The 57,671-nt window shown below is 56.6% G+C and carries 37 protein-coding genes and 2 pseudogenes (1 of these 39 cut by a window edge); 13 read left to right on the top strand and 26 right to left on the bottom strand.

Annotation, left to right across the window (positions count from 1 at the left end; all coding sequences use genetic code 11):
- The 6 genes from L6R21_02930 to L6R21_02905 all read right to left on the bottom strand — a co-directional run.
- On the bottom strand, positions 1-1,709 hold the 5' portion of the coding sequence (locus tag L6R21_02930; GenBank protein MCK6558128.1) for a TonB-dependent receptor. It extends 1,234 nt beyond the left edge of the window; the window shows 1,709 of its 2,943 coding nt (coding positions 1-1,709); it begins with the start codon at positions 1,707-1,709; its stop codon lies off the left edge, out of view.
- A 171-nt stretch (positions 1,710-1,880) separates the two neighbouring features.
- Positions 1,881-3,371: an alpha-N-arabinofuranosidase gene (locus L6R21_02925; protein ID MCK6558127.1), complete on the bottom strand. Its 1,491-nt coding sequence runs from the start codon at positions 3,369-3,371 to the stop codon at positions 1,881-1,883.
- Positions 3,372-3,436: 65 nt separating this feature from the next.
- Complete coding sequence (locus tag L6R21_02920) at positions 3,437-4,789, bottom strand: pectate lyase (protein MCK6558126.1); 1,353 nt, start codon at positions 4,787-4,789, stop codon at positions 3,437-3,439.
- Positions 4,790-5,036: 247 nt separating this feature from the next.
- Positions 5,037-6,722: a T9SS type A sorting domain-containing protein gene (locus tag L6R21_02915; protein ID MCK6558125.1), complete on the bottom strand. Its 1,686-nt coding sequence runs from the start codon at positions 6,720-6,722 to the stop codon at positions 5,037-5,039.
- A gap of 87 nt (positions 6,723-6,809) precedes the next feature.
- Positions 6,810-9,839 carry a carboxypeptidase-like regulatory domain-containing protein gene (locus tag L6R21_02910; protein ID MCK6558124.1) on the bottom strand — a complete coding sequence of 1,010 codons (3,030 nt, stop codon included), beginning with the start codon at positions 9,837-9,839 and terminating at the stop codon, positions 6,810-6,812.
- A 68-nt stretch (positions 9,840-9,907) separates the two neighbouring features.
- Positions 9,908-10,273 (bottom strand): response regulator, encoded by a 366-nt coding sequence (locus L6R21_02905; protein ID MCK6558123.1) that lies wholly within the window; start codon positions 10,271-10,273, stop codon positions 9,908-9,910.
- A 366-nt stretch (positions 10,274-10,639) separates the two neighbouring features.
- Between L6R21_02905 and L6R21_02900 the strand changes: the two genes are divergently transcribed.
- Complete coding sequence (locus L6R21_02900; protein MCK6558122.1) at positions 10,640-13,852, top strand: histidine kinase; 3,213 nt, start codon at positions 10,640-10,642, stop codon at positions 13,850-13,852.
- 4 nt (positions 13,853-13,856) lie between these two features.
- Here the strand turns inward: L6R21_02900 and L6R21_02895 are convergent.
- A pseudogene (locus L6R21_02895) lies at positions 13,857-14,036 on the bottom strand (hypothetical protein).
- Between the two features lie 8 nt (positions 14,037-14,044).
- Here L6R21_02895 and L6R21_02890 point away from each other — a divergent pair.
- From L6R21_02890 to L6R21_02840, 11 genes and pseudogenes are all read left to right on the top strand, one after another.
- Positions 14,045-14,719 carry a Crp/Fnr family transcriptional regulator gene (locus tag L6R21_02890; GenBank protein ID MCK6558121.1) on the top strand — a complete coding sequence of 225 codons (675 nt, stop codon included), beginning with the start codon at positions 14,045-14,047 and terminating at the stop codon, positions 14,717-14,719.
- A 199-nt stretch (positions 14,720-14,918) separates the two neighbouring features.
- Complete coding sequence (locus tag L6R21_02885) at positions 14,919-15,182, top strand: 4Fe-4S dicluster domain-containing protein (protein ID MCK6558120.1); 264 nt, start codon at positions 14,919-14,921, stop codon at positions 15,180-15,182.
- 68 nt (positions 15,183-15,250) lie between these two features.
- Complete coding sequence (gene ric, locus L6R21_02880; protein MCK6558119.1) at positions 15,251-16,009, top strand: iron-sulfur cluster repair di-iron protein; 759 nt, start codon at positions 15,251-15,253, stop codon at positions 16,007-16,009.
- Positions 16,010-16,182: 173 nt separating this feature from the next.
- The gene (locus L6R21_02875; protein MCK6558118.1) at positions 16,183-16,818 is read left to right on the top strand and encodes a DUF6448 family protein; all 636 of its coding nucleotides are present in this window, start codon (positions 16,183-16,185) and stop codon (positions 16,816-16,818) included.
- A 58-nt stretch (positions 16,819-16,876) separates the two neighbouring features.
- Positions 16,877-17,965 carry an Mrp/NBP35 family ATP-binding protein gene (locus L6R21_02870; protein MCK6558117.1) on the top strand — a complete coding sequence of 363 codons (1,089 nt, stop codon included), beginning with the start codon at positions 16,877-16,879 and terminating at the stop codon, positions 17,963-17,965.
- 107 nt (positions 17,966-18,072) lie between these two features.
- On the top strand, positions 18,073-18,459 hold the full coding sequence (locus L6R21_02865; GenBank protein MCK6558116.1) for a cytochrome c: 387 nt from the start codon (positions 18,073-18,075) through the stop codon (positions 18,457-18,459).
- A gap of 26 nt (positions 18,460-18,485) precedes the next feature.
- Positions 18,486-19,190: pseudogene (locus L6R21_02860) on the top strand (DUF2249 domain-containing protein).
- A 75-nt stretch (positions 19,191-19,265) separates the two neighbouring features.
- Positions 19,266-19,505, top strand: coding sequence for a DUF2249 domain-containing protein (locus tag L6R21_02855; GenBank protein ID MCK6558115.1), 240 nt, complete (start codon positions 19,266-19,268; stop codon positions 19,503-19,505).
- 44 nt (positions 19,506-19,549) lie between these two features.
- Entirely contained in the window at positions 19,550-20,863 is a 1,314-nt protein-coding gene (locus tag L6R21_02850) for a hypothetical protein (GenBank protein ID MCK6558114.1), read from the top strand.
- A gap of 15 nt (positions 20,864-20,878) precedes the next feature.
- Entirely contained in the window at positions 20,879-21,181 is a 303-nt protein-coding gene (locus L6R21_02845) for an iron-sulfur cluster assembly protein (GenBank protein ID MCK6558113.1), read from the top strand.
- A 3-nt stretch (positions 21,182-21,184) separates the two neighbouring features.
- Positions 21,185-21,634: a hypothetical protein gene (locus L6R21_02840; protein ID MCK6558112.1), complete on the top strand. Its 450-nt coding sequence runs from the start codon at positions 21,185-21,187 to the stop codon at positions 21,632-21,634.
- Positions 21,635-21,660: 26 nt separating this feature from the next.
- On the opposite strand, the gene L6R21_02835 is transcribed toward L6R21_02840, so the two are convergent.
- The 17 genes from L6R21_02835 to L6R21_02755 form a co-directional block, all read right to left on the bottom strand.
- Positions 21,661-22,377, bottom strand: a complete 717-nt coding sequence (locus L6R21_02835; protein ID MCK6558111.1) for a LytTR family DNA-binding domain-containing protein — start codon at positions 22,375-22,377, stop codon at positions 21,661-21,663.
- A 92-nt stretch (positions 22,378-22,469) separates the two neighbouring features.
- On the bottom strand, positions 22,470-24,932 hold the full coding sequence (locus L6R21_02830) for a glycoside hydrolase family 2 protein (protein MCK6558110.1): 2,463 nt from the start codon (positions 24,930-24,932) through the stop codon (positions 22,470-22,472).
- 6 nt (positions 24,933-24,938) lie between these two features.
- Positions 24,939-25,862: a glycosidase gene (locus L6R21_02825; protein ID MCK6558109.1), complete on the bottom strand. Its 924-nt coding sequence runs from the start codon at positions 25,860-25,862 to the stop codon at positions 24,939-24,941.
- Between the two features lie 122 nt (positions 25,863-25,984).
- The gene (locus tag L6R21_02820) at positions 25,985-27,127 is read right to left on the bottom strand and encodes a glycoside hydrolase family 9 protein (protein MCK6558108.1); all 1,143 of its coding nucleotides are present in this window, start codon (positions 27,125-27,127) and stop codon (positions 25,985-25,987) included.
- 246 nt (positions 27,128-27,373) lie between these two features.
- The gene (locus L6R21_02815; protein MCK6558107.1) at positions 27,374-28,183 is read right to left on the bottom strand and encodes a carbohydrate ABC transporter permease; all 810 of its coding nucleotides are present in this window, start codon (positions 28,181-28,183) and stop codon (positions 27,374-27,376) included.
- Positions 28,184-28,292: 109 nt separating this feature from the next.
- Positions 28,293-29,147 (bottom strand): sugar ABC transporter permease, encoded by an 855-nt coding sequence (locus tag L6R21_02810; protein ID MCK6558106.1) that lies wholly within the window; start codon positions 29,145-29,147, stop codon positions 28,293-28,295.
- Between the two features lie 99 nt (positions 29,148-29,246).
- A complete protein-coding gene (locus tag L6R21_02805) occupies positions 29,247-30,566 on the bottom strand; it encodes an extracellular solute-binding protein (GenBank protein ID MCK6558105.1) in 1,320 nt (439 codons plus the stop codon).
- A 121-nt stretch (positions 30,567-30,687) separates the two neighbouring features.
- The gene (locus L6R21_02800; protein MCK6558104.1) at positions 30,688-33,867 is read right to left on the bottom strand and encodes a T9SS type A sorting domain-containing protein; all 3,180 of its coding nucleotides are present in this window, start codon (positions 33,865-33,867) and stop codon (positions 30,688-30,690) included.
- Between the two features lie 144 nt (positions 33,868-34,011).
- Entirely contained in the window at positions 34,012-35,652 is a 1,641-nt protein-coding gene (locus L6R21_02795; GenBank protein ID MCK6558103.1) for a peptidyl-prolyl cis-trans isomerase, read from the bottom strand.
- Between the two features lie 49 nt (positions 35,653-35,701).
- Positions 35,702-36,733 carry a PorV/PorQ family protein gene (locus tag L6R21_02790; GenBank protein MCK6558102.1) on the bottom strand — a complete coding sequence of 344 codons (1,032 nt, stop codon included), beginning with the start codon at positions 36,731-36,733 and terminating at the stop codon, positions 35,702-35,704.
- Between the two features lie 178 nt (positions 36,734-36,911).
- Positions 36,912-40,055, bottom strand: coding sequence for a hypothetical protein (locus L6R21_02785; GenBank protein MCK6558101.1), 3,144 nt, complete (start codon positions 40,053-40,055; stop codon positions 36,912-36,914).
- A 303-nt stretch (positions 40,056-40,358) separates the two neighbouring features.
- On the bottom strand, positions 40,359-41,627 hold the full coding sequence (locus L6R21_02780) for an IS701 family transposase (protein MCK6558100.1): 1,269 nt from the start codon (positions 41,625-41,627) through the stop codon (positions 40,359-40,361).
- A 231-nt stretch (positions 41,628-41,858) separates the two neighbouring features.
- Positions 41,859-44,570 (bottom strand): TonB-dependent receptor, encoded by a 2,712-nt coding sequence (locus L6R21_02775; protein MCK6558099.1) that lies wholly within the window; start codon positions 44,568-44,570, stop codon positions 41,859-41,861.
- Positions 44,571-44,714: 144 nt separating this feature from the next.
- Positions 44,715-48,251, bottom strand: a complete 3,537-nt coding sequence (locus L6R21_02770) for a carbohydrate binding domain-containing protein (GenBank protein ID MCK6558098.1) — start codon at positions 48,249-48,251, stop codon at positions 44,715-44,717.
- 258 nt (positions 48,252-48,509) lie between these two features.
- Positions 48,510-49,550: a zinc-dependent alcohol dehydrogenase family protein gene (locus L6R21_02765; protein MCK6558097.1), complete on the bottom strand. Its 1,041-nt coding sequence runs from the start codon at positions 49,548-49,550 to the stop codon at positions 48,510-48,512.
- Positions 49,551-49,702: 152 nt separating this feature from the next.
- A complete protein-coding gene (locus L6R21_02760) occupies positions 49,703-52,282 on the bottom strand; it encodes a hypothetical protein (GenBank protein ID MCK6558096.1) in 2,580 nt (859 codons plus the stop codon).
- A 403-nt stretch (positions 52,283-52,685) separates the two neighbouring features.
- Complete coding sequence (locus L6R21_02755; GenBank protein ID MCK6558095.1) at positions 52,686-53,714, bottom strand: LacI family transcriptional regulator; 1,029 nt, start codon at positions 53,712-53,714, stop codon at positions 52,686-52,688.
- 881 nt (positions 53,715-54,595) lie between these two features.
- Between L6R21_02755 and L6R21_02750 the strand changes: the two genes are divergently transcribed.
- Positions 54,596-54,739, top strand: a complete 144-nt coding sequence (locus L6R21_02750) for a hypothetical protein (GenBank protein MCK6558094.1) — start codon at positions 54,596-54,598, stop codon at positions 54,737-54,739.
- A gap of 276 nt (positions 54,740-55,015) precedes the next feature.
- On the opposite strand, the gene L6R21_02745 is transcribed toward L6R21_02750, so the two are convergent.
- Both L6R21_02745 and L6R21_02740 read right to left on the bottom strand, forming a co-directional pair.
- Positions 55,016-57,169 carry a molybdopterin-dependent oxidoreductase gene (locus L6R21_02745; protein ID MCK6558093.1) on the bottom strand — a complete coding sequence of 718 codons (2,154 nt, stop codon included), beginning with the start codon at positions 57,167-57,169 and terminating at the stop codon, positions 55,016-55,018.
- The gene (locus tag L6R21_02740) at positions 57,169-57,639 is read right to left on the bottom strand and encodes a (2Fe-2S)-binding protein (GenBank protein ID MCK6558092.1); all 471 of its coding nucleotides are present in this window, start codon (positions 57,637-57,639) and stop codon (positions 57,169-57,171) included. Before L6R21_02740 ends, L6R21_02745 begins: the two co-directional genes overlap by 1 nt.
- Positions 57,640-57,671 lie beyond the last annotated feature (32 nt).

Raw genomic sequence — 57,671 nt, 5'->3', positions numbered from 1 at the left:
TAGCGCTCGAGTTGCCGGCTCGACCGCACGCTCAGAAAGTTGGACACGTCGATGCGATAGGAATTGACCTGTGCGCCGGCATTAAACAAGTGCGCGTGCGTCAATTGGCTGGTCAAGGCGCCGTCAAATGAGATCGTGCGCGTCTTCTCTTTGGTGAAGGTGTCGTATCCCGCTTGATAATTGAGGCGATCCGGAGAATTATTATTCGGGTAGGAAATCGTGCCGACCACCCAATTGAAATCCACCGAGGGGGGAAGCACGTCGGGAACAGGAGTGGCGCCCTGCCGGTTGTTGGTGAAGAGCGAGTTGAGCTTCAATTCATAATACGTACTCGGGCTGAGGGCGTGGGTGAAACGCGCGCCGAGTTGGGTATTGACTCGCTTTCTGGCGCGAATGCCGGTAATGCGATCCCACAGCCAGCGCTGATAGCCGCCGACACTGTTGGCACCGGGAAAAACGTTGTCGTCCAAATGAGTGAAGCCGCCGCTTAAACGCAACGTGGTCGTCGAGCCAATATCGGCAACCACATTGCCCATCGCTTGATACTCAGCATCGGGCTGTTCGGTGGGGAAAGCGGGCATTTGCCGGTTGGAACGCAACGCCAGAAACATGCGCATGCGATCATTGATCGGCCCGCCGGTCGCCATTTCGAGAGAGTAGTCGAGATCATTGCCATAGGTTCGCCCGAGGTCTCTGCGCGTCTGCTCCCAAAGCGCCTGGGCCACGGCCACTTGCACCAGCGTATCTCCCGCAAAACTGCTGGTGAGTCCCGAGGCCATCGCCCCGTAGTAGGGCTGCACTTGATCGGCGCTGGGGTCTCCGGTCAGCCACACCTGACGATCACGCAGCAGCCTGAGGTAATCGTTAGCATTCGGATCGAAGACGCTCGGCCCGAAATGTTGCCTCCCCGGCGCGCGCAGGCGTGATTCAAACCGCGAGCGCCACACCTGTGGATCGCCCTCTTTCATTGAAATATTCACCACGCCGGATTGCGCATTGCCGTATTGCGCGCCGAATCCGCTGGTGATGACTTCCACTTCCTCGACGCCGCTCATAATCGGCAGAAACGCGGAGGAACGATCAAGCGGATTGACGATACCCATGCCTTGCAGCAGATAATACTCCTCGCCCGTGCGCCCGCCGCGAAAGTGGCCGTCACTCACATCCGCGGCGAGATTGATGACGTCGCTGATGTCGCGAATGCCCGGCAGCGTCTGCACGTCGTCGAAGCGCACGATCGCGCTGGTGGCAGTCTTGTCCAACTCGACATCGGGCCGGATGGCCTGCACCACCACTTCTTCGCCCTCCAGCACCTCTTCTCTAAGTTTGAAATCGATGGTAGTGGTGCGGCCGGCATTCACGATCACCTGCACGAAGACGGTCGCCTCGTAGCCAATCATATTGGCGCGCAGCTCGTATTTGCCGGGCGGAACATTCAGAATAAAGTATTCGCCGCTGGCCTCTGCCGCCGCTCCCATGCGGGTACCGGTGATGAGAACATTCGCGCCGGGCAGAGGATTGCCGCTCGCCGCCTCGGTGACCGTGCCGGCAACCTTGCCGACGTTTTGCGCCGCAAGCGGATGACTCCACAGAAGCGCTGCCAGCGCCCATAATGCACCAATCTTCACCGGCAACGGCCGGCGGCAGCTTCGCTTTCGAAACGGCGCGCGTTTGTCATGGCTGCGCGGTGGATGATATTGCTGTATCATTCTCCCTCCGGTCAGTTTCCTCGAACGCCGAAGCCTACCTCAGATGATCCGATTGCGGCTGCGCCAACGTTTCCAAAACATCGAGCACCGGGGAAACGCTGAGGTTTCTGATGCAACGGCCACGCCGCGGCAGGAACGCTTTCATCAAAAGGCTGCGCTTTCGGACGGATGCTAATTCATATGCAACACAACTACCGACTTGGCCGGCACCTCGATTTTGAGGATGCCGTCCTGCACTGCAGCCTGCTTGAACGCGGCAATCTTCACGTTCTCAGGCTGGGCAAACGTGTTGTGGGAATGCAATTGTGGCGCGGTCAGTATTCTGGCGGTAACGGCCGCCGGCTGAGCGCCGCGCAATTCACACTCGAGCGGCATGTTCTCATGTGGATGCACATTCACGATACTGATGGTAATGCTGCCCGCTTGCGTCCGCGAGCACGAGACGCTGAGCGCGGGCATACTTTTGCCGTTGTGTTCGTAGTTCTCCGTCTGCAACTCCGAAGGCAGGTACAGCGCGTCCTGATGAACTTGGTAGAGATCGAAAACATGGTACGTCGGCGTTAGAATCATTTTCTCTTGATCCGTCAGAATCATCGCCTGCAGCACATTCACGGTCTGCGCAATGTTGGCCATTTGAACGCGCTGGCCGTATTTGTGAAACAGGTTGAGCGACAGCGCCGCGGCAAAGGCATCACGCAAGGTGTTCTGTTGATAAAGAAAGCCCGGGTTCGAGCCCGGTTCGCCCTGATGCCAAACGCCCCATTCATCCACCATCAAGCCGATGCGGTTTTCGGGGTCATACTGATCCATGATTTTGATGTGACCGGCGAGCAGATCATCGAGCGCCAGACACGATTCGATCAAGGTGAAGTATTCACTCTCGTCGAACACGGTGGCGGATTTCTTTTTCTCCCAGGTGCCATTCACAAAATAATGGTGCAGCGAAAGCCCGCTCATTTGTTGTCGCGTGACTTTTTTCATCAATACTTCCGTCCAACTAAAATCACCTCCGGCGGCGCCGCCGGCGATTTTGAAAAGATGATTGTCGCCATAATTACGGCAGTAGGTGGCGTATCGTCTATACAGATCGGCATAAAACTCGGCCGTCATGTTGCCGCCGCAGCCCCAATTTTCATTACCGACACCCCAATACTTCACCTTCCACGGTTTGTCGCGGCCGTTTTTGCGGCGCAAATCCGCCATCGGACTGACGCCATCGAACGTGAGGTACTCCACCCATTTCGACATTTCTTCCACGCTGCCGCTGCCGACGTTGCCGCAGATGTACGGTTCCGTGCCCAATTGCTCGCACAGATCGAGAAATTCGTGCGTGCCAAAACTGTTGTCCTCGATCACGCCGCCCCAGTGCGTGTTGATCATTGTGGGTCGCTGCTCGCGCGGGCCGATGCCGTCGCGCCAGTGATACTCATCCGCAAAACAACCGCCCGGCCAGCGCAGGCTGGGCACTTTGATGTGCTTCAATGCCGCGACGACATCATTGCGAATACCGCGCGTGTTGGGAATGGGAGAGTCTTCGCCGACCCAAATGCCTTCATAAATGCCCCGGCCCAAGTGTTCGCTGAATTGGCCGTAGATATGCCGGCTGATGATATGCCTGCCGGAATCCGCATGCACGATGAGTTTGTTTTTGGAAGTGTTCATGTTCGTCTGGTTGAATGCAATGCCGGGAAACAGGCAGAGAAAAGCAAAAGCACGCGCCGAGTCTTTCATTGTTTCTCACCTTGAACGGTGGTCGTGCTGTCAGATATGGTGGCCGCACGCCCGCCGGCGGGCTGCGCCAGGTTGTTCAAGTATTTTTCCAAATTAGTATGCCCGTCGCCGTTGAAGTCGCGGTTGCGATCTTCGGGATTCGCGGGATCGAGGCCGTGGCGGCGTTCCCATTCGTCGGCCATGCCGTCACGGTCTTCATCTTCGGGCGCGGGCGCGGAATGCAACACGGGCCAGCCACCAACCTGATTTTGCGAATCAATGAGGCCCAGGCCGCCGTTGCCGAATCTCGCTGTGCCGGTACGAACTTCCGCGACAATACGCGCGTCAACCGTGTCGCGCTTGGGCAGCAACGCGCCGGCTGACGCGAGCACCAATGCCAAAGCCGCTTCCGCAGAGTGCGTCACAACCGGCGCAACGGGAAACGGCGCCTCCACCCTGCCCAACGCGCCAAACTTGCCCTGCACGCCGGCCCAATTATCTGTGGTGACCTCGGGAAAACCATACACCTCGTTGTCCGCAACATACCAGCGGCCTTTGGCATCATAAGGCTCGACGATGCGATTCTTGGTGTGACCGGTTGCCGGTCCGAATTTATAATAGTTCGCGACGAGATTGTGGTTGCCGGCCTCGCCGCCGTAGGCGCTGTTCTCGCCCCAGTTGTAGATCACGTTGTTGCGAAAATCGACCAGCTCTTTTTCGGGCGCGCCATGCGTGCGGCTGCCGTTGAAGCGCGGGTTGCGATTGGAGTTGTGCGCCAGGAGATTGTGATGAAATGTCACACCTTTGCCGCCCCAAATGCCGGCATAGCCGTGCTTGCCTTTGCGGTGATAAGAGTCATTCAGGCTCTCGCCGATCAAGCACCATTGCACGGTGGCATTTTCATTGTCATAGAACGAAGCCACTTCGTCGATGCCCCAGCTCATCGAACAATGATCAATGATGATATTCCTTTGGCCGAGACACGAAACGGCATCTTCTTGCAACCGGTTCACATCTCCCAATCGAATGCGGAGAAAACGAATGATGACATTGTCCGCAGTGATGCTCAGAGGATAATCACGGAGGCAAATGCCGTCACCGGGTGCGGTTTGCCCGGCAATGGTGAGATCGCCATTCTTGATGCGCAGGGCGGAGCGCAGAGCAATGGTGCCGGAAACGTGAAAGACGATGGTTCTGGCGCCGCGCGCCGTAACCGCCGCGCGCAAGCTGCCTGCGCCGCTGTCATGCAGATTGGTGACGGCGAGGACTTTGCCGCCGCGGCCGCCACTGGTGTAACGGCCAAAACCCTCGGCCCCGGGAAAGGCCAGCGGTTGCGCGAGGCCAGCCTGCAGCAGCGTCGCAACAATCACGCATGCCCACAGCGACGCACTACATGCCTGCGGCCAGAACGAAAAAAGAAGTGCAAAGCAAGCTTGATTCACTTGCCGGCAGTGCTGCGAAAGTTGCCGGAGTCGTGCGGTCATCGGCGTTCCGAAGGCGATTGAGCAAGGAGAGCTGCCAAGATTTGCGCCGCGGCAGCGTTCCTCCGCATGAAGCACTTGGCCGGCCGGCTGCGCAGTGCAGCCGGCCGGTCGAGCGAAGGGAGGTCAACGGGTCCTATTTCATCAAAATCATTTTGCGCGTTTGCTGATAGGCGCCGGCTTCGAGTTTGTAGAAATAGATTCCGGAGGGCACATTCTGCGCATCCCACACGACCTGGTGCTGGCCGGCGGGCAGCTTGCCATTGACCAGCGTGGCGAGGCGCTGGCCGAGCGCGTTGTAAATCTCCAGCCTCACCTCGCCGGTTTTGGCAAGTGCGAAGGCGATGCTGGTCGAGGGATTGAACGGGTTGGGATAATTCTGTTCGAGAACGAAACCGGTAGCAACGGTTCTGGGATGCTTCTGACTCACGCCCGTAATGTAATCTTCCCACTCTGCCTTCTTGTCGGGGAACCAGTTCAAGTCACCGGCCGGGAAATTGCCTTTGGCGCCGGTATAGGCGGCTGACGCGGTCGAATAGGTTGCATCCAATTCGTCGCGATAATACTCGATCGGGCGGCGGTCGTAATCATCGGTGTTGCGGTTGAAAACGGCGCCCGGCGTGTTCTTCGAGCGGTTGCCGCCGGTCGGGCTTTCGTACCAGCGCATCATGTTCGTCATCAGCCGCGGCGTGTTGCCCAGTTTGAGCGTCGTCATCGTGAAGGCCTTCACCGAGTCCGCGCCCAGCCGGCTGTTGATGTGATACGACAGCGGCGAGCCGGGCGGATAGCCAAAGCCATTCAAGAAAGCCCAGCCCGAATCGCTGATCGTGTAGTAGTTGTTGCTCACCTGCCATTGCGTCGTGGTATTCGGCGCGGTGAAAATCCAAGTGATGCGGTTTCTGCCGTTGGGATAGATCTCGCCGGTGTTGGCCCATTCCGCCGCGCGCGTGGCATCGGTGGAATCTTCGCCGAGCGCAAACGCATCGACAAACAGGTTGTTGGTGATGATGATCTCCGGGCCGACATTGCCGAGCGACAACAGCCCGTGGAAGCCCATGCCGTTGATGAACGTGTTGTGGTCGATCCGGCCGTACTTGATCTCGCCCGTGCCCGCTTGCGGATTGGCAAAATTATAGTGCCGGATGGCGCGATCCTGAAAATTCACGAACGTGTTGTTGACGATAATCAGGGAGTCGCAGGCCGCTTCGCGCAAATCAATGCCTTTGCCGGCGCCGAGATTCGAAGTCGTCAACGCGCCCATGTTCGCAAAAATCGAGTTCGTGACTTTCACCTTGGTGGTGTTGAATCCGGTGCGAACATGCTGGCCGTTGATATTCGACAAAACCACGCCGTCCAGCACGATCGACGAGCCGATGGCCGTCGTGTTGATCAAGCCGCCTTGTACGCCGTCGACGCGATCAGGCTCCGGCTCATAGAAACCGGCAATGCAAACCTCCTTGATGTCCAAGTGGCCGCCGTTCAGCACCACAAAATTGCCCGGCGGTCGGGTCGGCGTTCCGCCGGTGCCGGTTTCCCAAAGGTAAATGATCGGCTTCTTGCCGGCGCCCGCGGCCGCGCGCAAACGCAGCGTCTGCCCCGCAGGAACGGTTACCACCGCATTGTGCAGATAGACGCCATCCCGCTGCAATTCATAGACGCGGTTGGCTTTGAACCCGCCCGCAATGACGGTGTCCGCCAGAATCTGCGTGTTGACGTGCGTCGCCGCCGTGCCGTCCGTCGGCGTCAGGGGAATGACGACGTCCTGGCCATAGAGAGACGCGGCCAGAAGGAACGCCGCAGCAACAATTGTGTCTAATTTCAAGTGGCGCATCAGAGTCTCCTCTGGTTGATTGGGGTAATGGGAGTTGCGTGTACGGTACCCGCATGCTTTTCTGGGTGTCACCTGCTGTCACTGCAATTGCCACGTCAAACCGAAGTCGGCGGTCAAGCCGTATTTTTCGCTTTGATTGAAGAGCCGGCGATTGAACACGCCCTGGTCGGGCGAGCTGTTGTTGATCACACTGCCGTCTTCAAGATCCGTGGCATTGCTGATGTTCAGTAGCAAGGCGAGATTGTCGGTGAGGCCCTGCTTCAGGGTCAAATCGACGCGCGTGAAGGCCATGGTGATCTGGTCCGACAAGCCGCCGGCAGAATAGGACACGTTGTGCTCACCTTGATGAAAGACGGAAATCCTTCCTGAGAATCTGCCGAGATCATAGCCCAGTGCAACGTTGCCAAAGAATTCCGGCATGCCCTCCAATTTTTGCTTTCTTTCCGCAAGAACGGTGAATTTCCGCCACGTGGGTGGAATCGGTCCGGGCGGATCATAGAAAACGGAATCAATTCGCGAGATCCAAATAAAGGCCTCTGACCGTACGATGGAAGCATTGTAAGACAACACGATGTTCTTCAGCAAACCCGGCAGGAAACGAAAACTGATCTGATGCTCGAATTCGAATCCCCATACCTTCGTAGGTCTGGGGGAATTGTAGGGCAGCGTCAGATTGTAGGGCGCGGCGCCCATCTGGCTTGGCCAGGCAATGCCAAAGCGCTGCATGAGCGTATCTTGCAGCGCGCCTTGCGCATCGCGCACGGCAGTCGTGTTGAAATTGTTCAGCATGTGATACATGTCGGCGATTTCTTTGTAATACGCCGACAAAGAAATCAATCCGATCGTGTTGCTGAAGAAAGAGGTGTTCAATTCATAATTCCAGGCGCGGGCGGTTTTGAGCTTGGGATTGCCGACAAAGACCTGCAATTGCGATCCGACTTCGGCCGGGCGGCCGGCAATGTATCTCTCCAATCTCATATTAAAATCCGGGCGCGCCAGTGCTTTGTAGGCGGCGACGCGTACCTTCATGAAGTCCAGCGGTGAAACGGCGAGATTGAGGTTGGGGAGAATTACAGTCTGAGCGGAGGAGGAAGTCGTATCTCTGATGGAGCTGGCCGTGACCGGAAAGCCGCCGACGGATTGCGGCATGAACTTGGATGCATAGTCGTTGTCTTCGTTCTCGATGCGCAATCCGCCGATCACGGTGACTTTTTGCCCGAGATTGAGTGTGTTCATGATATAGCCGGCGCCGATGCGCTCGGTGACGTCATAGTCATCATATCGGATGAGGGGATTCGTCCACACTTCGAATTGATTACGCGTGACGTCGATGCCGTATCGGTTCAGTTCATACCACTGCCGCAGCCGGTCTCTGTCGAGGAGCGGATTCAAGCGGTAGGAGCCGTACACGTCACGTGCAACCGGATCGTCAAAGAACAAGGACATCGGCGTAAAGCCGCCGCCGCCGGCGTTCAGCCAATTTTCGAAAGGCGTGCCGGTGAAATCCTTGGGCCGGAACGTCCCATCCGGCAGTAATTCATAACGCTGCCATCTGCCCAGATAATAAGGCGTGAAGTCTTCAGTGCGGACATTTGAGCGGTCTCTGGTTTTGTATTTTCCTCCAATTTTTACCTCGCCCGAAATCCTGCTGCCCAACAGATACTTGCGCGCAACATCCAGGAACGCGGTCCGCTCCTTGTCAAAATTGCGCTGTTTGCGGAAGTAAGCCCAGGACAATCCCGCCGCAGAAAAATCATTGATGGCATAATCGATCAACTGCTCCGGGTGGTCCTGCAAATTGGTCGGCGTCGGCCGCATACCCGGCCGCTCGACAAAGCTTGCTTCATAGTCAAAAGGATAGTCGGACTCCGACTGCCCGAACGAGACACCCCAAGCCAGATTCAAACCAAGCAGACTATTATCGCCGCGAATCGAGCTGCTGAAGGTGTTGATCTCCTGTTCGCGGTCGCGATAATTATAAACCGGCGCGCCCGACTCGCTGCCGCCGCCGACTGCCGGATAGTCCCGGGTAGACCAAAGGTAATCTCTTTTGGTGCGGCCAAAAACATTGTTGCAGCGAATCGTGCCGTTATCCGGCGTGTTGACATCCAACAACACGCTGAAGCCATCCCGCTTTCTGACTTCGTCCGTGAACTCGAGCAGGAAATTGTCGAGGTAGAAGCTCTGATATTGCAGATTCGCGTAATCGACATTGATTCGCTCATTGCTGCGGAGGCGTTTTTCAAGATTCCCGGCCAATTGCACGCCGAGAACATTGTTGAGAAACCTCTCGCCGTAGTGCAGCGAAAAATCATACTGCTCGGCGGACTTCATCAGCCTGTTGTAATCGCCCTTTGCATCAACTTTGATGTTTCTGCTTTCCGGCGCCGTCTTGGTGACCAGGTTAATGCTGCCGGCCAGCGCGTCGCCGTCCTTGTCCGGTGTTGACGCTTTGTACAATTCGATTCCGGCCAGCGAGCTTTGCGACAACGTGCTCAAATCGACGCCGCGGCTGGTGGCATCCGTGGCTGGAATTTTCACGCCATCGATGGTGATGACGGTGAACTTGTCCTCCAGACCGCGCAGAATGACTTTGTTCGCTTCGCCGCCGGAACGTAACAACGAAACGCCGGGCAGGCGGCCAATGGATTCGGCGGCATTGGCATCCGGCAATTCCCGGATTTTCTCCTCGGAAACGACATTGATGATGGTGGGCGCTGTGCGCTGCTGATTGATGGCCGCAGCCTGGCCCACCGCCTGGCCGGTGACCGTAATCTCTGCGCCCTGCAGAATTTCAGCGGTCAATTTGATGTCGCTCACAAGTGAAGTATTGGCGGCGAGGGTCACCGGCAAATCGCGCGATCGATAACCGATGTAGGAGACGCGCAGCGTGTAGGTTCCGGCGGGGATGCGATCGATGCGATAGGCACCCTCCAAATTGGTGGCGCTGCCCAGAGCGGTTCCCACCAGGTAGACGCTGGCGCCCGGCAGCTTTTCCGCCGTGGCTGAATCGCTGACAACGCCGCGCAGAGTGCTCTGCGCAAAAACCGGCGTTGCCGCCAGGAGGAACAACCATGCCCAGGTTTTGCGAGCACGTGGTGTTTTCATTTTGCTTCCTCTCGAGTCCAAACCTGCCGGCAGCGGACGTCGGAATTTGAAGCAACGTCACCGCACGTCTAATCGCCGGCGGAATTCATCAATTCTTGGAGGGCGCGGGCCAGCCTTTCCTTGCTGATCGGTTTCAACAGATAGTCAACCGCCCGGTATTTTCCCGCGTTTTGCCGGTGGTGTGTGAAAGCCGTCACGAAGATGATCTTGAAATCGCCCTGGACTTGCTCCAAAAAATCAAAACCTGATCCTCCCGGCATCTGAATATCCAGGAAAATGAGATCAGGTTTCTGTTCATCAACTGCCCGCGTGGCCTCCGTCAGGTTTGCCGCTTCTCCCACAACGATGATGTTGGGGTATTCGCTCAGCAGGCGCTTCAATTCCAAACGAATGAGCCACTCATCGTCCACGATGAGCGTTTTGAAGGTTTTCATGAGGTTGATCCGGACTAGCGCATTCGCTATCTCCCGCAACATGTCGTGAAATTTCCGCTGCAAGCATCACTGCTCGCGCAACATAGCACGCCGGTGCCGAGTGCGCAACCGCGAACGTGCGAGCGGCAAATGGGCGGGATGAACGGTCAGGGGAATTCATTGACATCGCTGCAAAAAGTGTTAAATTGCCGGGCGAACCAGCCTGTGAAAACGGGTACGAAAATGACATGTGAACGCAATACCCAGACGGCGGCTTCAGGCCTGCGGCGCCGCGTGCGCAGGGCAAGACTATTTGGTGTCGATACGACCACTGAACGGCAGCGAATGCTCATTCATCCCAAACGCGCTGCTCGAACCGCAGGTCAAATGGCGCGGCATTCGGAGCAACGGCGCCGGGCCGGCATGGCCGCTCTCCTCGGCATGTTGGCCTTCGGCTTGTTCTCCCCTCTTCCGGCCCAGGAAAACGATCTCAAATTCGAGTGTTTCTCCATTGAAGACGGGCTGTCACACAGCAAGGTCAACAGCATATTTCAGGATCAGCGCGGATTTCTGTGGCTGGGAACCAACGACGGCTTGAACAAATTCGACGGGTATGAATTCACCGTCTATCGCTGGAAGCCCAACGAGGCGCAGGGCTTGTCGGCGCAGCTCGTGCGCGTGGTGATGGAGGACAGCAAAGGCAATCTTTGGATTGGAACCGAAGGCGGCGGGGTGAATCTTCTTGATCGCGACACCAACACCTTCCGGCATTTTACGCCGGATTCTTCCTCCCCGATCAGAATCAGCGGCCAGGATGTCAATGCCATCATCGAAGATCAGCACGGCAACTTGTGGCTGGGCACGAGCAACGGGCTGGATCTTTTCGACTACGCCGAGGGCACCGCGACCAATTTCGTTCCCGGCCATCTCGCGCACGCCCCGGCGCGCGAGAAGATCGTCAACGTCGTCCATGCCGACCGGCAGGGCAGTCTGTGGGTGGGCACGCAGAACCACGGGCTGTGGCTGTTTGACCGCGCGCGCCGGCAGTTCACTTGCTTTGAAAACGATCCCAACAATCCCGCCAGCCTGGGCGACAACGATGTTCGTTCGATCCACGAGGATGCGCAGGGCAATTTGTGGATCGGCACGACTTTCGGCGGCCTCAATCTGCTGGACCGCAGCCGGAGGTCCTTCCGCCGCTTCTTCCCGCAGAAAGACCATTCTGAGAGCAATACCATCCGCGCCATTCTCACCGCGGACGAAAACCGCTTGTGGGTCGGCAATCGCAGCGGATTGTACGCGTTTGACCCCGCGACGCAGCGCTTTGTGCATTACCAGCACGATCCCAACGATCCGTACAGCTTGAGCCACAATTCCGTGCAATGCCTGTTGCGGGACGCCAGGGGCGATTTCTGGGTGGGCACACGCGACGGGCTGAATTTCATCAACACCAACATCGCCAGCTTTGTGCATTATCAGGCCAAAGCCAATGACCGCCGCTTTCTAAACAACAAAGTCGTGTATGCGATTCTGGAGGATCGCTCCGGCGATTTGTGGTTCGGCACCGAAGAGGGCGGGCTGAATCAGCTCGAGCGCGAATCCGGATTGTTCACCTATTACATGCACGACAGCCGGAATCCGCACAGCCTGAGCGTCAACAACATCAAGGCCGTACTCGAAGAGCAGGGCGGAAATCTTTGGGTCGGCACTTTTCATGGCGGGCTTAATTATTTCGACCGCCGCACAAAACGCTTTGTTCATTATCAAAACCGCCCGGATGATTCCACCAGTCTGGCGGACAATGATGTGATGGCCATGCTGCTGGACAAACAGGGCGATCTCTGGGTGGGAACGTTCGAAGGCGGCCTGGATATTCGTGACCGCAAATCGGGGCGCTTCCGTCATTTCTTCCACGAGATCGGCATTCCCGGCTATCGCATGATTAGCGCGCTCATGCAGGATCGCCAGGGCAACATTTGGATCGGCTCCAATCGCGGCCGCTTGGGCCGCTGGAACGGCACCACGCGGGAATTCAAGCATTACCAGCTTCCCATCAAGAATATCATCACCATCGAGATTCGCCCGATTTTCGAAGAGGAAACCGGCAATTTTTGGATCGGCACCACCGGCGGCGGCTTATACTATTTCAATCGCGCGGACGAAAGCTTCAAAGCCTACACCATGCAGGAGGGTCTGCCGAGCAATGTCATCTACGGCATTCTGCAAGACCAGCAACGCAATCTCTGGTTGAGCACGACCAACGGGCTGGTCAAATTCAATCCGCACACCGGCGCGATCAAAACCTACTACCACGCCAGCGGTCTGCAGAGCGATCAATTTTGTTACGATGCCTTTCTCAAGACCCGCAGCGGCGAGATGTTTTTCGGCGGCATCAACGGCGTCACCGCCTTCTATCCCGAAAACATCCGCCAGAATGCCTATGTGCCGCCGGTGGTAATCACGCGCTTGAACGTCTTCAACAAGCCGGTGGAGATCGGCGGGCCGGACGGCATTTTGCAGAAATCCATCACCGAAACCAGGGAAATCACGCTGTCGCACCGGCACTCGGTTTTTTCGTTCGAATTTGCAGCACTGAATTACGCCGTCAGTGCCCACAACCAATACGCCTACAAGATGGAGGGATTCGATGCGGATTGGAACATGGTGGCCAACCGGCGCTTTGCGACCTACACCAATCTCAATCCCGGGACCTACACGTTTCGCGTCAAGGCGGCAAACAACGACGGCGTGTGGAATGAGCAGGGCGCCGAGCTGCGCGTGACCATCACGCCGCCGTTTTGGCAAACCTGGTGGTTCAAGGTCCTGGCGCTCGCGCTGGCGCTGTTGATCATCAAGCATTTTTATGATTATCAAATGCAGAAAAGAAACGCGCTGCACGCCACCTCTCTCGCCAATCTTGCGCAATTGCAACTGCTGCGCTATCAGATGAACCCGCACTTCCTGTTCAATGCGCACAATTCCATCCGCTCGATGATCCTGCTCGACAAGGAGCGCGCCTGGCAGATGATCACGGAGTTGTCGGAGTTTTTCCGCTATACCCTGCTCAATTTCAACAAGGTCACGGCCTCGCTCGATGAGGAAATCAAGGCGGTCGAAAACTATCTGCACATCGAGAAGATCCGCTTCGGCGATTCATTGCAGGTCTCCTTCGCCATCGACGAGGCCGCGCGCAGATGCACGGTGCCGGCATTTCTGTTTCAGCCGCTGGTGGAAAACGCCATCAAGTACGGCATGCAAACCAGCAGCCTGCCGCTGCAGGTGGTGGTTGCGATCATCTGGCAGGAGGCGACGCTGTCGATCGACGTGTCCAACACCGGCAACTTGGTGCCGCGTGCCCGCACGGAGGGACACGAGGAGGTGCATGGCACCTCACTGGAGAACTTGCGGCAAAGGCTAGCGATCATGTTTGAAGGCGGCTACAGCTTTCAGCTCTATGAGGAAAACGGCTGGGTGCATTCCAAAATCAGGATTCAATACCAGCCTGCCGGTGACGGCCGCAAAGGAATAAAACGCCTGGTGACAAAACCCAGCGCGGCTGCAGCATTGCGCCACGAAGCCGAATCGCCGTCATCAGCTTGAGAGAAATGGCCAGCATCCAGCATCCAGCATCCAGCATCCAGTATCCAGTAACCAGCATCCAGTAACCAGCATCCAGTAACCAGCATCCAGTAACCAGCATCCAGTAACCAGCATCCAGTAACCAGCATCCAGTAACCAGCATCCAGTAACCAGCATCCAGTATCCAGCATCCAGTTACCAGCATCCAGCACCATGCCTTCCGACGAACTCAAACCCAACCTCCGCGATTTGCCGCTGTTTGCGGCGCTGAGTGTGGCGGAGTTGCGCCAGCTCATGCGGCAAAGCGCCGTGCGTGGCTACAAACGCAATGACCTGATCTTCATGGAGGGCGAGGCCTATGCCGGCTTGTATCTTGTGCTCAGCGGCCGCATCAAAGTCTTCAAGACCAGTCCCGAAGGCAAAGAGCAGATCATTCATCTGCTCGGACCGCGCGAGCTTTTTGCCGACGTGCCGCTTTTCACCGGCGGGCCATACCCGGTGACCGCGCAGGCGCTGGAAGACACCCGCTTGCTGTTCATTCCGCGCCAGGCCTTTCTCGACCTTCTGCGCGGCAGTTCCGAGATTTGCATGCGCATGCTCGGCGCCTTTGCCAAACGCATGCGGCAATTGGTGAATTTGGTGGAATCTCTCTCGCTCAAAGATGTCACCGCCCGCCTGGCCCGCTATCTGGCGGACGAGGCGAAGCGCACCGGCACCAACACTGTCCTCCTGCCTGTTTCCAAAGCCAACCTTGCTGCCTTCCTCGGCACCATTCCCGAAACGCTCTCCCGCTCACTCCACGATTTGGAAAATCGCGGCATCATTGCCGTGCAAGGTAAACAGATTATCATCCAAAACCGTTCCCTGCTGCAAGAACTCGCCGGCTGAGAAATTTCCGTTTCTTGACTTGAGTCAAGGTCTTTTGCGGGCACCTTTTGTATTTTGGGTCAAGAAAAAATGCCCCGCACGAGGCGGCCTCCAAATAGCCAGAGCGTACGGCAGAGTGCAGGGACGCAAAGAGGCGCGAAGAGAATAATGACTTCAGCCTGCGATGCCGGCGGACAACAGATGACTATGAGAAACCCAAATGCCCTATATCATCACCGAACCCTGCATTGACGTGGTCGATGGCGCCTGCCGCGCGCTTTGCCCGGTCAACTGCATCTATCTGCCGGAAGAAACCCGGCTGCCGCTCGCGCGCCGGCAAAACAAAATGTATGTGAATCCGGAAGAGTGCATCGAATGTGATGCTTGCCGCGAGGCCTGTCCGGTGGGCGCCATTTACCCTGAAGCGCAAGTGCCGCAGCAATGGCGGGATTACATCGCCGACGAATATGCCGCGTTCAGATAGGGCCAGGCGCTGCAATTAATTCGCCGCCCGTGGCGCTTTGTCACCGTTGACAATTCGTGGCAGAAAAAATGAAGAATACAACAATTGACGACTTTCAGAAGGAGAAGCTGATGACGACACTGCAAGTTCACGACACCGTGGGAGAAATCGTGACGCGCCAGCCGGCGCTGGCACGGGTATTTGAAGCGGCGGGCATCGACTATTGCTGCGGCGGCAAGAAGACGCTGGCAGAAGCGTGCCGCACGAAGGGCGTTGACCCGCAGGCCTTTCTTGCCGCACTGGCGCAATCCGCCTCCGCCGGCGAGGCGCCGGTCGTCGAGGCCGCGGCCATGTCGCTCACAGCACTGGCCGATCACATCGAGCAGACGCATCACGCCTATCTGCGCTCCGAGCTGCCGCGTCTCAACGCGATGACGCAAAAAGTGGCGTCGGTTCACGGCGCGCATGAGCCTCGTCTGTGGCAGGTCCGGGAGGCTTTCGTCGCGCTGTTCGAAGAGTTGAGCAGCCACATGATGAAAGAGGAGATGATGTTGTTTCCCATGGTGCGGGAAATCGAGGCGAGTACCACGGCACCATTGTTCCACTGCGGCTCGCTCGCCAATCCCATTCGGCAAATGGAGGCGGAGCATGACCAGGCTGGGGCGGCGCTGGAAAGAATGCGAGAACTCACCGACGGTTACACACCGCCGGATTGGGCGTGCAACACCTACCGCGCCATGCTCGACGCCCTGGCCTATCTCGAACGCGACATGCATCAACACGTTCACAAAGAAAACAACGTGCTCTTCCCGCGCGCCCTCGTGCTGGAGCGCGAAAAGAGCGCGTGAGTGAAAGGGCGAAAACAGACCGGCCGTCTTGCATCAGGTGTTGGTGGAGGGCGCAGCGCCGACAAAGGCCGGCAGGCAAAATGACTGCGCTACAGATTGGCTGCGGCGAAGCGAACGAACCAAAGTCACCGTGAATTCGTGTTTGAATAGATAACGTACAAGGAGCAACCCTCATGCCAAGCAAGAATTCTCTCAAGCCCCTGGCGACAGCGATCGCCTTGTTCACAATGTTATTTCTCGGCGCCGGCAATTCCTATGCGCATTGCGATGCGCTGGACGGTCCGGTGATCAAGGCTGCGCAAAAAGCGCTGGCAACCGGCAACGTCAATCTCGTGCTGATTTGGGTGCAGCAAAACGACGAAGCGGAAATCAAAAGCGCCTTTGAGCAAACTTTGAAAGTCCGGCAACTGGGCGCGGAAGCGAAACAGCTTGCGGACAGATATTTCTTCGAAACTCTGGTGCGCATTCATCGCGCCGGCGAAGGCGCGCCCTACACGGGTTTGAAGCCCGCCGGGCTCGATCTCGGCCCCGCCATTCCCGCGGGCGACAAGGCGCTGGAAACCGGCTCCGCAGAGCCGCTGCTCAAATTGCTCAGCGACACGATGCACAACGGTTTGCATGGCACTTTCACCGCAGCCAGGGCCAAAAAGAATTTCAACCAAGATGATGTGAAAGCCGGACGCGAGTATGTGCAAGCCTACGTGACCTTCATTCACTATGTCGAAGGCCTCTACGCAGCCGCACAGCGATCGCCGGCCGGGCATACTCATGAAACGAACCATTCCGGCGGTCACGAAGAGGTGCATTGATGAAGCGCCGCAATGAGCGGTATTTTTCGTACAGCGTATTGCAAGCGGATGGTGCAGCATGGCAACCAAAGAAGAGGTATTGCAGAAACTGCGGTCGGTGCCTTATCCCGGCTACAGCCGCGACATCGTGAGCTTCGGGCTGGTGCAGGAAGTGGCGGCCTGCGGCGATATGGCCACGCTCAAGTTGGAACTGGTCACCACCGAGGGCAAAGCCGGTGAGAGATTGCGCCCCTCGGTCGAACAGGCGTTACGCGAGCTGGGAATTACCAAGCTCAATCTGCAAATCAACGAGAAGACGGCCGCCCAAGCTCAGGCCGAGAAACAAGCGGCCCGGCAAGCCGCCACCGACAACTCGCTGGCCGGCGTGCAATACAAGATCGCCGTGGCCAGCGGCAAAGGCGGCGTCGGCAAATCCACCGTTGCCGTCAATCTCGCTTTCGCTCTGAAAACGCTGGGCAAAAAAGTCGGCTTGTTGGATGCAGACATTTATGGTCCCAATTTGCCGATGATGCTTGGATTGGAAGGTCAGCAACCGCGTTCCGCCAATCGCAAAATCGTTCCGCTCGAGCGCGACGGCGTCAAAGTCATGTCGCTGGGATTTTTGGCGCCGGGCGACACCGCGGTGATTTGGCGCGGGCCGCTGGTGGGCCGTGCCCTCGAGCAAATGCTGCGCGACGTGGCCTGGGGCGAGTTGGATTTTCTCATCATCGACCTGCCGCCCGGCACCGGCGATGCGCAACTCACCATCTCGCAGAAACTCGTGCTCACCGGCGCGATCATCGTTTCCACGCCGCAACCGGTGGCGCTGAGCGATGCCATGAAAGGCCTGCGCATGTTTCAGAAGGTCAACGTGCCGGTGCTGGGCGTGATCGAAAACATGAGCCGCTTTCTCTGTCCGGAATGCGGCAGGGAGCACGACATTTTCGGCTACGGCGGCGCGCGGGAAGCCGCGCAACGCGAGGGCGTGCGTTTTCTCGGCGACCTCCCAATTACCACGGCCCTCCGCGTCGGCGGCGATACCGGCGCGCCCGTGGTGCTCGCGCAGCCCCAGCTTGAAGTGGCCAGACGCTTGGTAAACGTCGCGCAGAATGTCCTGGAGGAAGTTGAAGCGCAAACCGGGGTGATGCCCAAGCGTTTTGTGCTTTGAGGCAAGACCAGTAAAGCTTTGCGATCTCGAGTTGAAGAAACGGTATTGCGGTTCCTGGCGGTGCCGTCTTGCTGCAGAGGCTTTGGAATTGAATCAGAATTTCAACCATGACCCCACCGAGCAAAAAGGTTTTCTTCCTGTTCCTGGCTGGATTCTTCGGCTTGTTGCTGACGACGGTAACGATCAATCTCGCGTTTTACAACGCCACCAGCGCAGCCGTCCAGGATGACGGCAGCGCAGGCCACGCGCTGATGAAGAAATACGGCTGCTTTTCCTGTCACAAGCTGCATGGCATGGGCAGCACGGTCGGGCCTGCCCTTGATGACGTCGGTACAAGACGTGAGGTGGACTGGATGGCGCGCTGGATCAAGAATCCCAATGCCATCAAAAGCAACACGCGCATGCCGCCGTTCTTTTATCTGCCCGATGAGCAGATTCGAATCATCGCCGAATATCTGAGCCAGCAACGCAGCGCAGAAAGAAAAAAACCATGATCTCCCGCGATACCAAAGTCGGAAAAATGCTCAAAGAGCATCCGCAGACGCTCGCGGTGCTGCTGGAAACCAGCGCGCATTTCAGCAAGCTGCAAAACCCCCTCTTGCGCAAAGCCCTGGCGCCGCGCGTGACCATCGAGCAGGCCGCGAAAATCGCGGGCGTGAACCTGTCCGAATTGCTGCAAAAGCTCAACCAGAAAATCGGCGCCAATATGCCAATACCAGAAACGTCATCCGCTGCCGCACCGGCTCAGCGCAACGCCGGGCGTCCGCAGGTTTTGGACGAACGGCAGCCGGTTGATTTGGACGTTCGCCCCCTTCTGCAGAGCGGCACGGATCCGCTGAAGACGATTTTGCAGCGTGTCGAACAATTGGCGCCGAATCAATACCTGCGTTTGATCAACAGCTTTGAACCGATTCCGCTTTACAGCGTGCTCGGCAAGCGCGGCTTTGATCATTTCACCGAGTTTCTGGAGGGCGCGTTTCACGTGCACTTCTATCGCCGCCCGTCAGCGGAGCAAGGGGAAACCGGCAAAGGGGAGGAAAGAATTGGCGCAAAGTCCGACGTTCCTTCCCGGGAAAAGACCATTGCGCTTGATGTGCGTGCGCTGTCGCCGCCCGAGCCGATGATGAAAATCCTCGAAATCATTCCCCGAGTTGATGAAAAGACGCTGCTGTTCGTGCACCATCATCGTGAGCCTTTGTTTTTGTATGAGAAATTGCAGGCGCGGGGATACAAGTGGCAAGTCGAGAAAATAGCGGAGACCGATTTTCACGTTCAAATCTGGAAAGACGGAGAAATCATGATGAACCCGATTCCTGACACGCAAGCTTTGGATGTCCGCGAGCTGCCGCCGGCCAAACGCCATCCGCTCATCTTTCAGACGTTTGAAGCGCTCGCGCCCAGCGAGGCTTTTGTCCTGGTGAACGATCACGATCCCAAGCCGCTCTATTATCAGTTCATGTTTGAGCAAGCGGGCCGATTCACATGGGACTATTTGGAGCAGGGACCGGACGTGTGGAGAGTGCAGATCAGCAAGGTATGAAACTGTAACCACCTCGCCCTAGCAATCATGACAATCAAGCGCACTTGTTGAAAAGAACAGCCATGCTCGGCCCCGGACTCACCACCTCGTATGCCCCGCCCTTTGCACTGGTGCGGAATCATTTCATCGTCAGCATCGCTGCGTACTTCTTGCTGGCCCTCGCGTTGGTCTTCGTGGCGCCGTGGATGCAGGGCCATTACTTCCAACCGCATCTGCTCGGCTTGACGCATCTCGCGGCGCTGGGATGGATCAGCATGGTCATGATGGGCGCGCTCTATCAACTCGTGCCGGTGGTGTTGGAGACCAAATTGTGGAGCGCGCGGCTGGCGCACGTCACCTTCTGGCTTTTTCTGCCCGGCGCGTTTGGCATGATCGTTCATATGTGGCTTTATCGAACCGGACCCGGCTTGTGGGGCTCGGGACTTTTGACGCTGGCCGCGTTCGTGCTTTTTACCGCCAATCTGCTGGCGACGCTGGCCCAAGTCGAAAAGTGGAACCTCACCGGCATTCACATTCTGGCCGCGTTGGTGGCGATTATTTTGGCAGCGGCGCTGGGCGTTGCGCTCGCTTACAATTTGTGGCGACCTTATTTGCCCGGCGATCATTTACACTATCTGCGCGCGCACGCGCATTTGGCATTTCTCGGGTGGGTGCTGCTGGTCGTGATGGGGGTGGCGTACAAACTCATTCCCATGTTCACGCTCGCCCACGGCTATTCCATGACGGCCGGCAAGTGGGCGTTTGGCCTCGTCAGCGTCGCGACCATCGGGTTGATGACGGCCTGGAGCTGCAACCTGTTTGCCGGCCACGCGGCCAGTGCCATCCGTTTGGATGTCTTCTATGCGCTGCTGCTCGCTGCCGGCATTGCGGCGTTCCTGGCGCAAATGGGGCTGGTGTTTCGCCGGCGCCTGCGCAAGCAGACAGACGTCAGCACCGTTCACACCGTGCTGTCATTCATCTTTTTGGGATTGACAACCGCGCTCGGTGTGGCGCAATTCTTCCTGCCGGCCCGCTGGCCACCGGCAGTGCGCGAAGGCTTCCTTCTGCTCTATGGCTGGCTGGCCTTCGTTGGCTTCGCCGGATTCATCATCGTCGGGCAAATGTACAAGATTCTGCCATTTCTGGTTTGGTTCAACAAGTACAGCGACAAGGTGGGCCAGGCCAAAGTGCCGATGCTGAAAGACATGTTTGATGAACGGCTAGCGAAAATCGAATTGGGATTGATGTTGGCCGGGTTCTTCATCGCTGCTGTCGCCTTGCCATTGGCAAACACCCTTGTGTTCCGCAGCGGCGCGCTTGTCATCGCTGCCAGCGCGGCGATCTTTGCGTGGAATATGGTCACGATTTTCAGGCGATGAGAGGAAGTCAAAACCATGCTCACCGAACAAGACATTCTCGCCAAACTCCGTGAGGTAATCGATCCTGAAATCGGATTGAATATTGTTGACCTCGGGCTGATCTACAGCATCGACACGAACGCGGAGAATCAGGTCCACGTCAAAATGACGTTGACGACGCCCGGCTGTCCGATGCACGACGCGATGAGTACCTGGGCGCAGAGGGCCGTCGCCGCCATGCCGGGCGTTGCCGGTGCCACGGTCGAAGTGGTGTGGGATCCGCCGTGGAATCCCGCCATGATGACGGACCGCGCCCGCGCGCAGTTGGGGTGGAGATAGGCGATGCCCCAGATTGTTCGCTGGTTCATTCGCACCAGTGCCGTCTACCTCGTGCTCACCTTTTTGCTCGGCGCGATTTTCCTGTATCACAATTGGCTCGCTGGCCCGGTGCCGCGGCCCTGGGTCATCGCGCATTTGCACGCCGGACTGGTCGGTTGGTTGGTGAATATCGTGATCGGCGTCGGCTTGTGGATGTTCCCGCTCAACAAAGAGGAATTTCCCGCGGGCGGCGGCCGTTATCCGCCGGCGCTGGCGCGCATTTGTTATTTGGGATTGAATATCGGACTGCCCGTGCGGCTGGTTGCAGATTTGCTGTTTGCCCACACCGGCAATCACTTCATGGGCGCGCTGATGGCTCTGGCGGGCATTCCGCAAGTTGCGGCTGCCGCCATTTTTCTGTACGTTGTTTGGAAACGGGTCAGGCAGGTTTCAGGGTTGAAGGCGAACCCATGAGGGGCAGGCGCATTGCCGCGCGCAGACTAAAACGGCAGCAGATGCTTCAGCTTGGAAGCATAACGCCGGCTCATGATGAACGGCGTTGCCAGGCCGTGGATGAAAACCTCTTGCGTGTAGTTTTTGCATTTCTTCACCTGCTCCACATAGTCAAAATTCACGATGGCGGAGCGGTGAATCCGCACGAAGTGCTTTTCCGGCAGCAGGTCTTCCCACTCCTGCAGCGTCTTTGAAACCAGCGCGCGCGGCTTGTCGGCATAGTAGAGGTAGGAATAATTGCCCTCGGCGGTGAGGCACTTCAGCAACGACAGTTTGATGAACTTCAGCGCGCCGTTGACAATCACGTAGATCACGTCGTCATACGCGACTCTCTTGCCCGGCTGCGGCGTGGGCGGCTCATTCGAGCCCAGTCGCTTGATGGCTTTCGCCAAGCGCTCTGTGCTGATCGGTTTGAGCAAATAGTCGAGCGCATTCACTTCGAAGGCGCGCAGCGCGTATTTGTCGTAGGCGGTGATAAAAATGATGCGCGCCCCCGTTTCGACTTGATCGAGCAAATCGAAACCCGAGGCTCCCGGCAACTGAATATCCAGAAAGATCACGTCCGGCGAGTTTTTCTGTATCAAAGGAATGGCTTGGGCGACGCTGCCGGCCTCGCCGATCACGACAATCTCCGGATGGCTGGCCAGCATCATTTTCAGCTCCGAGCGCACCAGCCACTCGTCATCAACAATGATGGCTTGCAAGGTCTGCATGAGGCATAAAGAGCAAGTTACGTTTCCACCAAGATAGAAATCCACCCGCCCAACCCCGGCGCTTTCTTCCGATGCGGGCTTTGCTAACTGAGCCACCTCCATCCCAAGCTGTCCGCTGCGAGCATTTGTGTTGCCGGCAAGTCTTTCAACGCTATCACCATTTCGCAGTCGGCATCCAGATCGAAGTAATTTTCCGTCAACGTCGCGCCTGCAGGCGGTTCGGGCAGCGCGAGCGCCTTGACGAAACAATCGGATTTGACTTGCACCTCCCAATTTTGTTCATCCGTTTTCTTGAGCTGCCAAGCGAGATGCGGCGGTGGCAGTTGCAGATGTTTGTAGCGGCAAAAGAAATGGCGATTCTCCGCAACCACGTGTCCATTCTGCCGCAGCCGCGCGCGCAGGTATTGCCGGCGCGGATCGATCTGCAAAAGTTCGGCGAAAGCCGGAGCCGCCAGCCGCAGTGAAAGATTCGCCGGAATCAGCACGCGCTCGTGACGCGCCCAACTCACTTCTCCCGCAAAACTGAGAACCTCGAACTCGAACTCAGCCGCGATGGTGACGAGCGCGTCATTGGTCGCCCAGACTTCGATGAACTTGCCGGCAGGTTTGAAACTCACCAATAACGGCGCGAAGAAGCGGCGCGCATACCAATACGCGGCTTTGGGCTGCAATTCGCTATCAATCACCGCCCAGCTTGACACCGGCCAGCAGTCATTCAATTGCCAGAACAGCGCACCGGCCGTGTGAAATTTCTCGCGGCGCCAATGTTCCACCATCGTCTTCAGCGCTTCCGCCTGCACAACTTGCGTTTTGAAAACGAAATCTTCAAAATCATGCGGCATGCTCACAAAACCGGCCAGGAAACGAAAGAGCCGTTCCGAACCCTCCACCTGCTTGTTGTGATGCTCGAACACCGCGCTTTGCGGCTGCAGATCTTCGGGCGTGAGAAATTTTTCCCACGTTGACAATGTCGCCGGCGCTTGAAAACCAAACTCCGAAAGAAAACGGCCGCGATCTTTGGCCACCGCTGCCGGATCAACCCAGTTGCTCCAGATGTTCCATTGGTGACGATCACCTTCCGATTCCGAATTGGGATCATTACCGCCGAAAGGCGAGCTTTGCCAATAGGGCCGCGTTGGATCATGCTCGGCGCAAATCTCCGGAATGATCTTTTCGAACAGGGAAACACCCGGCATCTCACGATACGAGCGCCGTGTTTCCATTTTCCAAATCCACTCGTTCTCGTTATTGCCACACCACAAGACGACGCAGGGATGGTTGCGCAGTTGCTTGACAACCGTCGCGATTTCGCGCCGCACATTATCGGTAAATTCCGGATAGTCCGGATAACCACCGCAGGCAAACATAAAATCCTGCCACACCAAAATGCCCAGCTCGTCACAGAGATCATAAAAGATCTTCTGCTCGTAAATGCCGCCGCCCCAAATGCGCAGCATGTTCATGTTGGCCTCGCGGGCCATGCTCAACAAGGCGCGGTACTTTTCGTTTGCAATACGCGGGATGAATGAATCCGCCGGAATCCAATCGGCGCCTTTGCAAAAGATGGGCACGTTATTGAGACGAAACAGAAAAGATTCGCCGCCGGCATCCGGCTCGCGCACCAGCTCGAGCCGGCGGATGCCAAAGCGAGTTGTCTGCTCGTCTTCGGTTTCACCATCGACGCGAGCGCGCACTTTCAATTCATACAAAAGCTGCTCGCCATAGCCGGTTGGCCACCATAAATGCGGTTGGTCAATTGAAAACTCCTCCACAAGATTTGTTTCAGAAGTGCTCGCCTGCTTGCTCACGCGAAAATTCGGACCGGAAATTTCCACGACAAATTCCACAGGGCTTGCAGTGAATTTTTCAACTGCGATCTTTGCCAGCACGCGAGCGCGCTGCAAATCGTGATCGAGGTGAACCTCTGCGAAGAGATTTTGAATGCGCAAGTGTTGGTGGCCTTCGAGTCGAATCGATCGCCAGATGCCGCTGGTTGCCAGCTTCGGGCCCCAATCCCAACTGAAAGAGTACTGCGCTTTGCGGGCATAAACCCGATAACTCTCCAGCGCCACCGGCAACTTGCCGTAACGCGCTTCCAACTCTTGCGCCCGCTGCATGGGCGAATCAAAACGAATTTCGATTTCATTTTCACCAGGCCGCAGCAACGGTTTCACTTCAAACCGGTGCGGAACAAACATGTTCGCCGTTTCGGCCGCCTGCCGGCCGTTGATGAAAATGGCCGCGAACGTATCTAGTCCATCTGCCGCAAACTGAATGGCGGTGCGCGATAGAAAGTCTGCCGGCACGTGAAAAGTGCGCCGATAACGCCAGCCGATTTCCGCCACCCATTGTACCTGCCATTCGTTGTCGCGATAGAACGGATCAGGAATTTTTTCAGCGGCCAGCAAATCCGTGTGCAGCGTACCCGGCACGCTCGCCGGCAACCACTCGTCCTTTTGTAAAAGTCCACCCGGCAATTGGCTGATTCGCGGCGAATGCCAATCGGGTTGAAATTCCCAAACACCGTTCAGATCGATTGAGTTCATATCCAATCACACTTTGAAGCGTTTGAGTTCATGCAACAACTCTTCGAAACTGGCTTTGGCCATGCCGATCGCTTTGTCCGCGCCGCCGTAATAAATCAGCAACTCGTCATCAAACAGCGCGGTGCCAGTCGGGAAAACCACGTTGGGCACGTCGCCGACTTTTTCGAAGTGGCGTTCCGGCTCGAGAATGGGATCGGGGAAGCGCGCGATGACGCGCAACGGATTCTCATGATCCAACAACGCCGCGCCGGCGCGATAAACCAGTTTGTCATCGACGCCGTGATAGATGACCAGCCATCCCTCTTTTGTTGGAATCGGCGGAGCGCCACCGCCGATCTTTTTTGCTTCCCACCAAAACTGCGGACGCATGGCCGTGTATTTGTCCAACGCCGCTACATGCTTCTCCCAGTAATCTTTTTCCGGCTTCAGCAGATGTTCCATATCATTGAAAAAGGCGAGTTGAATATTCGGCTCGAGGCGGTGCATCAGAATCAATTTGCCCTTGACCAGTTCCGGAAAGAGCATCGCGTCCTTGTCCCACAAATCCGGGATAATAATGCCGTGCTTCTCAATTCTGTTGAAATCGGTCGTCGAGGCCAGGCAGGTGCGCACCGTCACGCCGTCGTACGCGACATAAACCAAATAGTAACGACCGTCGAATTCTGCAATGCGCGGGTCTTCAATGCCACGTTTCTCGTGTGAGGCCTCACGGCGAAGAATCGGTTCCGGCCAACGCTCCAAAATTTTGCCGCTGCGGTCGAGTTTGGCGTAGCCCAGCGTCGAATAGTTGTCGCCTTCGACGGCGCGATAAATCATCAGCACATGTTCGCCCTCGCGGATCGCGGCGGGATTGAACACCGCTTGTGATTCCCAGGCGTTTTCTTTGATCGGTTCGAGGACAGCGTTGCCGACGCGTTGCAACTTGAACATCTGCCTTCACTCCTTCAAAATGAATATGTCCGTAAATGAGATTATGGTAAAAATTGTTGGATTGTTGGATTCCTGGATTTTTGGATTATTGGGTCTCATTGATCCATCGATCCAACAATCCATCACTCCATGCTTTCCATTTTTTCATACAGCTTTTGCCGCGCCACCGGATTCGCCTCGAGTTCGAGAATAGCGTACAATGCTTCGATCGTCGATTCGGCGCCGGCGTTGCGGTTGATTTCTTTTTCCGAGAGAATGCCGTCAAAGCCGCGGCCGGTTTTGGGGTCATACATTTGCGCCTGCGCTGCATTCTTTCCGAAAAACCACTGCGCCAAATCCGCCGCCAATTCGGCGAAATGCGGGTCATTCGTGCTTTCGGCGAGACGCAACGCACCGACGATCATCGGGCGTAGCGCGTAAGCGATTTGGGAATAACGCTCGGTTTTCGTCGCATGAATCTGATTGCCGTCTCGGGCAAATTGCATTTCACGCGGGAAGTTTTCTTGCTGCAAATACGGGAAGAAGAATTCGGCTTCACGTTTTGCCACGGCGAGAAAATCTTCCCGCTGCACCAGCGCGGCAATCGTTGCCAGCGCCTGCGTTTGGCCATTGGCCCAACCGTGCCAGAGATCCTGCCATGAAAGCATTGCGCCGAATGGAAAGTGATTCTCGTCGCCAAGCTGCATGGCCACAAACGCCTCACCGAATTTTTCCAAATAGGTTTTGACCCGCGGATCATTCATGGCGCGATAGTAGGCGGCCAAACCGAGCACCAGCTCGGAAGTGGCGTCGCCGGCGGAGTTGTACAGCAGCCAGCGCGGCACGTTGAAGCCGTTGATGGTATCCATGGCCGGATAGTGTTGCAACAGCGTGTCGAGATGCGCAAAAGTTTTCTGCACGTGCTGCTGCAAGCGCCTGGCATAAGCCGGATCGCGATCGCGGAAAACGCGACAGCCCTCGCCCAGCGCCCACACGCCGCGCGCCGCCCACCAGCCAAGACTTTTGAAACTAGTGTGGCCGTCGCGATTGATGGAATGATCGGCAAAAATGAAATTATAAAACAAGCCGTCCTCGGCTTGCATATAGCGGCAAAAATCGATCAGCTTGCGCGCACGCCACAAGCTCGTCGTATCGCCGGTGACTTCAAAATGCCGCAAATAAACCACGGCCGCGCGGGCCGCATCATCGACGCACGCAATGCCTTCGTCACTGTCATCAACCCATTGGTAGTCGGGATATTCCGAATAGATGTGGATGATGGCCATCGGCTGGCCGCCAATCGTCACTTCTTGATAAAGGTGATTTAGATGAGTCAGATTCGTTAGCCGCAGCTCAATAGTTTGCTTTTGTGTGCAAGCGCACAGTGCGGCGACCAGTACTAAGAAAAAGGCTTCACGCAAAGACGCAAAGTCGCAGAGATATCGCAAAGAAAACCTTTGCGGATTCTTTGCGTCTCTGCGCCTTTGCGTGTGGCTTTTTTGCTTTAAGAAATTTTCCAAAGACATATAGACTTATTCTTTCAATCCTGTAGCCGCCATGCTTTCAATAAAATACTTTTGAAAAAAGGCGTACGCAATCACTATCGGCAAAGCCAGCAGCGTTGCGGCTGCCAACTGCACGCCGAGCTGGCTCTCGGCAGCGCCGCCGGTGACGAACAACGCCACAAGCTGCGGCATCACCATTAGCTCACTTTTGCGGATCGTCAAGATCGGCCACAACACTTCGTTCCAGATTCCCATGAACGTCAAAATGGCCACGGTGATCAAGGTGGGCACGGAAAGTGGCCAGAAGATGCGAAAGAGAATGCCGAACTCACTGGCGCCATCGATGCGCGCGGCATCGATCACATCCTGCGGAATGGTTTTGAATGCCTGACGAAACATCAACACGCCGAGGGCATTGATGCCATAAGGCACGATGAGCGCAAGATAGGTGTCCACCCAGCCGAGCTTCACCATGAGAATATAAAGTGGAATGAGCGTCAACTGCACCGGCAGAATCATGGTGAAAATGACCAGCATGAAGATTACGTTCTTGCCGCGAAATTGCAAACGTGAGAGCGCGAAGCCGGTCATCGACCCGAACAACAGCACACTCGCCACGACGGAGAGCGAGACGAGCAGGCTGTTGGCAAAGGCGCGCAGCAGCGGAATTTTCTGAAAGACGGCCGCATAGCTCGCCAGCGTCCAGCGCGACGGCAACAAATTCAACGCGCCGATTTCGTTTTCCGGCCGCAGCGTGGCGGAGAGCATCCACAAAAAGGGATAGATGAAAACGACGGCTGCGAGTGATAGAAAAATGTAGCGCCAGACTTTGGTCATGACTTTACAATAATCCAAAGACACAAAATCAAACAACCGCGAATTAACGCGAATCACCGCGAATAAAAATTGGCGTGCATTAGCGTAGATTAGCGGTTTTTAAAAAACTTCATTCTCTTTCCACCAGTCGCCGCTGCACGAGGACCACCATCAGCACAATCACCGCGAACGCGAATCCCAAGGTGGCGGCATAACCCATGTGATAGAAGAAAAATCCCTGCTTGTAAATGTAAAGCATCGCCGAAAGCGTGCGATTCATCGGGCCGCCGCCGGTCATGACATACGGCTCGATGAAAAGTGAAAAGCCGCCAATGGTGGAGAGAATAACGACCATGAAGATCGTGGGATTCAGCATCGGCAGCGTGACGCGCCGGAATTTTTGCCAGGCGCCGGCGCCATCGATGCTGGCGGCTTCGTACATCTGCGGCGGTACGCTTTGCAGGCCGACCAGAAAGAGCACGATATACAACCCGACGTTTTTCCACGTGGCCATGAGCGCAATCGACGGCATGGCCATCTTCGGCTCGGTCAGCCAGCCGATTTTCGGCAAACCGATTTGCGTCAGCAACGCATTGAGCACACCGGTGTCTTTGGCATAAAGCTGATCCCACAGAATCGCAATGACCACGCCGCTCACGACCACCGGCAGAAAGAACGCGGCGCGGAAAAATCCCCGCAATTTGATGCGCTGATTCAACTGAATGGCCAGAAACAACGCGACGACGAGCTGCAGCGGAATGTGCAACAGCAGGAAGACGCCGGTGTTCAGCATCGCCTGCCAAAACAGATTGTCGTGAAAAAGTTTGGCAAAGTTATCCAAGCCCACCCACACCATCGGCGACACAATGTCCCAGCGGTGAAAGAGCAGCACCAGCGAGAACACGAGCGGGAAGCCAATGAAAATGGCGAAATGCAGCGCGTAGGGGGTGACAAACAAATAGCCTGTGTGATTGCGACGGCGCATATTTTATGTTTGTAGTTGTGCCTTTAGGCGTCAATCTTGAAAAAGTTGGAAATTGTTCAACCAACAAAACGTTTTGCCCCTGAGGGGCGACTACGAACCTCATTCCAAAATCAACCTCACGCGCTTTGCCGCATCCCGCACGGCCGCTTCCGGCGATTTAGCGGCATACACCACGGCGGCCTCGTATTCCTGTGAGATCGCATCGAAGACTTCTTTCATCACCGGCGATTGATCGATGCCGCGCACATACTCGGCTTGCTGCGCGAAGGCAACCATGCGCGGATTCTTGGCGAAATAATCGGCGAAAAGCGAATCGCCCAGCATGTTCTTGCGCAGCGGCAATTGGCTCGCGGCTTTCAGTAGGCGCAAATCGTTGCGGCGCGAAACCATGAATTTGACAAATTCCCAAGCGGCTTGCGGTTGCCGGCAGGTTGAAAAGATGACGATGTTTTTCAAATCGCCGTACGTGTAAACCGGCCCAAGGTGACCGTCCGGCACCGGCATCGGCGCGAAGTTGTATTCGAATCCTTCGGGTTTGAATTTCTCGGCATGGGCAATTTCCCACGGGCCGGTGAAGCGCGTCGCAGCTTTCCCCAAAAGAAAAAAATCACCGGTGGCGGTCATTTTTTGCTTGGGAAAATAATTCTCGCGATAAACGGTTTGCAGAAAATTCATGGTCGCGACGGCGCTGGCATTCTCAAACAATACGCTGTCGCCGGATATCAACGTGTTCCCGCCGCTGGCGGCAAGATACAATGGATAAAAATCAAAGAAGCGTTGCCACCATAGAACGCGTATGTCAATGATGCCCATCCAGCAGGACAACTCTTTTCTCAACTTTGCCGCAGCCGCAAGAAACTCCGAGTAAGTCGCCGGCGCTTTATCAAACCCCGCTTGCCGGAGCAGCTTGACGTTGTACATCATCATGATGGGATTCGTCTTCCATGGCATCTGATAGAGCTTGCCGTCGCGCGAACGGGATTGCGCCACAACGTCGGCAGCGCAACGCGAGTTGAGCACACTGTCGCAATCTGCAAATTGGTCGAGATTGATGAGCGCTTTGGCGCGCACATAAAATTCAACGTCACCGGGCCAGGTGTTGGAATAAATGTCGGGCGTGGTGCGACCGGCGATGGCCGCGAGAATCACTTCCTCACTGGACTGGCCCTCCGGAATCGGTTGATGATGGACACGCATCGCGGGATGTTTTTCGTTCCACTCTTTCACCACCGCGCGCGCCACTTCTTGCTCATAGGGATTGTTGGCGGACCAATAGAGCAACTCCGGGCGGCTGTAAACTTTCTCGCTGCGGCAGCCGCTCGCAAAGAGGGTAGCGAGAAGTCCTAAAACACTCACGAACCAAAGGTAGTGGACAAATATTTTTCGGTTGATTCTTTTCAATCGTGTCAGCGACTGCATTTGCAGAAATTCCGTCAGAAAGAAATGACCGGTAAACCTCAACGTTGTTGCCCAGGAATCTTTTTCAATATCAAGTATGGTACTTGTGCGAAAAAGGATTCTTCCAGAATGACAGCAATGATTATTTCAACATTATTAGCTTGCGTCTCTCAACGAACTCTCCTGCCTTCATCTCATACACGTAGATGCCGGAAGTGACATACCGGCCGTGACCATTTTTTCCATCCCACTGCACCGAATAATCGCCTGCCGGTTTTTGCTGATCAGCGAGCAACCGCACTTCGTGCCCAAGTAAATCATAGATTTTGATGGTGACATGTCCGGCGTGGCGGAGTTGATAACGAATCGTCGTTTGCGCGTTAAACGGATTGGGGTAATTTTGCCGCAAAGCATTTTCGAAAGGCACTGCATTCTGTTGCCGGCTATCAACAGCAGTGCCTAGATCATACAAATTTTCGATCTCCGCGACGGAGAGCGCGTAGTTGTAAATGCGAACGTCGTCAATCACACCTTTGAAATTATAATTCCGATTGTTGGGCAGAACTTGCCCGATCATCAAATCAATCGTGGTTTGCAGGAGGGCGCCGGACCAGGAAGAGAAAGCATCCAGCTCGCCGTTCACGTAGATCTCGAAATCGGAGCCGCTGTAGAGAGCGGTGAGGTTGTACCACTTGTCCACAACAAATTTGGTTTTCGAATCCAAATCTTTGATACCGGCATTGACGGAATGATTGGTTTTCACCGTCCAGCGGCCGCCGCCGTTCGTGATCGAAACCTTCCAGCGGTTTTCCCAATTGCCATGTGAGATGGGATAAGCCTCGCGATCATAAAATTGCCCGATCTTCATCCAAAAGCTGATGGTAAGGGCTTGCTGGAAATTGAGAACGGGCTGATTTGGAATTCGAACATAGTCATCCACGCCGTCAAAAGCGTACGCACGATTAGCTTGGCCAAAACGATCAGCGACAAGCAGCGCGCCGGCAACCGTGCCATTGTTGCCGTTGCCGCTTGCATCATTGGCATTGCCGTTGAATGGATAGAAGGCAACGAGATCACCAGTCTGAGTTTTCGAGAAATCACGAACACGCACGCCGATGCTATCAACCGCCTGACCACCGCGGCTATCTTCGATCTTGCAGACAATGAAATAATCACCTTCGCTTATCGGCGCTGTCCAAGTGACAATCGAATCGCTGCCAGTCAACGTGCCGCTTGCCACCAGCCAGGAATAGGATAAGGTATCGCCATCGGGATCATTCGCGGTGCAGGTCAATTCTGTCGTTGCGCCCAAATCGATCTTGCCGGGACGGGCGGTCAACGCAGCAATGCTCGGGGCGTGATTGATTGCGGCCAGGACTTCGAGTTGCACTATCGCCGAGTCGCGGCCGCCGTGGCCATCATGCACGAAACACTGAACGGTGTAATTTCCCTGCGAAGCCGGCGCCGTCCAGTCAATCTGTGCGCCCGTGCCGGTGATCGTTCCGCCGGTTGCTTGCCACGTGTAGGATAATTCTTCCGCGTTTCGATCAGTCGCCGTGCAATAGATCGTCGTACTTTCGCCGAGGAGTAGCTGCGACTTTTTCGCGGCCAGGCCTTTGATGCGCGGCGGATAATTTGATACAGCGTGGCCGGAGCGATAATCGACAACGACACCATCGACGAACATTTTGTCGAGATCGTAGGTCACTTCGCCACCGGCCGGGGTAATTGCGACCAAGACTGCGGCATTGGCAGGAATTGAAATCGCGGCTTTTCCGCTCACGCCAGTTTGCAGAAAACTGTTACTGACAGCATCATAAAGATCATGTTGACCGCTGCCAACTTCAATCTCAACGGATTTCTCTGCCTCATAGGGATTGAAATAGAGAAACGTGGGATACGCGTTGCCATGAAAATGGTCGGTTTCCAAAACATTCAGTTGCAAAATCTTTTCGATATTGGTCGTGGCGATGATGCCGCCCAGGATGCCCACATGCGATGACCCATACAACGCCAGATTCGTCCTTCCCCATCCGCCGCTGATGGCATCGCCGGTGGCGTACGGGCTGGCGCCAAATGCAGATTCGCGCAAGGCTTCATGTGCGATATAGGAGTTGGGATCGTATTGCTGCGACCATTCTTCGCTGTCCTGGTTTTGATTGGGCAAATATTTGGGATAAAACAGCCGCGCCGCATTGGCTGCATTCAGCACCCACTTGCCGAGGGCGCGGGCGAAGCGGTCATCATAACGCACGAGCGGAACCAGCGCGCCGATGTGCTCGAAGGTGTTCATCGCAAACGCATAGCCGTTACTGCCCACTTCACCGATCAAGCCGTGGCAGTCGTAGCCGCCCCAATTCTCGACGATGGCGCCCCATTGCCGCAGCGGCCCGATTTCGAAACACCAGTTGAGCATTTTGGCAATGTCGTACGTTGTTCCGAGTTCGGCATTCATGCGCGCAGCGGTGTAGACGCCGTAGGGCAGTTGCAGTTCATAAGAGGGATTTGAATTCCAATTGCTCAAGAATTCCATGGCCCATTCGGCGCCGTGGCGATACTTCAAATTGCCGGTTTCAACATAAGCATTATACAACAGCCAAGCGATCGCGCCGGCAGCTTCCGGTTCGGGCACGCCGGCCGTGTGCGGCGTCATGGTGGCAAGATACCAGCCGCGATAATTCATGTTCGGAACATTCCACGGCGTGGCGCGGCCACCCATCTTCTCAACAGCCTGCAACCACTGATTGGCAACAGAAGTGAATTGAAAGGCAAAATCGCCGTTGTTGGGATACCGGTCGTAGAGCTGATAGAAAAAAACATTGGGCATGGTGGCGTACCACCAATCATCGCCGCTTTGCGTCACCGGATGATTGAGGTAGACATTCTCCTCCGGCCGCCGGTTGAAAAACTCCTCGCACAGCAACACCCAATTCTGGCTATTTTGCTGGCTCTTGTCGATTCCCACCAGACTGGCGCTGATGACCGCCGGCAGCGCATTAATGGCCTCAGCGGAGTTGGGCGCCGTGGTGCCGACCACCGTGTGCAATCCAAAGCTGATATGGTTGGGATAGTTCACGGTGTTGGTGCGCCACCAAATGAGCGGCAGATACTGGCCGGCGAGGTCGAAATCGAAGACCAGCGAGTCATACCCCAGCGCCACTTGCTTCCAATTGCGCATGTCATAGGGCGCCGGCAGATTCGGCATCATCTCGATGCGATTGATGGCGATTTGCTGCGCCGCGCTGGTGGTGAACAGCAAAAATGCCGCAGCGATGGCAAATACAATTCGTGCCGGCAGCAGCGATTTTGTTGGGCTGAGCATTGACAAATTGAAATGCGGTTCCTCATTTGAGGTTATTCAGAAGGAATCCCTTTTCAATACAGCGTTGCGCGCAATTCGAAAAAGGATGCTTACAGCATGACATTTCCCTGATGTCTTCGTCGCTGTTCGAAATCCATCCGGAAATCATTCCCACAGCTTCCAATCAAAATCAATCGTCGGAGTTGCGGGACGAGGGAAGGTGCCGCCCTTCTTCGCGGTGATCAGGTCAAAGGCTTTCAGGTCCGGCGCCGCCTCGATGGGTAGAGCCTCCAGCGCTGCGCGATTGACCTGCACCGGGTATTTATTCTTCAACACGTTGACGGCGCGAAATAGATTTCTTGCCAATGCCTCAGCATAACAATCCTGGCGCACCTGGTCCGTCACTTTCTCATACGGCAGGGTCATTCCGGTTTGATCACGATATTGCCGCAGCTTCTGTTGATAGAAATGCTTCGCCTGTTCCTCGGTGAGGCGAATCGCGTCGAGCATTTCCTGCTTCATTCTGGCGTAAACCAGTTTTTCCTCCCACCATTGCTTTTGCCTTCGAACCGTTAGCCGCTCTTGCAATCCTCGTTGCCGCGCCCGGTCGATGAGCAGCTTGTCCCGCACGCTGCGCCAGACCATTTGCTTTAGCGATGCAAAGAAGCGCTGTGGCGAATCGCTGTCGAATCGGATGTAAGCGCGGCGCGCTTGATACCAAGTCCAGAAATCACCCAGCAGCAGGTTGTCGTTCTGCAAACGGACCAAAGTCTGATTGCGGTAACGTTCCATGTCGAGCGAGTCGAGGGGGCCGGCTTCGGACATCAACTTTCCGGTCAAATTCCAATCTTGGTATTTTTCAGGTGAAAGAACGGTTTTGCCAACAAGCGCGCGCAGGATATTGAAAGTTCGCCGGTTAATGATAGGATTCTGATTTCGCATGAGGTCATTGACATAACGGTCAGAAAGCGCATCAGCCTGCCGCTGGCGCAGCGCGCGCAGCACAGCTTGTTTCAGTTCCGCATGTTCCGTTTGCGTCATGATGGCATTCGTCCATTTGTTCGTGACTTTGACGAGATAGAACCCATCCGGCGCTGCGATCGGCGGTGAGACCTTGCCGTACGACAGCGTGTCGACGACCTGCGCCATTTCCGGATTCGAGTCCTCCAGGCGAAATCGTGTGGTCGCAAGGGAGCGATTTCCGATTTGTACGGAATCATTGAGTTGTTGCTGGAAAAGCGTATCAAACGGCGCGCCCTGCGAGAGTTGGGCGAGATACTTTGCGAGGTCAGCGCGGCCCGCAGCAAACAGCCACTTCAATTCGAGGTGAATGCGTTCCTTGTCGATCGCTTGAACGAGCTCCTTCTCGTCGATCACGACCTGGCTCAGGATGTCATCACGATAAAGCTCCTCGGTGGCGAGATCGCCCTCGATTTCTGTGAGCATCGTCGCGACTTCCTGGTCTTTCGCAAAACCGAGCGCATAGCCGTCCAACGCCAGCAGTTTTTCATTGATCATGAAATCAAGATAGCGCTCAACCGGCTTGCCATGTTTCTTGACGAAAGCCGGGCCGAATTCATAGCTCAATAGAAATTCTTCGGCGGTAATATCGAGATTGCCGACGCGCGCAATGACGACAGTGTCCATGCCGGCGGGCAGCAGCGGCGCATGCTTCGAATTGCCATTCTGGTGTTCGCCTTCAGTCGCGGCAAAAACATTCAGCGCAGCGCCGGCAGCGATAAAGACTGTCGCGCCGAGGGTGGCAAGAGACAGGCGGCAGCGTAAGCCTTGGCGAAGTGTCGTCATTTTCGTTCTCATTTCTTCTGCAGACTGGCGGTCTGCGCTACCTTTCCACTCAAAACTCCACCGCCACCGAAAAACGTTGCTCATTTTCCAAACGGCCGAAATCAGCGTAGGCGTAGTCGAATTTCCAGCGTACGTTGCCGAGAAACCGCATGGCGGCGCCGCCGCCAATCGTGAACGTTTGCTCGCCGTCGCGCAGGAACAAATCGCGATAGCCGCCGCGCAGGAAGAATCTCTCCTGCAGGGCATATTCGCCGCCCAGATTCACGCTCTCGGTGTTGTCGCTCGGATGCAGCGCATCGCCGGCAAGGGTCAGGCGATGCTGTCCGCTCTGCAAAATCTCCATCGCCACACCGAATTGAAAATTCAACGGCAGCGCCCAACTCTGCGTTTCGATATGGGAGGGGACGCGCTCATTGTTGCCGCTGATGGTGGGATCAAGATCATAGAAGACCAGCAAATCCTTGCCGGTCATGCGCATGTCGGTGCCGAAGTTCGACAGCGTGGCGCCGATACGCAGGCCGCGAAAGCCGGTGACGAAGAGCGTGCCCAAGTCGAGCGCGAACCCCGAGGCGCTTTCATGCCAGATGCGCTGGTTGATGTATTTTGCATTGCATCCGATGGTGAAACGATCGGTGAGACGGCGGCTGTAAGTGAGGCTGATCGCCAGATCCGCCGCGGAGAACAATTCGCCGGTTCCTTCCGGGCGCTCGATGGTGCGCACGAGCATGTCGCCCATCGTCAGGGAGGTGAGGCTGCCGCCCAGCGTGCCAAATTCGCCGAGCGGCAAAACCACGCCGGCGAAATTGAAATCGGTTTCAGCAAGCCAGCGCGTATGCACGAGCAACAGCTCCGAGTGCTCGAGCCGCGCCAGTCCGGCCGGATTCCAATACAGCGCGCTGGCATCATTGGCGGTGGCAACGAAAGCGCCGCCCATACCGAGGGCACGCGATCCCACGCCGATGGTCAGAAACGGCGCTGCCGTGATGCCGACTTTGGAGACATTGGTTTCGCTTTGGGCGAAAGCTGAAGAGAAACTCATCAGCAGTACCAATGCAGATGATGAGAAAATGAATCGCTTCATTGCTTTGCTCTTATTGGTCAATGATGGCTTTGCGGATGCTTGTGTGAGCTACTCTTACTCTTACTCTTACTCTTACTCTTACTCCTACTCTTACTTTTACTCCTACTCCTACTCATACTCGCTTTTGACGATTTTTAGCAGCGAGTAGGAGTAAGAGTAGGAGTTTGAGCATGAGCATTCATTTAATCACCGCAAACTTTCCAATCTGCGTTCCAATCGTTGGTGCGTCGATGTGATAAACGTAGACGCCGTACGCGATGTTCATTCCATCTTTGGAAACCAAATCCCACGCCTCGGCGCCGTTTTCCGCAGGCGCGTCATGTTCAATGGTATCGACCAAATAACCGCGCATGGTGTAAATTCGAATCGTGCATTTTGCCGGCAGGTTGATAAAATAGATCCGGCGCTCACCGCGGCCGAATTGGAACGGATTGCGCGGTTCCCACGAGGCCGCGCCCACGTAGGGATTGGGCACTACGGCAATATCCGACAGGGCATTCCTGGCAAGCTGCGGTTCAACCCGTGCGCCGGCTACTTTGAACTCAAAGGACTCACCGTTGCGGAATGGCTTGCTGACCACCATGCGATAGAGGTCGCCGGGCTGCGGCGGCTTGGCATTGCCATTGGGCGGATTGAAGAAGATCGCCCAGGCCGACCGGAAACGCGAACCTTGCGGCCGCTGGCCGAGCGTCAGGCCGGTGACAATCGTCACCGAATCCCCCGGCGTGAATTGCTTGTCGTTGTCACGATCACCAAAGAGAAAATCCATTTGCCGGTCTTCGGTAAGATTCCAGATCTTGAAATTCACCGGAATGCGTTGCTGGCCAAAGAGCAGAGCTTCGGAAGTATCGACAATGCTGTCATAAAAGCGCAGCTCGAAATCCGCGGGATAGGCGACATAGCGGCCAATGAGACTACGGTTGGCGCCGATGCGCACGCCGTAGTTGCTCGCGCCGACCAGCCACCCTGTCTCAGCCTCCAAGACCTGCACTTGCACGTCGTTGAAAAGGAAATTGACGAAGCCCTCCGTCACCGGGGTGGTGGCGCGGCCCTCGAGAATGGCCGCATTCTTGACGAGAGTGTCGCCGGTCGTGAGGTTGAGCAGAGAATATCTCGGCGCCGGATCAATGGCGAAGGCGGAAGTATCGCTGAACACGAAACGGTAACTGTTGCCGTTCTTGATGCGACCGGCATCCAGCATTTGCACTTCGAGGGTGCCGGTGCCGGGCCCGTGATGAACAATCTCGCCGTCGATGCGCGGGTCGAGGTAACCGGCGGCCGGCGCTTGCGGCGTGACGATCGCGGTGTTGATGTCCGTACTCTGCACGACACCGGCCACGCTCACCTTGATGACGCTGGGCGCTTCCGAAGGCGAGATGCCGGAAATCTCACCGGTGGCGGTGGTATCAACCAGGCCGCGATCATAAGGCACGACGGCATAGTAGTAGGTTTGCCCGTTCTTGACATTGCGGTCAATATAGAAATGCTGCAAACCGGTGTCCTCGCCGAGATTGAATTTGATGCCTTCGACGTCGATGGGATGCAAACCGCGGATGCCGTTCTTCAAATCAAATTTGGCAAGCGGCTCGCGATAGCGCTTTTTGCCGTAGCTGTCGGTGATGGTCTGTACTTCGAGGAATTCGGGATCGGTCGCGCGGTAAATGTTGTAGCCTTCAAAATCGAAATCCTGCAAGAAGGGATCATACGAGCGCTCGGCTTTGTCATCCCAATACAGCACGACTTTGCGGTCGCCGGCAATGGCAGTGAGCTGCGGTTTGTCCGGCGGTTTCGCAAAGCGGTAATCGGCATTGTAGATTTGCTGGACGGTCTTCTTGGTGCGCGCCAGGTCATTGATGTCTTCGGCAAACAACAACGACATGGAATAGAATTGGGTATCGCTGGCTTTCAATTCAAAAGGACCGGACGAGAAGAACATGCCGAGGTTGGTGTTCTGCACCAGCTTGTCCCGCGGGGGCAGGGCCGCGCGCAGCCCGTTCCAATAGGCCTCATCGTTTTCCATCTTGTATTCGTGCAGCACGAAAACATTGAAGCCGGTGAGGCCGATTTGATCGCTCTCATCCTTGTCGGTAAAATCAAAATCCGGTTCGCCGGCGGTCGGGATACCGTCGGCCTCGCCGAAGTCCGGGCCGGGGTAATTGGCATCAAAAGGCCCGAGACCATCGGCGCCAACGTCGTCGCGCAACGGCTCGCCTTGCTCCCACACGCCATTGTTGTTCAAATCCTCAAAGGGATCCCAATCGATATTCTCGTCGCCGGACCAATGCGGCCGCAGTTGGTGCTCGGGATAGAATTTTTGGAACGCTTGCACATCGGCGACACCATAAGGAAATTGATCCAGAAAAACACCGGGACCGCTGTCGCGGCGCTCGTTGAGCAGGCCGTCATTGTCATTATCGCGGCCATCGCGGAAAATTCCCGGGCTTTCGAGAAAGGCGAAGCCGCCGACGCCGACCGGCGACCAGTTGCCGGGGCTGCCGTAACCGTTGCCGTCGAAGGCCCAGGCAATGTCGAGATCATCGTCATAGCTGCCGCCGTCATCCGCGGAGTCATCGGTGCCGCCGATGCCCCAATCGATGTGAAAAGCGAAATAGGTACTGTCGTAATCCGTCTTGCCTTCGTTGGTGATAAAGTAAATCGCAAAGATGACGTCCTGCGCCAGCACTTGATTCCATTGAAACATGCGCGAGGCCACTTCGAGGCCGAGGCCGCGACGGCTGGAATCGCTCGGATCCGGATAGAAAAGGAACTCCTCGTCGGGATCGTCATCGAAGACGACGTAGGATTCGAGATCAGCGTTGGTCACGCCTTTGCCGAAGAAACCGTTCCAAAACCCGGCCCAGTCCAACGGCTTGTCCGGCCAGCGCGAAGGCCAGGTACGTGGATCGTTGCTGATCGCCGGCGCATTGGCAGGATTCGTTCTGGGATTGTCATTGAAGTATCCCGGCAGCGGCGCAAAACCCCAGGGAATCTGCTCCGGCGAAACGTCCATGTCTTCGCGATAGCGCGTCACTACCGAATGGCGCCGCCGCCCCTGCGCATCGACAATGGGCGCGGCTACCACGAGGGCGACGCCATCGACGTAAGAATGACCCGAACCTTTCGGCCATTCGCCGGAAGGTTGATTCGGCCAGTCCGCAATCTCGCCGTGATTCCAGAAAATGGTGCGGCTGAGATTGCCGTCCATGATGCCCTTGCGGGTGTTTTTCAATTGCCCGACATTGGGATCGGGCTGGCGCTGGGCGAAGGCGGCGGCAGCCAAAACGAAAAGGAAGATGGTTGTGCGTTTCGTTGGGATCTGCATAGATATCCTCGAACAAGATAAACTGAAGCCGGATACTGCTCCGAATCATTCATCCCTTGAGGGGCATACGTGTGAAGCCAAGACGAGGTCCAGAACTTTGTCCCGTAAAGACATTTGACAATAGCCCAGAAATTCCATTGCTGGGAAATGGGTTGACAGCGTCTCCGAAGTCTCGTGAGCGACGATTGAAAAACAACGACTGCATTGTTGGCACCGCGCCATTTTCACTCGTCCCTACGGGACGGAATTTCAATCGACCTTTGCAAACATCTCGTTGGTTTAACTTGACTATGTCACATTAGCTCAAGACGAATTTGCGCGATTCACATGTGCTTGCCTGGCGTCAAATCGTTGTTGATGCTTTCGTCGGATGATTGCAATCAGATCCTTTTCCGTGATTTTACGCTTGGGCAAAATCTCTTGGAGAATCTCACGCGCATCCTGGACCGTTATCATTGGGGCCTTGTCTTTCAGGCTCATTTGGAGTTCGAGCAAGAACAGCATGGTGAGTAAAGTCAAAGTCATATGATGGTGCCAACCGCGCCAGCCGCGAAGCTCATACTCATCCAAGCCTGCTTCACTTTTGGCGTTTTGCAGTGCCCGCTCAACCCAATAGCGGGTACACAGCATTTGGGCCAGGCGCATGAGAGAAGCGTCCTTTGAAGCATTGCAGAACGCGTAGCTGATGTCGTTGGGATCGAGCAAATCGCGACGGGCAATCAACCACAAGTCCGCGTCGGGTTGATTGTTGTCGATCACCGACCAAATTCGCCACGCGGCGAAATCGGCGATCAGTTCACCACGTTCGGTGTCACGAACCTTCAGGCGTTGCCAAGCCGCAGGATGATCTTTGACGAACTTTTCGACGGTCAGCGGGTGAATATCCGGACGCGCTCGGCGCGGCCGCGGACCTTGGCGGTGGCGTCGGCGAGGAATTCGCATGATCGGTTCGCGGGCAAAAATCCTGCGCGTTTTGGGGATTTCGGCCATATAAATCAAGCCCTCGCCGGCCAGGGCATGACGCAACCACGGTTGCTCGCCATAATGCGCATCCATGCTCACAAAACCAAAAACAAGGCCATTGGCATGCGCCCGACGAATCATCTCCCAACCCAATTGGGCTTTGGTTTGAAAGGTGATGTCCGGTGGAATACCAGCCTTGTCGCGACGCGCCTGATCTTGGACCCACGCTTTGGGCAGATACAAACGACGATCAATCAAGGTCGCGCCCAAGTTGGGGTTGGCATAGACGAGAAAAACGCCGATCTGACAGTTGTCGACCTTGCCCAAAGCACCCGAGTATTGCCGCGCAACACCGACGGAGTGCGCTCCCTCTTTGGGAATGCCACTTTCGTCCAGGACGAGCGCCCCATGGGTTGGATCGCCAAGCAAAGCCGCAACATCATGCTGTAATTGCACAATGGCGGGATCATCATCCCACGGGGAATTCGAAACCACATGCTGCAGGGATTGCTTATTGGAGTTCGGTACTTTCAAGGTAAACTGCTCAAGGTTTCGGCGTACCGTGGTTTGAATTTGGCCGGCCATATACTGCATGGCCTGCTCACTCATGGATCGTGTCCGAGTTCGAAAAAATCTTGAAAAATGTCGATGAAATCTGAGAAAATGCTTGTTGACCCGACGTAGATCTGACACCCGCAAGCGAAATGAGCGCATCGCATAGCCTTTTGGATAAAGGCAGCGAGCTACTGGCGGCTCTAGTTGATGCGATAAAGATTCAAGAAAGTCAAATGAAATGTGACATAGTCAAGTTAACACGCATGCTGATACAGGGGAAATTCTTCAAAACTCCACCGTAACCCCTGCGATCACCTGCCGCGGCTCCGAATAGAAATCCGGACGCGTGAAATACTCGCCGATGGTATTCAGCCCGAACACCGTGCCGCTGGTCAACGCCGAGAGCGAATAGTTGGCGCGGCCGGTGTCCCCGAAGACTTGCAGTTCGTTCTTGCGGTCGAACAGATTGTACACCCGCACGAAAACATTGGTCTGCACTCGCGCCCAACGCAGGTTTTTGTAGGCATACAAATCGAAATTGATGAAGTTCGGCCGGCGCTCACTGTTTTCCACGCCGGTGCGCACGTTCTGCGCCGTCGGCGTGTAGGGCAAGCCGCTGCCGAATTTGCCGATGAGGCCAAGCGACTGGCGCGCGGGATCACCGGCGGTGAGCGTGACGTTCAGACTGTGGGTGCGATCCCACTCCAGCGGCACCAGTTCCTTGTTGGGCTCACGATTGGCCTGCACGTCGAAATAGGCGGAATTTGGATCACTGGCATTGCCTTTGGCAATCTGAAAGGTGTAGTCGATGGTCGCCGCCAGGCTTTGGAAGCGGCGCTTTTCGAACGAAACGGTGAAGCCGCGCACGTTGCCGTAGTCGCGATTGAGGTAACGCGCATAACGAATGCCGTTCACCGTGTACAGAATCTCCGTGCCGAGCAGGTTGCGGATGTCTTTGGAGTAGGCAGTGAGATCGAGCGCGAATTCATCGCCGAGCTGTTGCTGCAGGCCGATTTCGTAAATCGCCGTGCGCTGCGGTTTGATATTGGCGTTGCCGATCACGTTGGGGGTGCGCTCCGGCGGCGGCGTGCTGCCATAGTATTGCGTCGGATAAATTTCAAACTCGGGATTCGAATAGAGAAACTCGAAATTCGGAATCTGGAAGAAATGGCCGTAAGAAATGTGAATCACCCCGCGGTCGGTGATGGGATAGGCCAAACCGAAGCGCGGGCTGAGCTGGCTGGTGTTGCCGGACTTTAGCAGGCTCGCAAGATTGGGCACACCGAAATCATCCGGCACGCGGCCGCTGGAATTGAAATAGTCGAAGCGCAAACCGGCGTTGACGATGAGATATTCGAATTCCATCTTGTCCTGCACATACGCGGAGATTTCGTAAGGCCGGCGCAGGTACATGTCGCTGTTGCTGACGTTGTTGGTCTCCTCCGGCACCTGCGGCTTGAAGCCGGTATCGCGATTCAGGCGAATTTCAAAGGCGCGCAGCCACAAGCGATGCCGCCGCGCTTCCAGCCCCATCTTCAAGAGATGTTGATTGGTCGCCTGCCAGGTCAAATCCATCTTGCCGACGTTCGTGCGGGTGTTGCGATAGAAATGCCACATCTGCTCGCCGCCGGTGCGAAAGGCATTGCCGCTGGCCGCATTCAGCAACTCGGGATTGACATATGCCGGATCGCGCGGATTCTCGTGCACGAACTGCTGGTAGTTGGTGTTGAACGCCGAGCCTTTGATCTGCAAAAACGTGCGGCTGTTGAAGACTTTGGTCAGGGCCAGGGCATTGCTCCAGGCCCGCTGCTCGCGCTGGAAATTGCCGTCGGGGTTGAAACGAAAGCTGTGGTCATATTCGCGAAAGTCGCGATTCTGCAGCAGGCCTTCATAGTCGATTTTCAAATCGGCCTGGAGCTGATAAACCAGTTTCAATTGCCCGGTCAGGCGTTGGTTGGGATTCATCGCCACATAATCGGCGCTCGCTTTCAAGCTGTCGGCCAGACGTTGCAAGTCGGTCTCCGAAGCAAAACGATAGCCGCGGCCGCGCGCTTCGATGTACCAGTCGCGCGCAGAAGTGGTGGGAAAATTCGAGGAATCCGCGGGCAGAAAAACCCGGCGGCCGTAAAGCGCACCTTCGTTGTGATAATATCGCGTCGAGGCAAAAAAGGTGAGTTTGTTGCCGAGTCCCGGCACTGGCCCGGAAAGACTGCCTTCGAAATTGTAAATGGGATTAAAGGCATCGACATTCCAGAAGATGTCGTCGTGCGTGCTGACATAGTCACCGACATAACTGGAAATACTGCCGTGAAATTTCTCCCCGCCTTCCTTGGTGACGACGTTGACCACGCCGCTCATCGCTTGACCGTACTCGGCATTGAAGGTGCCGCTGATGACTTCCAGCTCCTGAATGGCGTTGTTTTCCACCTGCAGCGCAAACCCGCCGGAGTAGACGTCATTGACCGGAATGCCGTTGATGAGATAGGCCACCTCACCGGTGCGGCCGCCGCGAAAATGGCCTTCGACCACGCCCGCCTGCAGATTCACCACATCGGAAAGATTGTCCACCGGCAACTGCGCAATGGTCTCCGCGCCCACGGTGTTCGAAGTGGAGGTGAGATCCTTTTGAACCAGCGGCCGCTGGGCCACCACCGTGACGGTCTGCCCCAGCTCGAGCACGGTTTCGGAGAGTTGAAAATCGAGCGGCGTGGTGAGATCGATCGAAACACGGACGTTTTCGTAGGCCATTTCCTGATAGCCGATCAGCGAGGCGCGGACGGTGTAGATGCCCGGCGGCACCTGCAGAATGATGAATCTCCCTTCAATATCGGTGACCGCGCCCAGGCGCGTACCGGTCACGACAATGTTGACGCCCAACAGGGGCTCGCCGCTTTTCTGATCCGTCACTTTGCCGGCAATCTTTCCGGTGGTGCCGGCAAAGGCCGCCACGGCTGCCAGCAACACGACTGAAACAAGCAGGCGGTTGAGATATTGCATGATCGCCTCGATGACTTGGAGGGTTGGACGCTGGGATTGCCGGAATTCTGCCGCCTTGGCACAGCAGGATTGACGGACGGTTGAGGCGAAGCTCCGACCATCCGTCAATCGCAACAATCCGCTTATCCGTCTAATTCGGCACAACTACCTCATGAGCACCATGCGCCGCGTGAGCTTGGCCTCCGCAGTGCGCAGTTGATAGAAATAGATGCCGCTGGCAAGTGACTGGCCGTGATCATTGCGGCCGTCCCACACGATCTCGTGCTTGCCGGCAGGCTGGTTCGCCTCCACCAGCGTGCGCACTTTCTGGCCGAGCGTGTTGAAAATCGCGAGGGTGACATGCGCCTGCTGCGGCAGCGCGTACACGATGCGTGTCTCAGGATTGAACGGGTTGGGATAGTTCTGCGCGAGCGCATAGGAGGCCGGCAATTCCCGGCCGTTCTGCACGCGCGTCACCTGCCCTTCGACCACAGCGAAATCGTCGAAATAGACCTGGCCGGTGGCCTGGTGCTGCAGGCGGCCGCGAATCGACATGCGATTGGCCTCCGCCGGCGTGGTCAACGTGAAGGTATACAGCGACCAGTCTTTATCGGTGACCGATTGATCGACGACAAAGAAATCCTGGCCGCTCACTTCCGCCCAGCCCGCCTCGGCTTTGTGATAGGTAACGGTGAAGAAAATTGCCTTCTCCACGTCGAACGGCACGTTGGTGTTAACGCCCACGGTCTTCACCCAGGCCGAGACTTGATAAACGCGATTGCCCTGCACGCCATTGCGATTGCCGATGAGCACGACTTCGTCGGCGTTGGCGGCCTCGTCGGAAACCAGCAGCGAATGGTCGCCGGTGTGCGCATAGTCGCGGCTGATGCTCACCACGCCTTTGCCGGCCACGCCTTCACTCATCTGGCCCTTCCAGAAGAACCAGCCTTCGGGCGTGCCGAAATTGCCATTGAACAGATCACCCAACCAGCCTTGCGCACCGGGCGCATTGCGCATGAAGAGGTCGTCGAGCCAAACCGTGCCGGTGGCATTGGCGCCGAACTTGAAGGTGACGACCAGCGAGTCGGCGTCGGTCGGCAAAACCACGGGCGCAGCGTTCTTGATTTCCGTCCAATCGGTGGTGGCCTGCGCTTGCGGCACTTTGAGCACGACGGGCTGGCCGAAGATCAGCGCGCCGTTCTTGTCATAGAAGGAATAAAGCAACTGAATCTCGCCGCTGGCGCCTGCGGGATTGACGTTGACGTTCTCCGTCTTCACCCAGCCGCCGATTTCCATTTCGATGTTGGGCGGCGTGCCGGTCAACGGGTTCCAATTCAGTTTCGCCATGTTGGCGCGCGTCTGCCACATGGGCTCGCTGCCGCCGCTGGCTTTGCTGATCTTCAACGAGCGTTGCGGCGAGCGGGCTTGATCGGTGGCCCACTCGACCGTGGCGCCGTCGGTGTTCATCTTCATCCAGTAGGCCGGCACCTCCGCCTCATCGAAGCTCAAATTGGCATTCGGCGTGACGATGGGCACGACCTGGAATTCATCCCAGTAGGTGTCGCCCGTGGCTTGATGCTGCAAGCGGGCGCGAATCGAGAGGCGATATTCATCCGCGCGGGTTTTCAACCGGAAGGAGTATTGCGTCCAATCGCGATCCGCCGTGGTTTGATCGACGACGAAGAGATCCTCGCCGCGCTTCTCATCCCAGCCGGTGGGGCTGTTGCCGTGATAAGTGACGGTGAAAAAGATCGCCTTCTCCACGTCGCGCGGCGGCGGATTGAGCACGGTGCCCACCCGCTTCACGCGCGCGGTGACCAAATACTCGGTGTTCGGCTGCACCGGGTTGCGGTCGGAAATCGCAACGACTTCATCCGGATTGCTGGCGTCGTCGCTCACACGCAGCGAGTAGCGGCCGCTGTAGGCGTATTGATCCGTGAGGCTGACGATGCCTTTGCCGGCCACGCCCTCGCTCATCTGGCCTTTCCAGAAGAACCAGCCTTCGGGCACGCCCAGATTGGCGTTGAACAAATCGCCCAGCCAGCCCTGCGCGCCGGGCGCATTGCGCATGAACACGTCATCAAGATAGGCCGTGCCGCTGGCGTTCGGCCCCATTTGAAATTCGATCACCATCGAATCGGCCTCAACCGGCAAGACGACGGCGGAGCTGTTCTTGATTTCCGTCCAATCGCTCGCCGCCTGCGTCTGCGGCACGTTCAAGATCACGGGCTGGCCAAAGATCAAATTGTGCGCGGCATCGAAGAATTTGAAGCGGAGTTGAATCCTCGCCGCTTCGCTGGCAGGATTGGTGTTGACGTTTTCCGTCTTCACCCAACCACCGATCTCCATCTCGATGTTGGCGGGCACACCCGTGGCGGGATTCCAATTCACTTTCGCCACCTGCCGCGCCAGCCAGATCGGATCCGCGCTGCTGCCGGCGTTCTTGCTGAGCATCAGACTGCGTTCGGCGGAGCGATAGACTTTGCCGGTCCACACGGCCTGGCCGTCGCCGTTGTTGAATCCCTCCCAATAAGCCGGGCGCGTGGATTCATCGAGCGTGAGGTTTTTCCTGGCCACTTCCACCGGGTACATGCGAAAATCATCCCAGTAGGTTTTGCCAGTGGCCTGGTGTTGCAAGCGCGCGCGCACCGAAACGCGCGTCGCTTCAATCGGCGGCGTAAAAGTGAAAGAATAGAGCATCCAGTCGCGATCGTGGGCAGACTGATCGACGACAAAGAAATCCTGGCCGGCGACTTCCGCCCAGCCTTCGGCATCGGTGTGATAGGTGAGCGTGAAGAACACCGCCTTTTCGACATCGAACGGCTCGTTGGTGTTGACGCCTTCCAGCTTGATCCAGGCGGAAAGGCCATAAGAGCGGCCGGGCTCGATGGGATTGCGATCGGAGATCGCCACCACTTCATCCGGATTGGTGCCATCGTCTTCCACCAGCAAGGAATAACTGCCGGAGTGCGCGGCAGCGCTGGTGATGGTGACCACGCCCTTGCCGGCCACGCCTTCACTCATCTGGCCCTTCCAGAAGAACCAGTTGGCGGGCACGCCGAAGTTGCCGTTGTAAAGATCTCCGAGCCAGCCCTGGGCACCGGGCGCATTGCGCATGAAGATGTCGTCGAGCCAAACCGTGCCGGTGGCATTGGCGCCGAACTTGAATTGCACCACCAGGCGGGCGGCATCGACCGGCAGCACCACGGCGGTGCTGTTCTTGATCTCGGTCCAATCGGTGGTGGCCTGGGCTTGCGGCACGTCCAGCACCACCGGTTGGCCGAAGATCACGGCCTCGCTGGCATCAAAGAACCAAAACGACAGCGTGATTTTGGCGTCCGCGCCGGCAGGATTGACGTTGACGCCCGAGGTTTTCACCCACCCGCCGATTTCCATTTCGATGTTGGCCGGTATGCCGGTGACCGGATTCCAATTCAACTTGGCGAGATTGTCGGATTCCCACATGGGCGTGTCAACGCCGCTGCTCTTGCTGATCTTCAGCGAGCGCTGCGGCGAGCGGTACACGTCGCCCGCCCATTCCACGGTGGCGGCGCCGGCATTGGCCTTGTGCCAATGAGCCGGCGCCTCGGCGTTTTCAAAACCGCCGTTGGGAATCGTGTTGATCTGGCTGCTCGCCCCTCCCGCGCCCATCAAACAAAGCGCGAGAGTCAGCGCCAGCAAGACGCGTAATCGAAACTGCATGGAACACCTCCCTTGGCTTGGGGTTGAACTGTAGGTTCCTGAATGACCTGAGCGATCTTACGCTTACTCTAACTCTTACTCCTACTCTTAATCCTACTCTTACTCTTACTCTTACTCTTACTCCTACTCCTACTCGTTCTCGCTTTTCGGAATTCTCAAACAACGAGCAAAAGTAGGAGCAAAAGCAAAGGTTGTCTTGTCATGAATCCTTTTACCGTTCAGTATGTGCCCAAATTGTTACGAATTACGCCCTAGGCTTTACGCCACCACCTCCTTTCGTGAGGATGACTCAGGAATCACCAAAGTTTTCACCGAATGGCCGTTGGCCGCGCTGGCGAGCGCGTCAGCGATTTTCTCCAATGCGAAGCGGTTCAGGTTGAAGGGCATGAGGTTGATTTTCCCCTGCGCCAGCAATAACACCGCACGGTGAAACGTGAATGGATTCAAGATCGAGCTGAGAATCGTCAGTTCTTTGAGAAAAGCGGACTGCAAATACAAGCGCGCATAGGCCGCGGGCGCCGCGAGGCCGAAAAGCACCACCCGGCTGCCACGTTTGGTGAGGCTGATCGCCAATTCAGCAGCCTCGGCTTTGCCCACGCATTCGATGACGACCTCACAGCCGCCGTGCGTTCGTTCGGCAATTTCCTGCGCGGCTTCGCGATGATTCGCATCCAGCGCGACCTCCGCGCCGAGTTGCCTGGCAACCTCGCGCTTGGAGGCGAGCGGATCGAGCACGAACGTGATGCCTGCGCCGGCAATGCGCGCCAGTTGCAGCATGAGCAAGCCGATATTGCCGGCGCCGACGATGGCCACGGATTGGCCGGGCTGAATCGCCGCGCGCTCGAGGCCACGCAGACAGCAGGACAGCGGCTCGGCGAAGGCGCCCCATTCGAGCGGAAAATCCTCCGGCAGTTTGTAGCATTGTTTGGCCGGCGCAATCGCAAACTCGGCGAAACCGCCATCGAGGTCAACGCCGAGCGCGCGCAAATTTTCGCAAAAATTCACCTGGCCGCGCTGGCAGTAGTAACAGCCGCCACAGGCAATGTTGGGATCGACCGCCACGTGATCGCCGGAATGCAATTCCCCCACTTGCTTTCCCGCTGCGATGATCGTGCCGGCAAACTCATGGCCGAGAATCACCGGTGGCCGCGCATGCGCCTCGCCGGCGAGAATGTGAAGGTCGGTGCCACAAACGCCGCAGGCCGCGATTTGCACCAAAACTTCGTCTTCACGCAGCGGCCGCAATGGGCGGTCGATGATTTGCAGATCATGCGGCTGGTTGAATTGCGCTGCTTTCATGAAATCTTATGAAAATAAGTTTGTCGTTTCGCCTTTAGGCGTCGAGCTTCCGACAAGAGTTGAACGCCTGAAGGCGTTACTACAAACGATGAGTTGCTTCCGGCAAAAGGTGGACGCCTGAAGGCATCACTACAAACCTTTGTTTACAAATTTCATTTGTTTTCAAACTCTACAAGCACTTCACACTCACGCGAAACATGAGAATAATTGACTACAGTGTGATAAGATTTTCTTTCTTCCTGCTGCACCGACCACGCCGCAGCCGGCAGAATTCTCTGATCGACCCAAATTCTTTGCGGCGCTTGGGCACTGCGGATCGTGGCGCTGACCGAATGCCCGGCAAATGCACGGGATTGCCAGCGCAAAGATTTTTGCTGTTCCTGCCAGTGCGCGTCGGCGAGCGTTGCCGTCAAATTCTCGAGATAGGGCTGGGCAATCGCGCCGCGCGTGACTCGAATTTCGACTGGCGCGCGTTGTTCAGGAATCACCAGCGAGGGGAAAGGCATGCCATCATAAGTGATCGAGGTGGCGAATTGGCCAAGTCCGGCGTAGACCACTTTCGCAATTTTGCCATTTACCAACCAATCGAAGCTCGGCACCGGCGTTTGGCCGGGCAAATCGGTGCGCAAATGCAAATTCCACGGGCTTTCGGCGGCGCCCAACAAGCGATACAGCGCGAACAGGTACCAGCCGCCGGCCCAGAGAAAACTGGGTTTGTCGATGCGGCCGTAATTCGCGGCAACCGGATCGCTGTAGCGATATTCATACATCGCGGGTTGGCCTTGCGGACTGGCCGCAATACCGGCAATCGTCATGTTGCTGCGCACCACCTCGAGTGCAGCCTCGTTTTCTCCGATTTGCTGCAAGGCCAGCGCATACCACGCCGTGCCGTGCGGCCACACGCCACCGTTGATATATTCGCCTTTGTTTTTCCCCTGCTCATGATTCACCAATTTGAACTCTTTTTCAAGCAGATGGAAATCCGCCGGATCGACCATGCGCACGCCGAGCTGCGGATCGTAAAGGCGCTGCTGCGCCGTGGCCACCAGCCGGCGCTGCTGGTCACCGGCAAGCGCATCAAACACCACCGCCAACAGAGAGCCGGCATAGAGGTGCTCGTCTTTGCTGGAGCCGTTGTTGAAATTGATCAAGTAGCCGAGTTGCTCGTCCCACAATTTGTGCGCGAGCGCGGCGCGCAACGACTGGGCTTGCGCCACATAGCCCTGCAGTTTTTCGGGTGCCTCGTTCAACTTGCTGCCGAGGAAAACGAATTCCTGTAAAGCGCGAATCGCCAGTACAGTGATGTAGGCACGCGGGCCCGGCACATTGCCAATATCCCACCAATCCGGCGAGGCGGCCCAGAGCAGGCCGTCTTCACCGAGATGGCTCAGCGTGAAAGTCAGGCTCTTTTCCAACAGCGGCTGCAAACGCTGCAGCACCGCGAGGTCGCCGGTGTGGCGCAGGTAGCTGGCCGCCACCAGAATGAACCAGAAATGGTTCCAATTGTCTTTGCCGGCAAACTCGGTTTTGAAGCCGTCATCTTTCCAATAATAGGCGTGGGGAATGATATTTTCCGCGCTGGCTTTGTTGGCGAGATAGAGCAGATCGTTGCGCACGCGCCGGGCGTCGAAATTGGCGGCAGCGAGATCCGTCATGAGCGCATCGTGGGTGAAATAGAAATTGTATTGCGCCGGACACGGCATGGGCACGATTTCACCATCGAGAAAATGGCGATTGGCGGCAAGCAGCGCTTTGGCCCATTGCGCCGAATGATCGAGTTCACCATTGCCGGTGCGAAACACCGGCGCGCCTTGTGCCGCCGTTGCGACCTGTTCCGCGTAGGCGGCAGCTTCATGCTGATAATTCGTTGCCAAGTGGTTTGCCAGCGCGGCGGCTTCTGATCTTGTGGTTGCAGCCAGAAAATGAACAATCACCAGCGAGTCGCCGGGAGCCAGAGTTTTCTCATAAACAAAAGCAGCAGCGGGACGATGCGCGCCGCCGTCGGGCCGGCCTTGTTGCCAGTCAATTTCATCGCCGGCAGTGATCCATTTGAGTTTTTCGTTTTGCCAAAGCGCAGCGCTGTTGGCCAGCCATTGACGCGGCGGCGAAGCGCCATTACCGACCAACAGCGTCGCTTTGGCGGTTTCCGGATCATCAAAAGCAGCAAAGATGGTCTGCGTATGGGGATCAAACCAAGTGTGCGCGCGATCCTTGACGGCATAACTCTGGCACGTGCGCAGCGTCATTTCCCAATGCGTGTACAGCCGGTAGGCGTGCGGTTGCGCGTCGCGATTGCCGGCCACCAGGCGCATCAACAGGCCGGGACTGTTTTGAAAGAAAGAATAGGAAAGGGTGAAGTGGGTGTGGGCGATTTGTTGGGAGAATTGTGCTGCTGCGGGGGTCAAGCGGTAAGGCCAGGGTTCCCAACCGATCGGCTCGCGCGGGCCTGCGTCGATTTGCAGACCAAGATGGAGAATTTGCGATTCGTCGCGACGCCAGTAGTCGGTGCTCAAATCCAGGCTGTTGGCCACCGGCGCGTAGAAACTGAGGCGCGAGGGCAGCGGCCGGCTGTGGTGGCTCTCGAAGCCGGCATAAGGCCCGCCGGCTTCGATGGTGCCATAGCCGCGCTCAAACACAACCGCAATCGTCGAGTCGGGCCGAATGTGGCTCTGCCCGGCGCCGGCCAAAGCGGTGATCAAACCGATCAACAAAACTGCAGATCGCGATTGCATTGGATCAACTCCCGTAGCGCAGCGGCATCTGAACGATCAAGCAAAAACGGAGTTGCGATCCTGTTGCACAACGCCAGGGGCCTGGGCTCATCCTGGAGGCGTGGCCGTGATTCTTTTGATTCGCCTCGCGCACTCGCTTGCTCCCGCGCGCCTGCCGGCGCCGGAATCAAGTGAATTCGCATCGGTCCGAAGATGCACCAACTTCGACTGAGCGAAGGTCTCCAGAACTTTGAGTTCCGGGAGACTCTGAGGTTTTTGATGGCAACGGCCCAGCCGTCGCCGGAACACTTTTGTCAAGAGGCCTGAGATGCTCCCACCTCGGCTGAGCCGAGGTCTCCGAAACTTTGAGTTCGGTGAGACTCTGGGTTTTCAATGCAACGGCCCAGCCGTTGCCGGAACACACTTATGCAGGCGGCGGAGCAGTGGATTGCCGCACGATCAACTCGACGGGCGTGAAGACTTTGCCCGGCAGTTCCTTTTTGGTTTCGATCATTTCCACCAGCCGGCGCAACGCCACGGCGCCGAGTTCTTCCTTATCCACGCGGATGGTGGTGAGTTGCGGCTGCGTGTGCATGCCCGCTTCGATATCATCAAACCCCACCACCGACACTTCCACGGGAAGCACGCGGCCATGATCCCGCAGATACTGCATGGCGCCAATGGCCATGGCATCATTGGCGGCAAAGATGGCGGTGAAGGTCGCAGCGCGGCCGGCCAGCGCCGCAGCCGCGCGGAAGCCGTCAGCAGAGGCGGTGTAGCTTTCCACGCCTTCGATCAAATCCTCCGCAATCGGAAGCCCGGCTTCGGTGAGGGCTTGTTTGTAACCTTCCAGGCGTGCGGCAATGCTGGGATGGGTGATGTCACCGCCGATGAACGCGATGTGGCGATGTCCCAAATCAATCAAATGGCGCACGGCCAGCGTGGCGCCCAGGAGGTTGTCCATCATCACCACGTTGCCCTGTTTGTGGCGCGGCGAAAAATCGATGAACACATGCGGCATCTTGAGGGTGAGCAGGTGCTCGCACAAGGCCTGGGGAATATGGCCGGCCAGCAGCACGCCGTCGACGTTGCGTTCGCGCAGGAAACGCGGCAGGTCGGTGTCGGGATGAAACGTGCGGGGCACGGTGGTGAGCAGGATATAGTAGTTGTATTTGCGGGCTTCGAACTCGATGCCGAGAAAGATTTTGGTATAGAAGGGTTCTGCGCGGGAGAAGTGATCGTCGGTGAGGATGAAGCCGAAGTTGCCGCTCTTGCGGGAGGCCAGGCCGCGCGCCATGTGGCGGGGATGATAGTTGAGTTGCTGAATGGCCTTGAGCACACGCTGGCGGGTTTCCTCGCGGACGTTGGCCTTGTTGTTCAGGACCAGGGAAACCGTAGCCTCGGAGACTTTGGCCTTCTGGGCAACATCTTTTATGGTGGCGCCGAGTCTCATAGCTAAATCGTTTTTATGATTTTTCGCTCAGGACACGGAAAATTATCTTGATTCTTATATGCTTATCTTTGATTGATGTCTACCAGGAGTGGAATTCATTAAAGCGATTTAATGATAGAATAGCAAACTATTCTGCATTTGTCAAGCAGAATCTTTCCCACGCTGCTTGAATTTCACAATAGCTCGCCGGCTTCGTCCCGCAACACGGGCGCACTTGGCTGGCAACGAGGGACGGCGCTCCTGCTGCTGCTGATTCGAAAATTGCCGGGCTCCTGCCAAATCAAGTGCGAGGCACTTCCATGAGACCGCCCTTCGGTCTCTTGTCTTCGTGCAGGTCGTGCACTTTGGGGGCGATTGGTTTTTCAAGCACAGGAGAAAATTCTGAAGGTGGATGGCAGAGTAGTCTATCGGCAGAACGATTTGAAATTATTCTGTCGATGAATCATCCTGCCAAGGCTTTTTCGGCGATGCTCGGTGACCTCGGCGCATTTCGGCGGAAAAGCTCCATCGCCGACAATCACCGCAGACACCGACCGAGTTTCGTCAAACAGTTATTTGCTGCTTCACAGAAGCTTTGACTTGCAGCTTGTCTGCAAATCAGCGTTGGCCGTGAGGCGCTCAAAGTCAGAATAGCGCTCTGAAAGATTCTTGACCACAAAGCAAACATTTGCAGCGCGGAGTCGCGGGGCGCGCAGAGTTGCTACGTCAAAAAGCCTTTCTCTGCGTTCGCAGCGTCGCGGCGGCGAGCTTTTGAGGTGAATGACACGGCAGTGTGCCCAAATCTTCACAAGATGCTTACTGGATGACAGTGGTAGGTCCGTAGTGCGAGGCAACAGTGCACGAATCGGGCTTAATGCTGCCCGCGGGCTTCAGGTTTAAGCTTGTCTGAAACCTGGCGCAGCCTCTTTGAAGTGAACTCGTTGCTTCAAAAGCAATGCTTTCTTCCAGCAGATAAAAGCAACCCAACTGATAAGGAGCTTCTTCATCTGCTGGGCGCATTTCCAACTGTTGGCGACTTCCTTTGAGTTGCGGCTAATCCACCACAGGCATTGGGCCGTGGCCTTCCGGCCTATTTGATCAACAGCGCGCGTCTTGTCCGCTCGATCCGGCCGGCGCGCAATCGGCATTGCGACACGCGGCTGCTCACCGGCCGGCTCACAACATCGTGGTTTCCTTATCTTGCTTTGAATCAAGAAATGCGCGGTGTGAAATGGAGTTCTGCGGAGGTTTCCACGCAGCGCAGAAGCCGGGCGGGAGTCAAAAGTGGCCCGGCTTCCGCAATCACTGCAATCGTCCTGCGATCACGACATGGCGTTCTTGATGCGCTCGGGCGTCATCGGAAGCTGGAATAATCGCGCGCCGGTCGCGTCAAAAATCGCATTGGCGATCACCGCCCCCATGCAAATGATCGCCGGCTCGCCGCCGCCTTGCGGATCAGGCTCCTTCGAATCGATCAGCACCGTTTCGATTTTCGGCAGCCAGGAAAAGCGCGGGATTTGATAAGTGTCAAAATTGAGATCGAATATCTGACCGCCTTTGAAGTGCAGCTCTTCGGTCAACGCGTAGCCCAAACCCATGGTCACGCAGCCTTCCATCTGGATCTTGGCGCCTGCGGGGTTGATCACCAGCCCCATGTCCTGCGCCGCGACCACGCGCTTGACCTGCACGCCGCCGGTGTCCTGGTTCACTTCAACTTCGGCCATAACGGCTACCCAGGTGCCCGCATCAAAGCCGCACGCGAGACCAACGCCTCTGCCGCTGGGTGACTTGCCGGGCTGCCAGCCGAATTTCTCCGCGGCAGCTTTGAGAACTCCTTGCACTTTTTCGTTCTTCAAATTCTTCAAACGAAACGCCAGCGGATCGCTGCCCGCTTTGGCCGCCATGATGTCGATCTGCGATTCTCGCGCGAACGTGTTGGTGTTGTTTGCCGGCGCGCGCCAAGCGCCGGTGGCAAACGGATGCGAGCCGGGAACACCGCGCCAGCTCGCGGCAGATACCGCCGTGCGGTGATGGGGAATGTCATAGAAGTGTTGCGCGCCCCGGTCGCCCGCGTAATAGACATGATAGTCCCAAAACGCGATGCTGCCGGAATCCGAGAGCCCGGATTTTATTTTTACGATCGCCGCGGGCCGGAACGAGTCATAGAAAAACTCCTCCGCGCGCGTCCAAGCCACCTGCACCGGCTTGCCGGCCAGTTTGGCCAAGCGCGCCGCTTCCACGACTTGCAGGTTGCGCGATTTTCCGCCGAAGCCGCCGCCAACCTGCGGCGTGATGACGCGCACTTTCTCCTCTGGCACGCCGAGCGCTTGCGCAATCTCATCTTTGGCGCCGAACGGCGACTGCGTCGAAGCCCATACGGTGATTTTGTCTCCTTCGAATTTTGCCACTGCGGTATGCGGCTCCATTGGCACGTGCGCGACGTAGCTGTTCAGATAAGTCGCCTCAAACGTTGCGGCGGCGCTCTTTTGCCCGGTTGCCAGATTACCGCCCTCCGCCACAATTTCTCCCTCCGGTGCGACTTTCAGTAAATGATCAAAAATGTTCTGCTCATCGACATTTGCTGGCGGCGTGTCAAACTCGGCTTTGACTTTCTGCAGCGCATTCTCCGCCACGTCGGGATATTTGTGCAGCACTGCCACCAAATCGCCCTCGCGAATGATCTGCACGCCGGCGATCTGTTGCGCCGGTGCCGTGTCCACGTTGATCAATTTGGCGCCATGCGCCGGCGGCCGCAAAATGCGCGCGTACAGCAGATCCGGAAATTGGACATCGCCGGCGTACTGCGCCTTGCCCGTCACCTTTTCCAAGGCATCCCGCCGCGTCACGGGTTTGCCGATGATTTTGAAATCCCCCGCAGTTTTGACGATGGCCTTTTCCGGCAACTGGCGCGCGATCTTCCGGCCCTTCGCCAATTGCGCGTAGCTCACACGATTGCCCGGTTTGGCCTGTTCCAAAACCACCCCGTCTTTGGCGATCAAACGATCTGGGGGAATGTTGAGATGCTCCGCGGCAAGCTCCAGCAGTACCGCTTTGGCCTCGGCGCCGGCGGCGCGCACGGCCGGCCCGAAAAAGCGGGTGGTCAGAGAGCCCCACGTGCCGCGATCCCACGGGCAGAGATCGGTATCGCCCATCACCATATCGATGACGTCCAGCGAAACTTCGAGTTCTTCCGCAAGTTCTTGGGCGAGGGAGGTGATGATCCCTTGTCCCATCTCGATCTTGCCGGAGAAACAAGTCACGCGGCCATTCTCGCCGATGCGCAAATAAGCATTGAAATCCGTCGGGTAGCTTCTTTGCATGCGTTCCTGCGCTGCGAGCGAGGAGACAAGGTTTGCCGGCATCGCCCACAGCACGATGATGCCGCCACCCAGGCGTTTGAGAAAATCACGGCGGCTGAGGGGATAGCGGTCGGCGATCGCCTCGAACGCGAGGTCGTCATGTTGCTTTTCTTTCATTAGCGCACCCCTCCTTTCGTGACGCTTTGGATCGCCTGTACGATGCGTTGATGCGCGCCGCAGCGGCACAGATTGTCATCCATTCCGGCAATGATTTCCGCGGCACTGGGCCGGGGATTCTTCAACAGCAGGCCGTAAGCATTGAGAATCATTCCCGAGGTGCAGTAACCGCATTGCAGCGCATCATGCGCCATGAAAGCTTTCTGCAACGGATGCAGTTTACCGTCTTGCGCCAAGCCTTCGATCGTCATGACTTCCTTTCCGGCCACGTCTTGCATTCGTAATTGGCAGGATCGTGCCGCTTCGTTGCCCACCATGACAGTGCAGGCGCCGCACAGACCTTCGCCGCAGCCGTATTTGGCGCCGGTGAGGCCAAAGTCCGTGCGCAAAACCCAGAGAAGCGGCCGGTTGCCGTCGACCTGCAGCCGCATGGGCTTGCCGTTCAGCTTGAATTGAATGGTTACTGGCATAGGTGCCTCCGAGCTTGGTTTGGTTTCTTCAG

Source organism: bacterium, from assembly GCA_023150945.1.
GTDB lineage: Bacteria > Zhuqueibacterota > Zhuqueibacteria > Zhuqueibacterales > Zhuqueibacteraceae > Coneutiohabitans.
This window is presented reverse-complemented; position numbering and strand designations above follow the sequence as displayed.

Excerpts from the sequence above, each read along its gene's own strand:
- L6R21_02865 (MCK6558116.1), top strand. The coding sequence starts at position 18,073 with ATGACCCCACCGAGCAAAAAGGTTTTCTTCCTGTTCCTGGCTGGATTC.
- L6R21_02830 (MCK6558110.1), bottom strand. The coding sequence starts at position 24,932 with ATGAACTCAATCGATCTGAACGGTGTTTGGGAATTTCAACCCGATTGG.
- L6R21_02875 (MCK6558118.1), top strand. The coding sequence starts at position 16,183 with ATGCCAAGCAAGAATTCTCTCAAGCCCCTGGCGACAGCGATCGCCTTG.
- L6R21_02795 (MCK6558103.1), bottom strand. The coding sequence starts at position 35,652 with ATGACGACACTTCGCCAAGGCTTACGCTGCCGCCTGTCTCTTGCCACC.
- L6R21_02790 (MCK6558102.1), bottom strand. The coding sequence starts at position 36,733 with ATGAAGCGATTCATTTTCTCATCATCTGCATTGGTACTGCTGATGAGT.
- L6R21_02815 (MCK6558107.1), bottom strand. The coding sequence starts at position 28,183 with ATGACCAAAGTCTGGCGCTACATTTTTCTATCACTCGCAGCCGTCGTT.
- L6R21_02820 (MCK6558108.1), bottom strand. The coding sequence starts at position 27,127 with ATGGCCATCATCCACATCTATTCGGAATATCCCGACTACCAATGGGTT.
- L6R21_02810 (MCK6558106.1), bottom strand. The coding sequence starts at position 29,147 with ATGCGCCGTCGCAATCACACAGGCTATTTGTTTGTCACCCCCTACGCG.
- L6R21_02870 (MCK6558117.1), top strand. The coding sequence starts at position 16,877 with ATGGCAACCAAAGAAGAGGTATTGCAGAAACTGCGGTCGGTGCCTTAT.
- L6R21_02840 (MCK6558112.1), top strand. The coding sequence starts at position 21,185 with ATGCCCCAGATTGTTCGCTGGTTCATTCGCACCAGTGCCGTCTACCTC.
- L6R21_02780 (MCK6558100.1), bottom strand. The coding sequence starts at position 41,627 with ATGAGTGAGCAGGCCATGCAGTATATGGCCGGCCAAATTCAAACCACG.
- L6R21_02905 (MCK6558123.1), bottom strand. The coding sequence starts at position 10,273 with ATGAAAACCTTCAAAACGCTCATCGTGGACGATGAGTGGCTCATTCGT.
- L6R21_02805 (MCK6558105.1), bottom strand. The coding sequence starts at position 30,566 with ATGCAGTCGCTGACACGATTGAAAAGAATCAACCGAAAAATATTTGTC.
- L6R21_02755 (MCK6558095.1), bottom strand. The coding sequence starts at position 53,714 with ATGAGACTCGGCGCCACCATAAAAGATGTTGCCCAGAAGGCCAAAGTC.
- L6R21_02910 (MCK6558124.1), bottom strand. The coding sequence starts at position 9,839 with ATGAAAACACCACGTGCTCGCAAAACCTGGGCATGGTTGTTCCTCCTG.
- L6R21_02855 (MCK6558115.1), top strand. The coding sequence starts at position 19,266 with ATGAACCCGATTCCTGACACGCAAGCTTTGGATGTCCGCGAGCTGCCG.
- L6R21_02785 (MCK6558101.1), bottom strand. The coding sequence starts at position 40,055 with ATGCAGATCCCAACGAAACGCACAACCATCTTCCTTTTCGTTTTGGCT.
- L6R21_02770 (MCK6558098.1), bottom strand. The coding sequence starts at position 48,251 with ATGCAGTTTCGATTACGCGTCTTGCTGGCGCTGACTCTCGCGCTTTGT.
- L6R21_02745 (MCK6558093.1), bottom strand. The coding sequence starts at position 57,169 with ATGAAAGAAAAGCAACATGACGACCTCGCGTTCGAGGCGATCGCCGAC.
- L6R21_02845 (MCK6558113.1), top strand. The coding sequence starts at position 20,879 with ATGCTCACCGAACAAGACATTCTCGCCAAACTCCGTGAGGTAATCGAT.
- L6R21_02765 (MCK6558097.1), bottom strand. The coding sequence starts at position 49,550 with ATGAAAGCAGCGCAATTCAACCAGCCGCATGATCTGCAAATCATCGAC.
- ric (MCK6558119.1), top strand. The coding sequence starts at position 15,251 with ATGAAGAATACAACAATTGACGACTTTCAGAAGGAGAAGCTGATGACG.
- L6R21_02925 (MCK6558127.1), bottom strand. The coding sequence starts at position 3,371 with ATGAACACTTCCAAAAACAAACTCATCGTGCATGCGGATTCCGGCAGG.
- L6R21_02775 (MCK6558099.1), bottom strand. The coding sequence starts at position 44,570 with ATGCAATATCTCAACCGCCTGCTTGTTTCAGTCGTGTTGCTGGCAGCC.
- L6R21_02885 (MCK6558120.1), top strand. The coding sequence starts at position 14,919 with ATGCCCTATATCATCACCGAACCCTGCATTGACGTGGTCGATGGCGCC.
- L6R21_02900 (MCK6558122.1), top strand. The coding sequence starts at position 10,640 with ATGGCGCGGCATTCGGAGCAACGGCGCCGGGCCGGCATGGCCGCTCTC.
- L6R21_02740 (MCK6558092.1), bottom strand. The coding sequence starts at position 57,639 with ATGCCAGTAACCATTCAATTCAAGCTGAACGGCAAGCCCATGCGGCTG.
- L6R21_02890 (MCK6558121.1), top strand. The coding sequence starts at position 14,045 with ATGCCTTCCGACGAACTCAAACCCAACCTCCGCGATTTGCCGCTGTTT.
- L6R21_02800 (MCK6558104.1), bottom strand. The coding sequence starts at position 33,867 with ATGCTCAGCCCAACAAAATCGCTGCTGCCGGCACGAATTGTATTTGCC.
- L6R21_02825 (MCK6558109.1), bottom strand. The coding sequence starts at position 25,862 with ATGTTCAAGTTGCAACGCGTCGGCAACGCTGTCCTCGAACCGATCAAA.
- L6R21_02760 (MCK6558096.1), bottom strand. The coding sequence starts at position 52,282 with ATGCAATCGCGATCTGCAGTTTTGTTGATCGGTTTGATCACCGCTTTG.